The following is a 56,562-nucleotide window of genomic DNA, read 5'->3' on the forward strand; positions in this document are numbered from 1 at the left end:
CCGCGCAGACCCGCGGCCAACAGCACCGCGAACGTCAGATACGGGTTGCAGGCCGAGTCGGGGCTGCGCACCTCGATGCGGCGCGACGACGCCTTGCGCGGCGTGTACATCGGCACCCGCACCAGCGCCGACCGGTTGGCCGCACCCCAGGACGCGGCGGTCGGCGCCTCGCCACCGTGCACCAGCCGCTTGTACGAGTTCACCCACTGGTTGGTGACGGCGCTGATCTCGTTGGCGTGCTCGAGGATGCCGGCGATGAACGACTTCGCGACGTCGGAGAGCTGCAGCGGATCGTCCGGGCTGTGGAAGGCGTTGGTGTCGCCCTCGAACAGGCTCATGTGGGTGTGCATGGCCGAGCCGGGATGTTCGGCGAACGGCTTGGGCATGAACGACGCCCGCACCCCGTCGGCGAGCGCGACCTCCTTGACCACATAGCGGAAGGTCATGACGTTGTCGGCCATCGACAGCGCGTCGGCGTAGCGCAGGTCGATCTCCTGCTGGCCGGGTGCGCCCTCGTGGTGGCTGAACTCCACCGAGATGCCCATCTGTTCGAGGGCGTCGATGGCGTGGCGGCGGAAGTTGGGCGCCGAATCGTGCACGGCCTGGTCGAAGTAGCCGCCGTTGTCCGCGGGCACCGGCGGGGTGCCGTCATTGGCGGTCGGCTTGAGCAGGAAGAACTCGATCTCGGGGTGGACATAGCAGGAAAACCCCAGATCCGAGGCCCTGGCCAGCTGGCGACGCAGCACGTGCCGCGAGTCGGCCCAGGACGGCGAGCCGTCGGGCATGGTGATGTCGCAGAACATCCGGGCCGAATGGTGCTTCTTCGAGTCGTCGACCCAGGGCAGCACCTGGAAGGTCGACGGATCCGGCCGGGCGACCATGTCGGCTTCCGACACCCGGGCGAAGCCCTCGATCGCGGAGCCGTCGAAGCCGATGCCCTCCTCGAAGGCGCCCTCGAGCTCGGCGGGGGCGATGGCCACCGACTTGAGGTATCCGAGGACGTCCGTGAACCACAGCCGGACGAAGCGGATGTCGCGTTCTTCCAGCGTGCGCAGCACGAATTCCTTCTGGCGATCCATGACCGCGAGCGTAGGTTCCGGCTGTTAATTCTGTGTTACGGCGCTGCTAGGTCGACGATCAACTTCGGCATTCGAGACCGTTGGGCGGCACGACGCCGTTGACGAGGAAACGCACCACGGCGGTGTCGACGCAGGCGTCGCCGTTGAACACCACGGTGTGCTGCTTGCCCTCGAACGTGATCAGCGAGGCGCCCAGCTGCTTGGCCAGCGCCACCCCTGCCGCATACGGCGTCGCCGGATCCCCGGTGGTCGACACCACGACCACCTTGCCGGGGCCCGGGCTGGTGGCCGGAGCCGGAGTCGACGTCGCGGGCACCGGCCACAGCGCGCACACGTCGCGCGGGGCGAATCCGGTGAACTGGCCGTAGGAGAAGAACGGCGCGACCTCGCGCACACGCCGGTCCGCGGCGGCGTAGACGGCCGGGTCGGTGGGGAACGGCGTGTCGACGCAGCGGATCGCGGTGAAGGCGTCCTGGGCGTTGGAGTACCGCCCGTCGGTGGTGCGGCCCTGGTACTCGTCGGCCAGGGTCAGCAGGTCACCCGGGTCGGTGCCGCGTTGCAGGCCGAGCAGACCGCTGGTGAGGTACGGCCAATACCGGGCGCTGTACAGGGCATTGCCGGTACCGGTGATGGCGTCCTGGTACCCCAGACCGCGCGGATCGGACGTCGCCGCCGGGCGCGTGGCCAGCGGATCGACCAGCTGGTGGAAGCGGTTGTTGAACTGGGCGGGGTCGGTGCCCAACGGGCAGCCCGCGGATTCCGCGCAGTCGGCGGCATAGGCCTCGAACGCCTTCTGGAATCCGGCCTGCTGCGAGATGTTCTTCGCGATCGGGTCGGCGCTGGGGTCGACCGCGCCGTCGAGGACCATCGCCCGCACCCGCTCCGGGTACCGCCCGGCGTAGGCGGCACCGAGCTGGGTGCCGTAGGAGAAGCCGAGGTAGCTGATCTGGTTCTCCCCCAGTGCGCTCCGCACGACATCCATGTCCCGCGCCGCGGACGCGGTGCCGACGTTGGCCAGGAAGTCCAGCCCCATCCGGTCGGCGCACTGCTGGGCGAGTCTGCGGTAGATGCCCTCGATGTGGGCGACGCCGGCCGGGCTGTAGTCGGCGAGCGGTTCACGGCGGTAGGCGTCGAACTCGGCGTCGGTGCGGCAGCGCAGCTGCGGGGTGGAGTGCCCGACGCCCCGCGGGTCGAAGCCGACCAGATCGAAGCGGCGCCCGATCTCGGTGTCGGCCAGTGCGGCGCCCATACCGGCGACGGTGTCCACGGCCGAGGCGCCGGGACCGCCGGGGTTGACCATCAGCACGCCGATGCGGTCGCCGGAGGCGGGCACCCGGATGACGGCCAGTTGCGCCTGCGGACCGTCGGGCTGCGCGTAGTCCACCGGCACCGAGACCGTGCCGCACTGTGCGGTCGGGACCGCCGTGGGGCTGGTCTGTGCGCAGGATCCCCACACCGGGGGTTGGCCGTAGGACTGCACGGCCTCCCCTTCGGGGGACGCCGTCGCCGGCACGGCGGTCATGCCGGCGAGAAGGACCGACGCCAACGCAGCCGCCAGCGTCCGCCGGCCTCCCCACCACATGGCGATCATGGTCGCACGGTTGCCACGCCAGGGTGTGCCCACGACGGCAAACGGTGACCGGGCTGTGATCAGGGTTCCAGCTCGTAGCTGAGCCAGGTGGACTTCTCGGCGCCGAGGGTGTCGTAAAGCCGTTGTGCCGCTTGGTTGTCCGGCGCGGTCTCCCACGCCAGCCGCGCGACGCCACGCTCCCGGCACAGCTGCCGGCAGCGCTCGATGAGCGCGCGTCCGACGCCGCCGCCCCGGGTGCTGGGCGCGACGTAGAGGTCGTTGAGCACGCCCACCCGGGCGGCGTGCAGTGTCTGCCACGTCCAGTAGATCGTGGCGAACCCCACGGGTGTTTCCGTGTCGTCGCGCGCGATCAGCTGCACCCCCTCCTCGGGGTGTTCGAGCAGCGCGACCGAGAGCGCCCGCAACGCCTCGTCGGTCGGGTCGACGCGGTAGAAGTCGCAGTAGGCCCGCAGCAGAGGTGCCAGGTCGTCGAGGTCTGCTGCGGTGACCGCGGCGATCGTCAGTTGGTGCACCGGGTGTCCGGTGGCGGCACCGAGAGATCGATCAGGTATTTGGCGGCGATGTCGTCGACGCAACTGTTGCCCTGGAAGGCGACGGTGTGCTGGGTGCCCTCCATGGTCAGCAGTGTGCCGCCGAGCTGACGGGCCAGGTCGACGCCGGCCTGGTACGGCGTGGCCGGGTCGTTGGTCGTCGAGATCACCAACAGCGGCGGCAGACCCTGCACCGAGATCTCGTGCGGTTCGCTCGACGGCGGCAGCGGCCAGAAGGCACAGGTGCTCATCGGCGCGTTGCCGGTGAACTCGCCGTAGCTCATGAAAGGCGCCACCTCGCGCAGCTTGCGGTCCTGTTCGACGACCTGGGCCCGATCGGTGATCCGGGGCCGGTCCATGCAGTTGACGGCGACGCGTACGTCGGTCGAGTTGTTGTAGTGGCCCTGGGCGTCGCGGCGCATGTAGAGGTCGGCCAACGACAGCATGCCGTCGCCCCGGCCGGCCTGGAGCTGGGTCAGCCCCTGGGTGAGGTAGCGCCACAGGCTCGGCGAGTAGAGCGTCTGGATGGTGCCGACGATCGCGTCGCTGTAGCTCAGCCCGCGCGGATCGTTCGTGGCCGCGGGCTTCTGCACGAGCGGGTCGACGAGGCTCTTGTAGACCTCGACGGCCTTGGCCGGATCGGTGCCCAGCGGGCAGGACGGATCCTTGGCGCAGTCGACGGCATAGTCGTTGAAGGCGGTCTGGAACGCCGTGGCCTGCCGGATGTCGGCCTCCAGCGGATCGGCGTTCGGGTCGATCGCGCCGTCGAGGATCATCGCGCGGACCTTGTCCGGGAAGGTCTCGGCATAGGTGGCGCCGATGCGCGTGCCGTAGGAGTAACCGAGGTAGGTCAGCTTCTCGTCGCCGACCGCGGCGCGGATGGCGTCGAGATCTTTGGCGACGCTGACGGTGCCGACGTTGGCGAGGAATTCCTCACCCGATTTGTCGAAGCAGCGCTGCACGAAGGCCTTGAGCTCACCCTCGATGCGCTCGACCCCTTCGGGCGAGTAGTCGACCATCGGATCGGCGCGCTGCCGGTCGTTGTCGGCGTCGGAGTTGCACCACACGGCCGGACTCGACGAGGCGACGCCGCGGGGGTCGAAACCGACGAGGTCGAAACGCTCGCGGACGGAGCCCGGGATGCTCGGCAGCATCGAGACCGCCGACTGGACACCGGATTCGCCCGGCCCGCCGGGGTTGATGATGAGCGACCCGATCTTGTCGCCGGTGGCCTTGAAGCGGATCAACGCGAGCCGGGCCACCTCGCCGTCGGGGTTGTCGTAGTTGACCGGTACGGACAGCAGACCGCATTCCGCGTCGCCGGGGATGCGCACCGCGTCCGACGGTGCCGAGGCCTCGCACGGTCCCCAGGACACCGGGGTGCCGGGCCGGGGTACGCCGACGGTGGCCTCTCCGTCGGTGGACTTACTGCAGCCCGAAGCGAGCAGCAGCCCGATCGCGGCTGCCACAACGACCTTGCGACGGCCGTTGCGACTGCCGTTCCGAAGCTTCATGGCAACACATGCTGCCATGAACGGCGATCTTGGCCGGTGAGGGCGGCTGTCGGACCGCTAGTCGACGGCGGCGAGCAACTCGTCCAGCGCGGGACCGAAGTCGTCGGCGAGCCCCCAGAGGTCGGGCAGCAACTCCGGACACGACACGATGCCGACGTCGAGCTTGCCGTTGAGCGACATCACCGTGATGTTGAGCCCGGCTCCGTGGAACACCGGACCGATCGGGTACATCGCCTTGACCTCGCTGCCCATGTAATACAGCGGCATCTGCGGACCCGGCACGTTGGAGATCACCAGGTTGAGCACCGGCCGCGCGCCGGACAGCCGGCTCGCGGCGTAGACCCGCATCGCGGTGCCGAACACCGCGGGCGCGGCGAACTGCGTCCAGTCCTGCAGCAGGGTCGCGCCGATGGCCGAACTATGCTGTTTGGCAACCGAATTCGCCCCGGCGATGGCCTTGATGCGTTCCACCGGGTCGGCGATGTGGGTTTCGAGCCGGGAGAACATGCCCGACACCTGGTTGCGCCCGGGCCGGTCGGACTTGTCGTGCACCGACACCGGCACCATGCCGATCAGAGGGCTCTCGGGCAGTTCGCCGCGGTCGAGCAGGAACTTGCGCAGCACACCGGACACCAGCGCCATCACGACGTCGTTGACCTTCACGCCGAAGTGGTTCTTGACCGTCTTGATGTCCTCGAGGTCGAGCTGCGCCCAGGCGATGTTGCGGTGGCCGGTCACGTTGGCGTTCCACGCGGTCTTCGGCGCGGCGAACGGTGCGGCCATCGACGATCCCGCACGCACCCGCTTCACGGTGTCCACGACGGTGTTGAGGGTGCTTGGCACCGCGTTGACGAACTTCAGCGGCCGGGTGGCGTATTTGACCGCACCGCTCAGCGCGATCTCGACCTGGTTGCCGCCGCCGACACCCTCGACCGGTTCGGGTGCGGGCGAGTCGGGTTCGGTGCTGCACAGCTTCGACATCAGGCTCGCGCCGGTGACGCCGTCGACGGCCGCGTGGTGCACCTTGGTGAGCACGGCGACCCGGCCGCCCTCGCGGGGGTCGACGCCGTCGATGCCCTCGATGATCCACTTCTCCCACAGCGGCCGGCTGCGGTCGAGCGGTTGGGAGGCGATGTGGCCGTAGATCTCCGAGAGCTCCTCGCGGCCGCCCGGAACGGGGACAGCGATGCGGTGGACGTGGCGTTCGATGTCGAAGTCGTCATCGTCGACCCACACCGGATGGTCGGGGTTGAAGCGGGAGTCGGCGAGTTTCTCGCGGAATTCGGGCATCGCTGCGATGCGCTCGGCGAGCGCATCCCGCAGTTTGGCGAAGGTGTAACCGCCGGGCATGGTCGTGGTGTCGAGTTCGAGGATCGAGCAGACGTGCAGCAGCTGCTGGGGCGTTTCGAGGTACAGGAAGCTGGCGTCGAGGCCGCTGAGCCGTTGCATCTTTCCAGCGTAGGGGCGGATCGGCGCGGTGTGAGGAAATCCACTTAACACGACGTTCACCTGCCCGGACCGAAGTGGCAGACTGGGCCACGTCAGACGAACCCGGGGACCCGATTGTGGCCTCGAGGATCACCCGACCATCGCAAGGGACAACGATGTCTGAACAAGCCGTCTACGGCGCTGCGCAGGATTCGTCCACCGAAAAGCCCCGCATCAAGGTGCGCACCACCCACTTGCAGAAGTGGAAGGCCGAAGGCCACAAATGGGCGATGCTGACCGCCTACGACTTCTCCACCGCCCGCGTCTTCGACGACGCCGGCATCCCCGTCCTGCTGGTCGGCGATTCGGCGGCCAACGTCGTCTACGGCTACGACACGACGGTGCCGGTGACGATCGACGAGCTCATCCCGCTGGTCCGGGGGGTGGTGCGCGGAGCACCGCACGCCCTGGTGGTCGCCGACCTGCCGTTCGGCAGCTACGAGGAAGGTCCTCGGCTCGCCCTTTCAACGGCCACGCGGTTCCTCAAGGAGACCGGTGCGCACGCGGTGAAGCTCGAGGGCGGTGAGCGCGTCGCCGAGCAGATCGCGACGCTGAGCGCCGCGGGTATCCCGGTGATGGCCCACATCGGCTTCACCCCGCAGAGCGTCAACGGCCTGGGCGGGTTCAAGGTGCAGGGCCGCGGCGACGCGGCCGATCAGACCATCGCCGACGCCATCGCGGTCCAGGAGGCCGGCGCCTTCTCCGTGGTGATGGAGATGGTGCCCGCCGAACTGGCCACCCAGATCACCGGCAAGCTGACCATCCCCACCATCGGCATCGGCGCCGGCCCCAGCTGCGACGCCCAGGTGCTGGTGTGGCAGGACATGGCCGGTATGACCGCGGGCCGGACCGCCAGGTTCGTCAAGCGTTTCGGCGCCGTCGGCGACGAATTGCGCCGCGCGGCAACGCAATACGCCGACGAGGTGGCGGCCGGAGCGTTCCCGGCCGAGGAGCACTCCTTCTAGGAGTACTCGGCCCGGCGCTTGCCGAGGAACGCGTCGACACCCTCGTGGCCGTCGGCGGAATCGGCTTGACGGGCGATGGCACGACCCTCGAGTTCCATCTGTTCCTCGAGACTGTTCTTCAGCGACGCCAACAGCAGCGCCTTGACCGTGCCCTGGGAACCCCTTGAGCCGCCTGCCATCTGATCGGCGAGTTGCGTGGCCCGGTCGGCGAGTGCGTCGTCGGGGACCACCTCGGTGACCAGATTCCAGTCGTAGGCGTCGGCCGCCGACAGCGTGCGGTTGGTGAACATCAACTCCTGGGCACGGCGCATGCCGACCAGCCGCGGCAGGTGGTAGGAGGAGCTGCCGTCCGGGCTCAGCCCGACCCGGGTGTAGGCCATCGTGAACGAGGCGGATTCGGCGGCGAGCACCAGATCGCCCGCGATCGCCAGGCTGAAGCCGGCGCCGGCGGCGGCGCCGTTGACGGCGGTGACGAGGACGGCGTCCATGCGGGCGAAGGTCGAGATGGCGCGGTGCAGATCGTCGGCGACGCCCTTGATGAAGCGGCCCCGGCTGGGTGCGGTGGCGAAGGCCTTCAGATCGCCTCCCGCGCAGAAGAACCGACCGGACCCGGTGAGCACGACGGCCTTGGTCGCGGCGGTGTCGCAGCGGGCGGCGGCGTCGGCCAGTTCGGCGGTCATGGTGTCGTTCATGCCGTTGGCGGCGTCCGGGCGGTTGAGGGTGATCCGGGCGACGGATCCCGACTGATCGAACGCGATGGTTTGGTATTCGCTCACACCGGGACTGTAGCGATGCTCGTCGACCGTGGTCGTTCACCTTCGTGTGGCACGCTTGCCGCATGTCTGGCAAGAAGACGAAGCCCGCCCGTTACGCCGAGGTCGAGCGCAAATTCGAGGTGGTGGATGCGACCGTATCGCCGTCCTTCGAAGGGCTTTCGGCGGTGTCGTCGGTCGAGCGGCGGCCGGTCGAGCACCTCGACGCCGTCTACTACGACACACCGGGCCACGATCTGGCCGCCCACCGGATCACGCTGCGCCGGCGCACCGGCGGAACGGACGCGGGCTGGCACCTGAAGCTGCCGGCAGGTCCGGACGCGCGTACCGAGGTGCGGGCTCCGCTCGGTGACGGCGACACGGACGTGCCCGACGAACTCCGCGACATCGTGCTCGCGATCGTCCGGGACCGGCCGCTGGCACCAGTGGCGAGGATCAGCACCGAGCGCACGATCGACATGCTGCACGACGCGAACGGCGATCCCGTCGCCGAATTCTGCGATGACCGGGTGACGGCGTCGGCCGGTGACGACGGTCCCGAACAGCAGTGGCGCGAATGGGAGCTGGAGCTGACCGAGCACGCGCAGCACACGCCGGAATTGCTCGACCGGTTGGCCAACCGACTCCTGGATGCGGGTGCGGGTCCCGCCGGACACGGCTCGAAGCTGGCCCGGGTGCTCGACACCGGCAGCGGTGGTGACGAGGAGGTCTCCACCCGCAAGGACGATCCGGTGCACCGCGCGGTCGCCGAATTGGTCGACGATCTGGTGGCCTGGGACCGCGCGGTGCGTGACGACGTCGAGGACTCGGTGCATCAGATGCGGGTCACGACGCGCAAGATCCGCAGCCTGCTGCAGGCCTCGGAGTCCGCGTTCGGCATCTCCGACGACGCGTGGGTGCTCGACGAGTTGCGTCAGCTGGCGGGATTGCTCGGGGTGGCGCGCGACGCCGAAGTGCTCGCGGAGAAGTACGAGAAGGCGCTGGACTCCCTGCCGTCCGAATTGGTGCGGGGCCCGGTGCGGGAACGGCTGGTCGACGGCGCGCGGCGGCGCTATGAGGCGGGCCGGCGCCGGTCGCTGGTGGCGATGCGCTCGCAGCGGTACTTCCGGCTGCTCGACGCCCTCGACGGTCTGGTGAGTGCGAATCCGGCCGCTGCGACGGACGGCTCCGCAGCGGAGCCGGTCACGATCGACCGCTCGTACAAGCGCATCCGCAAGGCGGCCAAGAAGGCGGGGCAGGCGACGGGCCACGAGCGCGACGAGTCGCTGCACAAGATCCGCAAGCGCGCCAAACAGCTGCGCTACACCGCCGCGGCCACGGGTTCGGCCAAGGTGTCGGACAAGGCCAAGGCCGTCCAGTCGCTGCTCGGCGACCATCAGGACAGCGTGGTCAGCCGCACCCACCTCAGCGAGCAGGCCGCCGCGGCCCATACCGCCGGCGAGGACACCTTCACCTACGGGGTGCTGTACCGCCTCGAGGACGAGATCGCCCAGAGCGCCGAGGAAGAGCTCGACGACGTGATGAGCTCTCTCCACAAGGCGGTGCGCAAGGCCGGCAAGAAGGGGAAGTGACGGGCGGACGAGCTGGCCTGTAAGCCGGATTCTGTTCTGCGATTCCCCGTTGCCGGGGACCCACAGCGGCGACCATCCATCTGGACACACCGTTGCCGGGTGCCTCGAGCGGCCTACCCGCAGGCTCGGGCGAGCAGCCCTCGAGCGCCTGCGCGACCGCACTCGCGTGCGGCCTTCTTGGCCTTGCTTCGGGTGGGGTTTGCCTAGCCACTCCGGTCACCCGGAATGCTGGTGCGCTCTTACCGCACCGTTTCACCCTTACCGCCGGAGCCCGAAAGCTCAGCGGCGGCGGTCTGTTTTCTGTGGCACTTTCCCGCGAGTCACCTCGGATTGCCGTTAGCAATCACCCTGCTCTGCGAAGTCCGGACTTTCCTCGAACCGTCTCCGGTCCGCGGCCGCCCGGCCAACTCGTCCGCCCCATTACGGTAGCGGGCCGCCACCGTCGCCGCGAACAGCCGTACTCGTAGAGCGCCGCGGGTGGCGCCTGTCTGGATCTCAGGACGCGCGGAGCCCGCCGAGATGATTCCGAATCCGCGTCTCGATGCGGCTGACAGTGACGGGTGTGGCACCGGGCCCCGGCGGCGCTGTCGAGCGGTACCGGGTGCCCGTCGGGGTGGTGAATACCGCGGTGTGGCCGGCCTTTTCGTCGCTCGCGGTGATCACCTGCCACCCCCGCACCTCTTTGATGTAGTTGCAGCGCTCGCACAAGCCCAGTCCGTTGACCGCGTTGGTCGGCCCGCCGCGGCGGTACGGGTGGGCGTGATCGGTGTGGCGGATCGGCGCGTCGCAGTACGGCGTCCGACAGGTCTGATCCCGCGCGGCGATGAACGCCGCCAACGCTTTCGGGAAGCGCCGCGCCCGCGACTCCATCGCGACCAACGCACCGGTGACCGGCTTGGCGTAGAGGCGGCGCAGCGCGGCTTTCGAGCGCGCATCGCCGGCGGCCTCGATGACCAGTCGACGCCCGACCGCCGCGGGAACAGGTCCGTGGCCCTGCACGACCGCGGGCGTCTCGTCGTGACCGAGCAGCGCCCCAGCGGTCATCACCACGTTCACCTCGACGGGCACCGGCACGTCGGCCGGGCGGCCGGTCACCCGCTCGACCATGGTGTCGGCCATGATCTGGTTACCGGTCCGGTCGTCGAAGGTGGTGTCGGCCGAACGTTTGAGCGCCGCGTACACGCTCACGCCCTGCGCCACCGGCAGCAGCGCCGTCACGTACGTCATGGCATCGGGCGCTGGCCGGATGCTGACCCTCCGCTCGGCGGGAGCGCGCGCCGCGCGGTCGACGACCGCATGCGGGTCGAGCCGGTAGGCGATCTTCTTGGCTTCCGCCTCGATCCGCTTGTTGCCCCACCCCTGCAATCTGGTCGGGTCGGCGCACAGTTCGTTGTCGAGGCGGCGCCGGTCGTTGACGCTCAGGCAAGCCGACTCCCGAACGATCAGGGTGGCCCGCCATTCGGAGAGACCTCCGGACTGCAGTGCGGCCAGGGTGTGGGGCATCTCGTGGACCAGCGCTTTGGCGAACCCGAGATGCTGATTGCCGTGGAACGGCGAGTCGGACCGAGCCAGGGCCACCTCGCTGGCGAGGCCACGACCCCGTTTCGCGGCGGGCACGCCTTCGTCGTATTCGCGCGCCCGCCGCGCGGCGTCCAGCGCCGCCGTCACCCTCGCCTGACCGGCCGCGGCGGCGGATTTTATGCGCTCCAGCTCGGCGATCCGAGCGATCAAATCCGCCTCGTCTGCGAGCGGATTCACCGCCGCCAACTCCAGGACTTCGAACATACGTTCACCCTAGACCGGCCCTCCGACAAGTCGGGGCGACGTCGGGTTACCCGGCCCTGACGCCGCTCGACGCCGCCGAGCCCTCGCCCGACGCACCCTCGTCCGACGCGCCGCTGTCCTCCTTCGCCGGCTGATCACCCTTCGCCGCGCCGTGGCCGCGGGTGGGCGAGCTCGCCACACCGGATGCCGCCGGGGCGTCCGCGCTCTCGGACGAGGAATCCGCTCGGGTGTCGGCCTTCGCCTCACCCTTCGAGGGACGGACGGTCGGGGTCGACGCGGCCTCGGAGTCGGGCTTGTCCACTGGCTTCTCCACCGGCTTCTCCACCGGCTTCTCCACCGGCTCTGTCGACAGCGTCACGGTTGGGGCGTCCGCAGCCGGGATCGCCGTGGCCGCGGCGTGCTCGACCCGCGTGAACGCCGTCACGTCCGGCGGCCTGATGGCGGTGGTGACGGTCTTGACGATCTGCTGGACGGCGGCCAGCGGGCCGCCGGTGTTGACGAAGAAGTTGCCGTCCGCGTCCGTCAGCAGGCCGGCCGAGCTCAGCAGCCCGCCCGCCTTGACCGGGATCCCCCCGGCTCCAACGAGCGGACCGAGATCCGGGCCGTAGCCGCCGTTCAGCAGTCCGTCGGCAACCACACCGGGCGTGGCCAGCAGCGCCGAGACCACCTTGACCGGATCGCCGGCACCCGCGGCGTTGATGATGTTCTGCACCGCGACGCCGAACGCCGCGGGTGTGCTGATGAGAGGAGCCACCAGTCCGCCGATCAGCAGCTGGGTCTCCAGCGAGCTCGGGTCGAAGGCGTTGACGACGTTCACCAAGTTCGACAGCGGTTGAGTGACCAGCTGCTGCAACGCCGGGAGCAGCTCGGTCAGCGGGAGGCCGACCACCAGCGGGATCTGCACCAGCGCGTCGGTCGCGCCGGAGACGTTGCCCGCCGCGAGATCCTCTGCGGCCGTCGCCAACAGCTCCTGCGCAGCCGACAGCGCCTCACCGAGGCCCGTCGTCTCCACCGCGTCCGCCAGGGCACCGATGCCACCGATCTGGTTCAGCACCACCTGCTGCAGCAGCTCAAAGGGCCGGGCGTTGGCCACCAGCGTCCCGGTGTTGTCGATCGCGTCCGAGAACAGATGGCCGTAGACCGCGAGCGGATCGGACGCAGCCGTCAGAGCCACGTCGGCGAGTACCTCTGACCGAAGTTGGACGTCGGCGACGGGTGCGACCGCAGACGCGATGACGACCCCCGCTCCGACGATTGCGACGCCCGCCGTGAGACGTGGACGAACGGCTACCTGCATGTGAAACCCCTTGACTGTGTGACCGCACGAGCGGAACTTACTTGCGAGTAGGTTTCGCAAGCGCGACTGACTCAATCACCCCCGGCGGCCCCTTGCCATCGCACGAATTGATGAACTTTCTCGGGCTCGGCTGCCGCCGGGCGCCTCACCCGTTCATATGGCTCCGGGCGCGCTGCCAGGACTTTCACAGGTCGACAACGGAAAGAATTCTCGCGTTCGCGCGTTTTCCCAATGTCGGGACTTCGGATGAGATGAGCGGTTGGATGGCGCAACTGGCGCTGAAAGGGCGCAGTCAGGCGATGGCGCAGGCGCTCGACGCGTTACGCCGGGCCGAACGCACCGGCCAGGGCGCGCTCGTCGCCATCACCGGCGAAGCGGGCATCGGTAAGACGGCCGTGCTGCGTGCGCTGGTGGCCGAAGCCGCGCGCGCCGGTTTCCGCACCGGCAGCGGCAAGGCCGAGGAGGGCGACCAAATCGCCCCTGGTGCACCGCTTTTGGTTGCGTTGCGATCGGGTCCACAACCTCTGCTGCCCGGCGACGCCTTCGCCAGTCTCGCGCCGCTGTACGACCGTCCGCTGTGGCTGGTCGATCGGATCAGTTCGCTGCTGGAAGAGCTCGCCGTCCACGGCCCGGTGCTGATCGCCATCGACGACCTCCAGTGGGCGGACCGGATGACGAGGTTCGCCCTGCGGGTGCTGCCGGGTCGCCTGGCCGGATCGCCAGTCGTCTGGGCCGTCACCAGCCGCCGGCCCGCCGAGGCGCTGGAGGAGGCGATTGCCGGCAACGACGACGCCGCCACCCTCACCCGGATCCACCTCGGTCCGCTGTCGGTCGACGCGATCACCGACCTCGCCGCAGAGCGGTTGGGCACAGCGCTGTCGCCGCAGATCCGGCGTCTCCTCGACGGGGTCGGCGGCAACCCGTTCTGGGCGGTTCAGGTGGTGGACGGCCTGGCGGGCCGCCCGGACGCGGGTGCAGACCTCCCGGATTTGAATGCGCTGCTGTCCTCGGGCGTGCGCAGCCGGATGGCCGGGCTCTCGGAGTGCGCCGCGACGCTGGTGCGGCTGGCGGCGGTGTGGGGCCGGGGGCTGCCGATATCCGACGCGGCCCACCTGCTCGGGGACCTGTCGCACACCGAGGTCGAGCCGCTCGTCGCCGAGGGTGCGGCCCAAGGACTGCTCGACCATGCCGACGGCGAGGTGTACTTCCCCCACGACCTGGTCCGGGAAGCTCTCTACACCGCTATCGCGCCGCAAGATCGCCGTGCGATGCACCGGCGATGCGCGCGCTACCTCGTCGACGACGGCGGCCGGGCCCTGGCTGCCGCGGTGCACTTCCGCGCCAGCGCGACTCCGGACGACGACGAAGCCGTGCTCGCGTTGCTGCGCGCGGCTGACGAGTGTGCGGTGTCCATGCCCGAACAGGCCGCCGACCTGGCAAGAACCGCCTTCGGCCTGACCTCTGCGGCCTATCCGCTCTGGCACACCGCAGGTGAGCGGGCGATCCAGGCGTTGGTCGATGTCCGACGCGAGACCGAGGCGCTGGCGATCGCCGAGGACCTGCTGGCCGCGCCCGCGCCGCCCGAGACCGAAGCTCGCGTCGCGTTGCAGACCTGCCGTGCGCTCTGGTGGACGGGTGACTGCGTGGCGATGGAACGCCGCGCGCAGGCCGCCCTGATGCTCGACGGCATCTCCCCCGAGTCACGCGCCCGGCTGTGTGGGGCCGTCGCGCTGGCCGCCTCGAGGACCCGCCCTTCCCGCGCGGCCGCGATGGCCCGCGACGCGCTCTCCGAGGGCCGCCGGGTCGGTGACGGGTACGCACAGCGGTTGGCCGTGGTGGCCCAGATCGAAGTCGCCCGCAATGAGGGGCGTCACCAGCTGGCCCTGCACCGCTTCGCCGACCTGCGGAGGCTGTCCGACACCGCATATCAGGCCGAGGAGATCCGCACGCTGCAGCACCTCGACCGCTACGACGACGCCGAGGCGATGCTGGCCAAGATCCGCGAGGCGCACGAGGACGTGGACGCATTGCTTCCCTCGATGCTCTACGCGCAGATGTGGCAGGACCACAACCTGGCCCGGTTCGACGCTGCCGAAGCCGGCGCGCGAACTCTGCTGCGGCTGTCCGACGAGACCGGCAACCACTGCTTCCGCCTCAACGCCCGCATGGTGCTCGCCGCGGTCGCCACCTACCGGGGCGACCGGGCTGCCGTGACGACCTGGTTGACCGGACTCGAGGACGACGGCGCCAGCGACCGGCGAGGTACCCGGATACAACTCATGCAGGGGTGGTTGCGGGCCGGCACCGGTGATCTCGAGGCGGCGTTGGAGACCCTGGTGCCCCTGCTCGACAGCGCGGTCGAGTTCCGCGATCCGTGGCCGTGGTCACCGCCGTGGTTACGGATCATGGCGCGCATCGCGCTGGCGGCAGGCAGGCCCGACGTCGCCCGCACCGCGGCCGACATGGCCGACATCGCCGCCCACCGCAATCCGGGCGTGGCGACGCTGGAGGGCACCGCGCTCCATCTCCGCGCATCGCTCCGCGAGGACCCCGAGACGTTCGCGAGCGCCGTTGCCGTGCTGAGAAAATCGCCACGGCCGATGCTTGTGGCCGATGCGCTGACCGATCTGGGCGCGAGCCTGCTGGCGCACCACCGCACCGACGAGGGCGTCGCCGCGCTGAGCGAGGCGGCTCAGATCTACGGTCGCACCGGCGCCGTATCGGGCAGCCGGGCGGTGTCGGAGATCCTGCGCGCCAACGGCGTTCGCGACATCCGGGTCGGCACCCCCACGCGCAGGCCGCAGGCGGGTTGGGACGCTCTGACGCCGACGGAACTGAGGGTCGTCGAGCTGATCAGCTCGGGTCACACGAATCGGTCGGCGGCCGCCGAACTCAGCGTGTCCCCGAACACCGTCAACACCCACCTGCGGGCGGTCTTCCGCAAGCTCAGCGTCCGGTCGCGGGTGCAGCTGACGATTGCCTACCGCGACGCAGCACGATGACGTTGTCAGAGATCGTCGCCACCTGACCATCGGGTCCGGTCATCTCCCGTTCGACAGCCTCGACACGCAACCGCTCCCACCGCTCAGGGTCCAGAGCCAAACCCTCGAGCACCTCGTGCACCGACGGGAAGTGGTGATGATGGCCCTCGTGCATGCCGGACGGAGCAGAGCCGTGGTCGACGAGCACGAACAACCCGCCCGGCGCGACCCTCTCGGCCACGCGGCGCAGCACGGCGTCGCGGTCCCAGTCGTACGGACAGTGCAGGAACTGGACCGACCCCAGATCGAACTGTCCGTCGGGCAGGCTGACCGACAGGTCGTGACGTTCGAACGAAATGCGTTCGGCCACCCCGGCTCTGGCGGCATCCTCGGCCGCCCGGTTCAGCGCGGTCTCGGACACGTCGACCCCCACCACGCGCCAACCGTGTCGGGCCAGCCAGATCGCGTCCGCACCCTCACCGCATCCGACATCGAGCGCCGTTCCCGGCGAGAGGGTTTCGGCGATCTCGGCCAGCCGCGGGTTCACCCGGCCACTCCACACGCGGTGCTTCGCACCGTAGTGCTGCTCCCAGAACTCGACGCTCATGCCGGCACCGGCAATCCGTAATCGTCGGCGAGCAGGCTCTGCACCGTGGCCGCCGCCGCCTTCGCACCGGCCGCGATCGCCGCGGCGACCTGCGGCATCTGCACGGTGACGTCACCCGCCGCGAACACCCCCGCCACCGACGTGCGGCCGAACTCGTCGACCCACACCGCGTCTTCCGCCATCGGATTGCCTGAATTGAGGCGCACGCCGAGCCGCTCGGCCAACGCCGACCGCTGGCGCATGACAGGCGCGGCCATCAGGCCGCCGCGGGCCAGCACCGCGCCGTCGGAGAACACGATCTCGACGCCGTTCGGCACGCCGCGGACCTCCGCGACCGCCCTCGTGTCGACGGCGATCCCCGCCGCGCTCACCAGCGCGAACTCGTCCTCGGTCAACGAATCGGTGAGTAACACGATGTCATCGCTCCAGCCACGCAGCATCAGCGCCGCGTGCACCGCACGCCCGCCAGACGCCATCGCGGCCAGTGGCGCGTCCCGCATCTCCCAGCCGTGGCAGAACGGGCAGTGAAACACCGTGTCGCCCCAGAGATCCGCCAGGCCGGGCACATCCGGCAGGCGGTAGTCCATGCCCGTTGCGAGCAGCAGGCGGCGCGCGGTCGCCGCGCCTCCGTCAGCCAACCGGACCGTGAACAGCTCACCGCGTTCCGCGTCGACCACCTCCCCGGTGCGCACTTCGACGGTCGGATACCGCTCGAGTTCGCGGCGTCCGGTGGCGTAGAGCTCGGCGGGCGGCCGCCCGTCCTGGCCCAGCAGCCCTCCGATGCCGTGCGACACCGCATTACTCGGCGCTCCCGCATCCACCAGCAGTGTCCGTCGGCGGGCCCGTCCCAGAACCAGTGCGGCACTCAACCCCGCCGCGCCGCCGCCCGCGATCACGCAATCCCAGATGTCGTCCATGACTCGAGGTTGCCCCGCTCGGCATAAAAGTGCCAAGCTTGTTTGCCATGCAGGCAAACCAGGAAGACAGCGTCGATCAGCGTGTCCGCAGACGGCTGCGGGAGTTGCGGACCCAGCGCGGACTCACCCTCGAGGAGGTCGCGACCAAATCCGCGATCGACGTCTCCACGCTCAGTCGGCTGGAGTCCGGTAAGCGCAGGCTGGCGCTGGACCATCTGCCGCGGCTGGCCGCGGCCCTGTCGGTGACCACCGATGAACTCCTGCGCGCCCCCGAGGCCGAGGACCCGCGTGTCCGCGGCGAATCACACACCCGCGACGGGGTGACGTACTGGCCGCTCACCCGGCAGGGGCCCGCGAGCGGCTTGCACGCCTACAAGATCCGCGTCAGCGCCCGGCGCCGGAAGCCGCCCCCCGAGCTCCCCGTGCACGAGGGTCACGACTGGCTGTACGTGCTGTCCGGGCGGTTGCGGCTGCTCCTCGGGGAGCGTGACTTCATCGTCAAACCTGGTGAGGCCGTTGAGTTCTCGACGTGGACACCACACTGGTTCGGTATCGTCGACGGGCCCGTGGAGGCGCTGGCCATCTTCGGCCCGCACGGCGAGCGGCTACACCTGCGCGATTAGAGATACGCGGTCTGGTTCACCAGGCGGACCGACGAACCTCCGTCGGGATAGAACTCGGCGATGCTCAGCGACGCCAGATCCAGGTGCAGCCGGTAGAGGATCCCCGGTCCGGCATCCAGCGCCATGCGCAGCATCGTCTTGATGGGCGTGACGTGTGAGACCACCAGCACCGTCGACGCGCCGTATTCGGCGAGGATCCGGTTGCGCGCCCGGCGGACCCGATGGGCGACGGTGTCGAAGCTCTCCCCGCCGGGCGGGTCGACCGACGTATCGCGCAGCCACCTGCCGTGCAGGTCCGGATCGCGTTGACCGGCCTCACTGAACGTCATTCCCTCCCATGCGCCGAAGTCCGTCTCGATGAGGTCTTCGTCCACCGTGACGTCGAGGCCCAGCGCCTTGGCGGCCGCCGTGGCGGTGTCGTGGGCACGTTGCAGCGGTGAGCTGATGACGGCGTCGATGTCGCCGCGCGCCGCGAGGTGAGCCGCGGCAGCCTCGGCCTGTCTGCGTCCCAGTTCGGTGAGCGCCGGGTTCCCGCGACCCGAATACCGTCGCTCCACCGACAGTTCGGTCTGCCCGTGCCGCAGCAGCAGCAACCGGGTCGGCGCTCCGCGGGCTCCGGTCCAGCCCGCCGGTGAGATGCGCACCTCGGTCGACGCCTGCTGATCGGCGACCTCGGCGCCAGTCTGGATGCCCGCCGCGGCGTCCATGGCCTCGTTGGCCAACCGGTCGGCGTGGGAGTTGCGGGCCCGCGGGATCCACGCGTAAGTGACGTGGTCGAACTGCTGGGCCAGCCCGCGCGCTTCCTGGTGCAGCGCAATGAGATCCGGATGCTTGACCTTCCAGCGGCCCGACATCTGCTCGACCACCAGCTTCGAATCCATCGACACCGCGACGTCGGTCGCCCCGACTTTCGCCGCCTCGGCCAGACCGGCGATCAGACCCCGGTATTCGGCGACGTTGTTGGTCGCCACCCCGATCGCCTGCTTGGCCTCGGCGAGCACATCCCGTTCGGGCGAGAGCACCACCGCGCCGTAGCCGGCCGGTCCGGGGTTGCCCCGGGATCCGCCGTCGGCCTCGACGAGCACCTTCACTTGCCGAATCCCGACACCCGGATCAGGATGGCGCTGCATTCCGGGCAGCGCAGGACCTCGTCGTCGGGGGCGGCCGTGATCCGGGACATCTCCCCGCGGTCGATCTCGAGCCGGCAGGCGCCGCACCGGTGGCCCTGCAGCTGACCGGCCCCCGGCCCGCCGCGGGCGCGCTGCCGCTCATAGGCGTCGAACAGGTCCGCGGGCAACCCCGCGGCCAGCTCGGATCGTCGCGTCGAGCCCTCGTCGCGCGCCCGGTCGAGCTCGCCGACCGCATCGGCGAGCGCCTGCCGCGTCGCCGCGACGGACTCCTCCAGTTCGGCGACCCGTGCCTGCGCCTCGGCGCGTTGGCCGGCGAGTTCCTCGCGGCGCTCCATCACCTCGATCAACGAATCCTCCAGGCTGGCCTGGCGGCGCTGCAGCGTCTCGAGCTCGTGCTGCAGATCCCCGACCTGCTTGGCGTTGACGGTGCCGCCGCCGATCAATGCGCGGTCGCGGTCCTCGCGCTGGCGCACCGCGTCGATCTCAGACTCGAACTTCGCGACCTGCTCGTCGAGGTCCTCGATCGCCAAATTCAGCGCCGCGGCGCTGTCCTCGGCCGCCCGCTGCTCGGTGCGCACGGCGTCGAGCTGCTGCTGTTCGGGCAGGTTCTTCACTCGGTGGGCGATGCGGGCCAGCTCGGCATCCACCCCCGCCAGTTCGAGCAGCGAATGTTGCTGCCAGACATCAGCTTTCACTTGAACCCCCACAACTTCCCAGATTCCACGGATCAGTGCGGATGTCGCACACCTGCACGTCCAGCCGGTGGCCGAAATGGTCGCTCAGCACGCCCGCAGCCTGTGCGCACCACGGGAACTCGCTCGCCCAGTGCGCGACGTCCACCAGCGCGACCGGAGAGGTCCGCCGATGTTCGTCGGCCGGGTGATGGCGCAGATCCGCGGTGACATATACGTCGACGCCGGCGCGGGTGACGGCGCCGAGCAGCGAATCCCCCGCTCCCCCGCACACCGCCACTCGGCTGACCGTCAGATCCGGGTCGCCGGAGGCGCGCACACCCCACGTGGTGTCGGGTAGCCCCCGTTGCACACGCGCCACGAACGCCGACAACGGCTCTGGCTGCGGCAGGGTGCCGAGCCGGCCGAGACCGACGTCGCCGGGAATCGGGGCGATGCTGAAGATGTCGAATGCCGGCTCCTCGTACGGGTGCGCGGTCCGCACGGCCTGCAGGACGTCCCTGCGGAGGCGGGCCGGTGCGATCACCTCCACCCGATCCTCGGCGACGTGCTCCACCGACCCGACCCGGCCGATGGCCGGTTCGGCCCCGTCGTGGGGCAGGAACTGTCCGGTCCCGGCGACACTCCAGCTGCAGTGCGAATAGTCGCCGATCTGGCCGGCGCCCGCCGCGAAGACGGCATCGCGCAGCCGGTCGGCGTCCTCGGTGGGCACGTACACCACCCACTTGTCGAGGTCGTCGGACGACGGCACCGGTGAGAGCACCGCCTCGACCGTTAGGCCGAGCGCCGCGGCCAAGGCATCGGACACTCCGGGCGCCGCCGAATCGGCGTTGGTGTGGGCGGTGAACAGCGCGCGCCCGGTCCGGATCAGGGAATGCACGAGCGCGCCCTTGGCGGTGTGGGCGCCGACGGTGTCCACCCCGCGCAGCAGCAGCGGATGGTGGGCCAGCAGCAGGCCACCCGCCGGCACCCGGTCGACGACGGCGGCGGTGGCGTCCACCGCGATGGTCACCGAGTCGACGGGCTCGTCGGGGTCTCCGCAGACCAGGCCCACCGAGTCCCACGACTCGGCCAGCCGGGGCGGATACGCCGCGTCCAGCACCTCGATGACGTCGGCCAGCCGCACACTCACAGCACGACCCTAGTGCGCGCGACGGGAGGCCTGGCGGCACGACCCCGCACATCGGGGACAATGGTCTGCGTGACCGATACGCTCGACCGCTCGACCACGACCCGCCCGCAGCTGGTGCTGTTCGATCTCGACGGCACCCTGACCGATTCTGCGCAGGGCATCGTCGCGAGCTTCCGGCACGCACTCGGTGAGGTGGGCGCCCCGGTTCCCGAGGGTGACCTGGCCGCCCGGATCGTCGGCCCGCCCATGCACCACACGCTGTCCGGCCTGCTCGGCGACCGCGCCGACGCCGCGATCGCCGCATACCGCGCCGACTACACCTCCCGCGGCTGGTCGATGAACCGGACGTTCGACGGCATCCCGGCGCTGTTGGAGGATCTGCGTGCAGCCGGCGTGCGGCTCGCCGTGGCCACCTCGAAGGCCGAGCCGACGGCCCGCAGGATCCTGACCCACTTCGCTCTGGACGAATTCTTCGAGGTCATCGCCGGCGCCAGCCCCGACGGGACGCGCTCCCTCAAGGCCGACGTCGTCGCCCACGCATTGGCCCAACTCCAGCCGCTGCCCGACCGGGTGGTGATGGTCGGCGACCGGTGGCACGACGTCGAGGGCGCCGCGCGACACGGCATCGACACCGTGGTGGTCGGCTGGGGCTACGGCGCCGCCGACTTCGCGGAGCCCACGGACGTGGCTGCGCTCGCCCATGTGGACACGGTCGAGGATCTGCGCGAGGTGCTCGGTGTCTGATTCCTCGTATGCCCTGCACGTGACGTTCGTGTGCTCGGGCAACATCTGCCGTTCCCCGATGGCGGAGAAGATGTTCGGCCACCAGCTCGAAGAACGCGGGCTGGCCGGCGCGGTGCGGGTGTCCAGCGCGGGAACCGGCGGCTGGCATGCCGGTGATCCCGCCGACCGCAGGGCCGTGCACGTACTGCGGGAACACGGCTATCCCAGCGGCCACGAGGCGGCCCAACTCGACGACGATCACCTCTCCGCCGATCTGGTGGTGGCCCTGGGCCGCAACCACGTGCGCCTGCTCGTCGATCTCGGCGTACCGACCGACCGGGTCCGGATGCTGCGGTCCTTCGATCCGCGCTCGGGCGCGCATGCGCTGGACGTCGAGGACCCCTACTACGGCACGCAGGACGATTTCGAGGACGTGTTCGCGGTCATCGAACGGGCGCTGCCCGGGCTACACGACTGGGTCGACGAGCAACTGGCGCTGCGCGGGGTGCCCGGCTGATGCGGCGCTGGGCGTTCGTGTTCAAGCCGGTGTGGCTGGCGCTGTTCGTCGTGGTGCTCGGCTTCGCCTACCTGTGCTTCACCGTGCTCGCCCCCTGGCAGCTGGGCAAGAACACCACGACCGCCCGGGAGAACAGTCAGATCTCCCGCTCGCTGACCGCCGAACCGGTGCCGGTGACCACGGAGCTGCCGGAGCAGGATTCGTCCGCCCCCGACGAACAGTGGCAGCGGGTGACGGCGACCGGCCGCTATCTGCCCGACGCGCAGGTGCTGGCCCGGCTCCGGGTCATCGACGGCAACCCGGCGTTCGAGGTGCTGGTGCCGTTCGCCGTCGACGGCGGCCCCACCGTGCTGGTGAACCGTGGCTACGTCGAGCCGGTGAACGGTTCGCAGGTGCCACCCATCGATGCCGTCCCGACCGGGACGGTCACCATCACCGCCCGGCTGCGCGATCCGGAGCCCGTTCCGCCGGGTAAGGAACCCCTGCGGGACCAGGGAATCCAGGTCTACGCGATCAACCCGGGCCAGATCTCGGCGCTGACCGGGGTGCCGTTGACGGGCTCGTATCTGCAGCTGGTCGAAGATCAGCCGGGCGGGCTCAGCGTCATCCCGCTGCCGCACCTCGACGCCGGACCGTTCCTGTCCTACGGCATCCAGTGGATCGCGTTCGGGATCATCGCCCCGATCATGCTCGGCTACTTCATCTACGCCGAGATCCGCCAGCGCCGCCGCGACAAGGCCGCGGCCGCCGAAGCCGACAGCGCGCCGCAGACGGTCGAGGACCGGATCGCCGACCGGTACGGCCGGCGGCGCTGACGCCGACGACCGCGAGCACTCCCGCCGCGATCTGCACCGCCTGCGACAACCGCACCGCCCGCCGCAGATCGGCCACCCGCGGAGCCGGGCCGTCGCCCAGGGTCGGCCGGATCTCCAGCTGATGGGCGTACTGCGTCGGCCCACCGAGCCGCACGCCCAGCGCCCCGGCGAACGACGCCTCCGCGACGCCGGCGTTGGGGCTCGGATGGCGTCGTGCGTCCCGCCGCCACGCGGTCAGGGCGGCGCCCGATGACCCGCCGATGAGCGGTGCGCACCCGACTGTCACCAGACCTGTCACCCGCGCCGGCAGCAGGTTCAGCACGTCGTCGCATCGCGCGGCGGCCCAGCCGAACCGCGCATAGCGCGGGGAGCGGTTGCCGATCATGGCGTCGAGCGTGTTGGCGCCGCGGTACACCAGCACCCCGGGCACGCCGGCCAGCGCCGCCCACACCAGCGGCGCGACGTGTGCGTCGGAGGTGTTCTCGGCGATCGACTCGGCGGCCGCCCGAGCCAACCCCTCGGCGTCGAGCGCCGCGGGGTCGCGGCCGCACAGCGATGGCAGCAGACCGCGGGCGCCGTCGCTGTCACCGCCTTCGAGCAGGCCCGACATCTGCGAACCGACCGAGCTGAGCGACGTGCCGCCGAGCGCGACGTACGTCGCGACGGCCGTGACGGCGGCGGTGGACACCACCCCCCGGCGGGCCGCCCAGCGCTCGGCCGTGACGCCGGCGACCGCGAGCGCGGTCAGCAACGCCCCGGTGTGCAGCGCGCCGGCGGTCCGGGAGTCCGCGTAGGTGGTGCGCTCCAGAGCTGCTGCCGCAGAACCGAATCCGGCGACGGGGTGGCCGCGGCGCGGATCACCCAGGACGGCGTCGGCCACGAACCCGGCGGCGATACCCAGCGCCCGGCCTGCGTCGTGCTGTGAAGGCATCACGGCAGCGTCTCACAGTGTCGGGTCTCGTAACCCGTCGTGAGCCAGTAGACGGTTCGGTCCAGCGCCGGAACGATGTCGGTGACGGCGATCTCCCCGATTGCGAACCGGCCCAGCAGCCCGAAAACCACATTGGACAGCACCGTGTCGAGGTCACGAATGAACGCCTCGTCGACGTCACCGAGCACCGCCAGGCCCGTCGGCGCCACAATGTCCAGACCCCTGCGGAACAGCAGCTGCCCGTTCGGCGAGGACCGGGCACGGAAGAACGCGGTCAGCATCCCGGGATTGCGCTCCCACGGCTCGAAGAGCGCCCGGAGCATGCGCATCATCCCCGTGTACAAGGATTCACCGGCCACCGGTTCCGCCTCAGCCAGACCTGAGTAGCGGTTGTCGTCCATCCACTTCTGCAGCGCGGCCACGATGAGGTCGTCGCGGGTGGCGTGGCGCTTGTAGATCGTGGCCAGGGAGGTTCTCGCCCGGCGCGCGACCTCGCGCAATTGGACGGCGTCGTAGCCGTCGGTTTCGAGGATCTCGACGACCACAGCCAGGATCGGGTCGTGACCGTCGGTCATTGCGCCCCCTTGCCGCTTCCGAGTAACCCGGTTACTGTACCGGCAGTAACCGGGTTACTCAGTATCGGCACGGTCGGCACAACGAAGCGAGGGCCAGTGGGATCTCTTGACGGAAAAGTCGCGTTCATCACCGGCGTGGCTCGCGGCCAGGGGCGCAGCCACGCCGTGCGGCTGGCCGCCGACGGCGCGGCCATCATCGGTGTGGACATCTGCGCCGACATCGCATCCAACGGTTATCCGATGGCGAGCCGCGACGAACTCGACGAGACCGTCGACCTGGTGAAGGCGCAGGGTGGCAAGATTCTCGGCTCGGTGGCCGACGTCCGCGATTTCCACGCCGTGAAGGCCGCGTTGGACGCGGGAGTCGAGCACTTCGGTCGGTTGGACGCTGTACTCGCCAACGCCGGAATCGCGTCGATGGCGTTCCGGGAGTTGACGATCGACGAAGAGCTCGGGATGTGGTCCGACGTGGTGGACGTGAACCTGAACGGCGCCTTCCACACCGCCAAGGCGGCGATCCCGCACCTGATCGCCGGAGATCGCGGCGGGTCGATCGTGTTCACCAGTTCGACCGCCGGCCTGCGCGGCTTCGGCGGCCTCCAGGGTGGCGGACTCGGTTACGCCGCGTCCAAGCACGGCATCGTGGGCTTGATGCGCACACTGTCGAACGCCCTTGCGCCGCACAGTATCCGCGTCAACACGATTCATCCGACGGCGGTGAACACCATGATGGCGACGAATCCTGCCATGACTGCGTTCCTGGAGCACTATCCCGGCGGCGGGCCGCACCTGCAGAACCCGATGCCGGTTGGGCTGCTCGAACCCGAAGACATCAGCGCCGCCGTCGCGTATCTGGTCTCCGACGCCGCCCAGTACGTCACCGGGGTCACCTTCCCCGTCGACGCCGGCTTCTGCAACAAACTATGAGCGGGCGCGTCGCGGGCAAACGGGTCCTGGTCACCGGCGCCGCCAGGGGGATGGGCCGCAGTCACGCCGTGCGGCTGGCCGAGGAGGGCGCCGATCTGATCTTGGTGGACATCTGCGAGTCTCTGCCTGAGATCGAGTACCCGCTGTCGTCGCACGACGATCTCGACGAGACCCTTCGGCTCATCGAGGCCATCGGCCAAAGGGCGGTGAGCTACATCGTGGACGTGCGCGATGCGGAGGCACTGTCGGCGGCCGTCGTCGACGGGGTGTCGGTTCTCGGTGGGCTCGAGGCGGCCGTCGCCAATGCCGGGGTGCTGACGGCGGGTACGTGGGACACCACCACCACTCAGCAGTGGCGGACAGTGCTGGACGTCAACCTCATCGGCACGTGGAACACGTGCGCCGCCGCGCTGCCCCACCTGGTGGAGCGCGGCGGCAGCTTGATCAACATCAGCTCTGCCGCGGGGATCAAGGGCAGTCCCCTGCACACCCCGTACACGGCATCGAAACACGGGGTCGTCGGCATGAGCAAGGCATTGGCCAACGAGGTTGCCGCGCTGGGGGTTCGAGTCAACACCGTGCACCCCACCGGGGTGGAGACGGGCATGCAACCCGCTTCGCTGCATGAGCTGTTGGTCGACAAGCGCCCGGATCTGGCGCCCATCTTCCAGAACGCACTCCCGATCATCATGGCCGAGGCCGTCGACATCAGCAACGCCGTGCTGTTCCTGGTCTCCGACGAATCCCGGTTCGTCACCGGCCTGGAGTTCAAGGTGGATGCAGGAGTGACGATCCGATGACCACGCCCGACGCCAGACTCGTACGTGGCCGACGCGCCTTCGCCGAGGTGATGACCTTCGACCCGCCCAGCGACTCCACCCCGGCGACGATCACGATGCTCGACTTCGTCTTCGCCGAGGTGTGGCAGCGACCCGCGTTGACACGTCGAGACCGCCGCTTCATCACCCTGCCGTGCGTCGCTGCCGCCGACGCTGAGGAGCCGCTCCGCGATCACGTGTACGCCGCATTGAACAGCGGGGATCTGACCATCGTGGAGATGCAGGAGACCGTGCTGCATTTCGCCGTGTACGCGGGGTGGCCGAAGGCATCTCGGTTCAACATGGTCGTCGACGAGGTGTGGGAGCGCATTCATCGCGAGCGGGGACGGCAAGCGCCGCCACCACCCCCGTTGCTCCCGCTCACCACGCCGAGCGATCCCGAGGCGCGCCTTGCGATCGGCGAGCAGTCGTTCAAGGACATCAACTGTCTGCCCTACGCGCCGTTGCGCGACAACCCTTTTCAGGGCGCCGGCATCTTGAACTTCGTGTTCGGCGAGATGTGGTTGCGGCCGGGACTGGGCATGAAGGAACGTCGACTCGTGACCGTCGCCTGCGTGGCGTTCCAGGACGCGCCGTACCCCATCGTGAGTCACGTCTACGCCGCGCTCAAGAGCCGCGACCTCTCCTTCGACGAAATCGACGAATTGGCATTGCATTTCGCCGCGTACTACGGGTGGCCGAAAGCCTCCCATCTGAATCAGGTCATCGCCGAGCAGAAGCTGCGCGTCACCGAGGAATGGTCGAGTGAAGATGGCGCGCAGTGCGACGACTGAGGTTGCCGGGCGGATCGCCGGCGTGACCTGCTGATCGACCTGGCTTTGGCAGGACTGATCGTCGGCGTCATCGAACACGCCGCCCAGCGCGGCTGGGGCACAGTGCTCACCGGTGGCCCCCGATTCGGTGGGCCCTCAGCTGTCGAACTCGATGCGCAGCTCGGTCAGCCCACGGAGCAGGAAGGTGGGCTCGTAGGCGTAATGGCGAGCTCCCGCGGGACCGTGGAACGCCTCGTCGATCCTGATCTCCCGCATGCGGTCGAGCAGGCGGCGCACCGTGATCTGACCCTCCACCCGCGCGAGCGGCGCCCCGGCACAGGTGTGGATGCCGCGCCCGAAGGCGATGTGCTCGCGAACGTTCTTGCGGTCCGGCCGAAACTCGTGCGGATCCTCGAACTTGTCCGGGTCGCGGTTGGCGGCGCCCAGACAGAGCATGACGACCGTGCCGGCGGGAAGATGGACGTCGCCCAGCGTGGTGGTCCTGCGCACCAGCCGGAAATCCACCTTCGTCGGGGAGTGCATCCGCAGCGACTCCTCGATGAAACTCGGGATGCGGTTGGGACTTTCGCGCAGCATCTGCTGGTATTCGGGGCGATCGCCGAGCGTCTGCACCGCGGCGCTGAGCAGTTTGGTGACGGTCTCCTGCCCGGCGGCGAACAGGAAGGTCGCCGGCTTGGCCACCTCGATCAGTTCGGGTGTGCTGCCGTCGGGATAGACCGCGGTCGCCATACCGGAGAGGACGTCGTCCTTGGGGTTGCGGCGGCGCTCTCCGAGATAGCCGACGAACCGGTCGTCGAGGTATTTGAGCGGATCGAGGCCGACCGGCTGCCCGTCCAGCGCGCCCACCCGTGTGCCGTCGCCGGGGTTCTCGGCGCCCAGCGCGGCCAGGAATTCCGGGCGGTCCTCCTCAGGCACGCCCAGCAGGTCGATGATCGCCGAGGTGGCGAAAGGTTTGGCGTACTCGGAGAGGAATTCGCAGCGTCCGTTGTCGATGAACTCGTCGATCTGACGATCCACGAGCTGCCACATGAAGTCCTCGTTCTCCTTGAGCCGCCGCGGCGTCAGCAGTTTGCTCAGCAGCGATCGCGCCTTCTCGTGCGCCGGCGGATCCATGACCACCATGTGCTCGTAGATCGGGAAGAGGTGCCGGTGCGCCTCGATCTGGGCCGAGATGTCGTCCCCCTCGGGGACGAAGGGCAGCGGTGGGAACGGTCCCCCGATCGCGTTGACCGCGGAGAACGACTCGTGGTCCTTGAACGCCGCCATGACCTCCTGATAGCCGGTCACCACGACCACGTCGTGATGCGGCTCCCTGACGACGGGCCCCTGCGCGCGCACGGCATCCCAGTAGTCGTACGGGCTCTGGCTCACATCGGGATCGGAGAAGAAGTCCACCGTCGCGAGATCGGGCACGGGCTGTCCTTTCGGTCAGAAGCTGATCGATCGACCAAGCCTCCCACTCGCATGCCTATCAAAATCGGATTGTCCGCGTCAATAGAGACCGTTGACAGGCGCGCTCACCGCCTCCATGCTTACTGATCGATCGATCAAACGAAAGAGGTGGATTCCATGGGTGGAAGGGTCGAGGGCAAGGTGGCTTTCATTACCGGCGCCGCACGGGGACAGGGGCGCAGCCACGCGGTGCGCCTGGCCGAGGAGGGCGCCGACATCATCGCCGTCGACGTCTGCGGGCCGATCAGCTCGCATACCGAGATCCCCGCGGCCACCCCGGACGAGCTGGCCGAAACCGCCGATCTGGTCAAGGGACTCAATCGCCGCATCGTGACCGCGGAGGTCGACGTGCGGGACTTCGATGCGCTCAAGACCGCGGTGGACGGCGGCGTGGAACAGCTCGGACGGCTGGACATCGTGGTCGCCAACGCCGGCATCGGCAACGGTGGCCAGACCCTTGACAAGACCAGCGAGGCCGACTGGACCGACATGATCGACGTCAACCTGTCGGGCGTCTGGAAGTCGGTCAAAGCGGCTGTGCCGCACCTGATCTCGGGCGGCAATGGCGGATCGATCATTCTCACCAGCTCAGTGGGCGGGCTGAAGCCCTACCCCCACACCGGCCATTACATCGCCGCCAAGCACGGCGTCATCGGATTGATGCGCACCTTCGCCGTCGAACTCGGCGCGCACTTCATCCGCGTCAACGCGGTATGCCCTACCAACGTCAACACTCCCCTGTTCATGAACGAGGGCACGATGAAACTGTTCCGGCCGGATCTGGAGAACCCGGGCCCGGACGATCTCGCCGTCGCGGCACAGTTCATGCACGTGCTGCCCGTCGGCTGGGTCGAACCGGTCGACGTCAGCAACGCCGTGCTGTTCTTGGCCTCGGATGAGTCGCGCTACGTCACCGGGCTACCGGTGACCGTCGACGCCGGCAGCATGTTGAAGTGATCGCCGAGCTATGAGCCCGACGCGAGGAAGGCGTCCGAATCGCCTTCCTCGCGTTCGAGCGCCGCGCGGTCGAACTTCCACATGTAGATGAAATACGCCGCACCGGCACCGATCAGGCCCAGGATGATGGCCATGGACGCCACCGTCGTATTCGAGACCAGCACCACGACCAGCGCCCCGACCACCCACACCAGCGCCGCGATCGCGATCGGCCTGTCGAAGCGCCCGAGATCGAATCCGCCGTTCCCGCGGACCAGCTTCCGCCGCGTCACCAGGTACAGCACCACCGTCATGGTGTAGAGCCCGATACCGATGACGGTGGCCGTCGCGATCAACTGGAACAACGCATCCCCCGGCAGCGCGGCCATCAGGATCACCCCGATGGCCAGCACGAGCAGCGTCGCCGGAATCGGGGTGTGGGTCTTCGGATTCACGCGCTGCATGACCCGGTGCGCGGGGAAGCGACCATCGCGGGCCATCGCGAAGATGTAGCGCGACGTCGAGGCGATGGCCACCAGGGCAGCGCCGTAGAAGGCCACTGCGATGACCGCGAGGAACGGCCGTTCCCAGGTGGGACCGAACTGTTGACGCATGATCTCGGCGACGGGTGATTCGCTTGCGGAGGCAGCGGGCAGGTCCTTGACGGCGATCGTCAGGATGATGAGGAAGACGAAGCCCAGTCCGGCGGAGGCCAGGACGGATCCGATGATGGCGCGGGGCACCGTGCGGGTGGCATCCTCGGCCTCTTCCGACATGTTCGCCGCGGTCTCGAAGCCGACCAGCGTGTTGAAGCCCATCAAGGTGGCGGCCATCAGGCCGCCGCCGATGGCGAAGTAGTGGGCGTTGCCCTCGGCCATGCCTCGGGAGAACAGGTTCTCGGTCTGTCCGTCGCCTGTCAGCACCACCACCAACGCGAACGCGCCGCCCAACACGAAGAGGATCACGATCTCCACCGCGACCGACAGCGAGTTGACCCAGCCGACGATCCGCGTGGCGGCGATGGCCAGCGCGGCTTGACTCACCAGAAGCGCCACGGTGATCAGCCGCCCGGTCGTCTCGTCGGGCGCCATACCGAACAGCGGCATCAGGCACTGCGTCGCCAGGGCATTGTCGATCGCGACGGGCGCGGTTACCGCGCCCAGGAACGCCATCCATCCGAAGGCCCACCCGACGCGCGGGTTCGCCAGGCGCGACGCCCACGAATAGCTGCCACCGCTCAGCGGTATGCGTGCGGCGAATTGCGCGTAGACCAGCGCCACCAGAAGCTGGCCCACCCCGATGAGGGGGAACAGCCAAATACCCACCGGCCCTGAACTTCTCAGCACATCGTCGTAGGTTGCGAAGATGCCCATCACGACGGACATCGACGCGAACGCGACGGCGAAGACCTGGAACCCGTTGAGCGACCGCTTCAGTTCGGGCTCGTAGCCGCAGTCGCGGCAGATCTCGTCAGCGACCTCGTCCCCGGCGGTGGTTTGCGTCATCGGTGCTCCTGGCCCTTCTGCTGCGGGTCTGCCGTCAGCCCCTGTTCGAAGTCGAAGATCCCGCACGGGTCGTAGTCGGCCTTGATTGCCTGCAGGCGGCCGACGTTGGCGCCCCAGTACGCCGTCTCCCAGTCGGTGACGCCGGCGTTCGGAACGTTGACGTAAGCGCCGTTCCCGTAGGGCGCCAACGCCGCCGAGACGTCGGCCACCCAGTCCAGACACGCTGCGGTCAGACGGTCGTCAGCCGGGGGGCCACCTCGGACACCCCAGCCCGCCCCAGGCTCCGCGTAGAACAACGCGTCGCGGTGGGCGAAGGCCGATCCCCCGGCCGGGGCGCTGGAGCGGACGGCACCGCCGAACGCGTTGGTGAAGTAGTTGCATTCCGCCGGCGCCGACGCCAACTTCGCCGCGAGCAGGTCGATCGCCTCGGCCGGGAAGGGGACAGAGACGAACTGCGAGGTGAATTTCCAGTTCGCGGGCTCGTCGTCGACTGGGATCTGGAACGCCGCGTAGGTGTCGGCCCACGGGGCGTCGGTGGCGACCACGGCGGGGCGGCCGATCGACAGGAGCGGCTTGAGCAGTTCGCGCGCCTCGGCTTCGGATCCGTCGGTGAGCACCGCGATCAGGACGACTGCCTCGCGCGTGGCCTCGAGCTGGCTGGTGAGGCGGTCGTCGGTGAACGGGGCGGTCCGCTGCCAGGTGTCGAATACGGTGCCGAAGTCGTCCAGGCCGGCCCAGGTCGCCACGACGTAGATCGCCTGCGCCAGAGGCTGAATCCGGTAGGTCAGCGACGTGACGATCCCGAAGTTCCCGTTGCCCGCGCCGCGTAGCGCCCAGAGCAGATCGGCGTGGTGCTGCTCGTCGACGACGAGCGGCGCGGCTCCGCCGTCGGCCGGTGCGGTCACGATCTCGGCGGCGAGGAGGTTGTCCGATGCCATGCCGTACGTGCGCGTGAGCAGGCCGAAACCCCCGCCCAGGGTCGCGCCGACGAGTCCGACGGACCCCTCCGTGCCGGTGGGCGCCGCGAAACCCTCGGCGCCGAGGGCGGTTACGGCCTCGAGCTGATTCAGTCCGGCGCCGACGGTGGCGGTGCGCGTTTCCCGGTCGATGGCAACGGACTTCATCTCGCTCACGTCGATGACGAGTCCGTCGTCGACGGCACTCCAGCCCTCGAGCGCGTGTCGTCCACTGCGAGCGCGGACCGGCATGCCCTGCCGCCGCGCCCACGCCAGCGCGTTGACGACATCGGCGGTCTCGCGCGCGAACACCACCGCGGCAGGACGGTGGGAGTGCAGCCGGTTCCAGCCCGCGCTGGCCTCGGCGTAGTCGTCATCGCCCGGACGGACCACCCGCCCGGTGAGCGTCGCCGTGGCGGCCTTGGTCATGCGGACTCTCCGGACGCAGAGGTTGGCTGCGACGGGTCTTTCCGCCACTCGCCAGCGAATTGTGAACCTGCGGGAGCGACTTCGGATCCGGAGTCGGCTACTTAATTTTCGGAGCCGTCGACGGCACGACTACTGCAAGTGGGCGCGGAGGGTTTCGAACCCCCGACCGCTGGTGTGTAAAACCAGAGCTCTACCACTGAGCTACACGCCCCGCGCAGGGCAGGCTACACGGCCGCGAGCAGCGACCGGAAATCCGTCAGCCGGCGCGGAGCGCGGTGAGCGCGTCGGTCCAGACGGCTTGGTCGCGCGCCTCCCCGGGGCCCTTCATCTCCGCGAACCGGATCACCCCGGAGCGGTCGATGACGAAGGTGCCGCGGTTGGAGATGCCGGCGTCTTCGAAGAACACCCCGTAGGCCTGCGCGACGGCGCCGTGCGGCCAGAAGTCCGACAGGATCGGGAACGTGAACCCACTCTGCGTCGCCCACACCTTGTGCGTGGGCGGCGGGCCGACCGACACGGCGAGCGTCACCACGTCGTCGTTCTCGTACTCGGGCAGGCGATCCCGGATCTCGTCGAGCTCGCCCTGACAGATCCCGGTGAAAGCAAGGGGAAAGAACACCAGCAGCACGGTCTTCTGACCGCGGAAGTCACTGAGCGTGACGGGCTGACCGTTCTGGTCCTTGAGCGTGAAATCCGGCGCCTCGGTGCCGACCTCCAACAACTTAGTGCCTCCCCGCGGCCTTCGACTTCGGCTGCACCAGCCGGCTGGCGATCCAGCCGCCGAGGTTGGCCGAGGACGTCTGCATCAACCCTGCGGTGGGCGCCGATTCGGCGATGTCCGCGGGTTGCACGTGTCCCGGTTTTCCGGTCTTGGGGGTCACCACCCAGATGACACCGTCGTCGGCGAGCGGCGTGATGGCGTCCATCAACCGATCGACGAGGTCACCGTCGTCGTCGCGCCACCACAGCAGCACCACATCGACCACCTCGTCGGAATCCTCGTCGAGGAGCTCACCGCCGCATGCGTCCTCGATGTCGGCCCGGATGTCGTCATCGACGTCTGAGTCCCAGCCCAGCTCCTGCACGACCTGATCTTTTTCGATGCCCAGTCGCTGGGCGTAGTTCGGGGCGTCCGCCGCCGCCACCACCGTGGTCCCCCTTCTTCCCTGTGAAAATGAAGTCCTATCGTCGCACGCATCACGGGGATACGGGCGACGGCTACCCCAGATCGATCAATATGACGCGTCGCACAGCTCCAAGGCCACCTCTTTGGAGTCGTTGAGCCGGTTGACCGCGGTGTTGAACTCCTCGGGACCGGCGTCGCGTTCGATCGTCCCGGCGAGGTCGCGCGCTGCGCCCACCCAGGCGTCCAACGCGGAGCGCAACTCCGGGGACAGCACATCGGTGGTGCCGCTGCTGACCAGGTCTGCACTGATGTTGAGGGCGTCGATCGCAGGCCGGGCCCGGACGTTGACATCGGCGGCGTTGTCGTTGAACGCATCGACATAGGCGTTGACGGCGTTGATCGCGTCGACACTCGAACTGCTCAGGTCCTCACACGAGGTGTGGATGGCCGCCGTCGTCAGCGACGCCTGCCGTTCCGATTCGCGTGCACTCGACTGCGCGATCGACTCCTCGATCGAGGCCGACACCGAGGCCCGGTACTGCGGTACGGCGGCGCCGTCCGCCTCGGCGGATCCGCGGGTGACCGAGGTGCAGCCGACGATGACCATGGCGCAGGCGGCGATACAGCCGAGTACCGCCGCGACGAGCCGCAGCCGCCCCCACCGACCCTTCAGCACGGCTGCAGACGTTACCGGTTCGAGGCCCCGATCGCGGGTTCATTCCCCCGCCGGTGCATGTGCGGTACGAAGGGGGAAGGATGGAAGTTGCATCACGGTGCCCTGCCGATCGTGGGGCCCGCAACCGCCTGATAAGGAGCGGAAGTTGACTACCGAGTTCGTACGCCAGGATCTGGCGAAAAACTCCTCCACGGCATCCGAACACGACCGTGTCCGGGTGATTCGCGAGGGCGTCGCATCGTATCTGCCCGACATCGATCCCGAAGAGACCTCTGAGTGGCTGGAGTCCTTCGACGCGCTGCTGGACCAAGCCGGTCCGGCCCGCGCCCGGTACCTGCTGCTGCGCCTGCTGGAGCGGTCCGGTGAGCAGCGCGTCGCCATCCCGGCGCTCACCTCGACCGACTACGTGAACACCATCCCGACCGAGCTGGAGCCCTGGTTCCCCGGCGACGAGGACGTCGAGCGCCGCTACCGCGCCTGGATCCGGTGGAACGCCGCGATCATGGTGCACCGCGCGCAGCGGCCCGGGGTCGGCGTCGGCGGGCACATCTCCACGTACGCGTCGTCCGCGGCGCTCTACGAGGTCGGGTTCAACCACTTCTTCCGTGGCAAGTCCCACTCCGGCGGTGGCGATCAGGTCTTCATCCAGGGTCACGCGTCGCCGGGCATCTACGCCCGCGCCTACCTGGAGGGCCGGCTGACCGCCGATCAGCTCGACGGATTCCGGCAGGAGCACAGCCACCCGGGCGGCGGACTGCCGTCGTATCCGCATCCCCGGTTGATGCCGGACTTCTGGGAGTTCCCGACGGTGTCGATGGGCCTGGGCCCGATGAACGCCATCTATCAGGCGCGCTTCAACCGCTATCTGCATGACCGGGGCATCAAGGACACCGCCGACCAGCATGTGTGGGCGTTCCTCGGCGACGGCGAGATGGACGAACCGGAGAGCCGCGGTCTCATCCACGTGGCCGCCCTCGAGGCGCTCGACAACCTGACGTTCGTCATCAACTGCAACCTGCAGCGCCTTGACGGCCCGGTGCGCGGCAACGGCAAGATCATCCAGGAGCTGGAGTCGTTCTTCCGCGGCGCCGGCTGGAACGTCATCAAGGTGGTGTGGGGCCGCGAGTGGGATGCGCTGCTGCACGCCGACCGCGACGGCGCCCTGGTCAATCTGATGAATACCACGCCCGATGGTGACTACCAGACCTACAAGGCCAACGACGGCGGCTACGTACGCGACCACTTCTTCGGTCGCGATCCGCGCACCAAGGCGCTGGTGGAGCCGATGACCGACGCCGAGATCTGGAACCTCAAGCGCGGCGGCCACGACTACCGCAAGGTGTACGCCGCCTACCGCGCCGCGATGGAACACAAGGGCCAGCCGACGGTCATCCTCGCCAAGACCATCAAGGGCTACACCCTCGGCAAGCACTTCGAGGGTCGCAACGCCACCCACCAGATGAAGAAGCTTGCGCTCCAGGACCTCAAGGAGTTCCGCGACGTCCAGCGCATCCCGATCAGCGACTCCCAGCTCGAGGAAAATCCCTACCTGCCGCCGTACTACCACCCCGGTCCGGAGGCCCCGGAGATCCGCTACCTGCTCGATCGCCGGCGCGCACTGGGCGGTTTCGTGCCCGAACGCCGCACCAAGAGCAAGCCGCTGCCCCTGCCTGGCAGCGACACCTACAAGTCGCTGAAGAAGGGTTCGGGCAAGCAGGAGGTCGCCACCACGATGGCGACGGTCCGCACCTTCAAGGAACTGTTGCGCGACAAGGGGATCAAGGACCGGTTCGTGCCGATCATCCCCGACGAGGCCCGCACGTTCGGAATGGACTCGTGGTTCCCGAGCCTCAAGATCTACAACCGCAACGGGCAGCTCTACACCTCCGTCGATGCCGAGCTGATGCTGGCGTACAAGGAGAGCGAGACCGGCCAGATCCTGCACGAGGGCATCAACGAAGCCGGCTCGGTCGGCACGTTCATCGCCGCGGGCACGTCGTATGCCACGCACAACGAGCCGATGATCCCGATCTACATCTTCTATTCGATGTTCGGGTTCCAGCGCACCGGCGACAGCTTCTGGGCGGCCTCCGACCAGATGGCCCGCGGATTCGTGCTCGGCGCGACCGCCGGGCGCACCACGTTGGTGGGCGAGGGGCTGCAGCACGCCGACGGGCATTCACACCTGCTCGCCTCGACCAACCCGGCCGTGGTCGCCTACGACCCGGCGTTCGCCTACGAGATCGCCCACATCATCGAGAGCGGTCTGAAGCGGATGTACGGGGAGAACCCGGAGAACGTCTACTTCTACATCACCATCTACAACGAGCCCTACGTACAGCCGGCCGAGCCGGAGAATCTGAACGTCGACGGTCTGCTGCGCGGCATCTACCTCTATCAGCCCGCGCCGGAGAAGAAATCGCATCGCGCCCAGATCCTGGTCTCGGGGGTGGCGATGCCGTCGGCGCTCAAGGCGGCCGAACTGCTGGCCGAGGAGTGGGACGTCGCGGCCGACGTCTGGTCGGTGACGAGTTGGAACGAGCTCAACCGCGACGGCGTGGAGATCGAGAAGCAGATGCTGCGCCACCCCGACCAGGAGGCGGCCACGCCGTATGTGACCCAGGCGCTGGTCGACGCGGAGGGTCCGGTGGTGGCGGTGTCGGACTGGATGCGCGCGGTGCCCGAGCAGATCCGTCCGTGGGTGCCCGGCACCTACATCACGCTGGGCACCGACGGCTTCGGGTTCTCCGACACCCGTCCGGCGGCGCGCCGGTACTACAACACCGACGGCGAGTCCATCGCGGTGGCGGTGCTGGAGGGGTTGGCCCGCGACGGAAACATCGACAAGTCCGTGGCGGTCGAGGCGGCCAAGCGCTACGAGATCGACGACGTGCTGGCGGCGCCGGAGCAGACGTCGGATCCGGGCGTGGCATAGGCGCCGGGGCAGGTTTGGAGGTTCCCACCAGAAAGTCGGCGTAAGTTTTAGGGATGGCCGACAACCTGACCGGCGATGCGGTGGATCCGCCGTCGCTGGAACTGCTCGACTCGGTGCCGGAGTCGCTGCTGCGCCGGGTCAAGCAGTACTCCGGCCGGCTGGCGACCGAGGCCGTCCACGTGATGGGCGACCGGCTGCCGTTCTTCGCCGAACTCGAGGCGTCCCAGCGGGCCAGCGTCCAGCTCGTGGTGCAGACCGCCCTGGTCAACTTCGCCGAGTGGATGCGCGATCCGCGCGGCGACGTCGGCTACACCGCGGAGGCGTTCGCCCTGGTTCCGCAGGAGTTGACCAAGCGCATCGCGCTGCGGCAGACCGTCGACATGGTGCGGGTGACCATGGAGCACTTCGAGGACGTGGTGCCGCTGCTCGCCCGCAACCCGGCGCAGCGCACGGCGCTGACGGTCGGAATCCTGCGGTACAGCCGCAACCTCGCGTTCGCGGCGGCGTCGGGATACGCCGACGCGGCCGAGGCGCGCGGCGCCTGGGATACCCGGATGGAGGCCAACGTCGTCGACGCCGTGGTGCGCGGGGACATCGGCCCCGAACTGCAGTCGCAGGCCGCGACGCTGAACTGGGACGCCACCGCCCCGGCGACGGTGATCGTGGGATTGCCGCATCCCGAACGCAAAGATCTGGCCAGCGACGACGTCCGCGAGGTGGTCAGCCGTCACGACCGGGCCGTGCTCTCCGACGTGCACGGGACCTGGCTGGTCGTCATCGTGTCCGGTCCGCTCTCCCCCACCGAGCGTTTCCTGCGGGACCTGACCCGGGTGTTCGCCGACGGCCCGGTCGTCGTCGGCCCCACCGCGCCGACCCTGTCGGCGGCGCACCGCAGCGCCACCGAGGCCATCTCCGGGATGAACGCGGTCGCCGGCTGGAGCGGTGCGCCGCGCCCGGTGGCGGCCCGGGAACTACTACCCGAACGCGCGCTGCTGGGCGACGCCACGGCCATCGCCGCACTGGAGACCGAGGTGATGCGCCCGCTGGGCGACGCCGGACCCGCGCTCACCGAAACCCTGGACGCGTACCTGGATTCGGGCGGCGCGATCGAGGCCTGCGCACGTCAATTGTTCGTTCATCCAAACACCGTCCGCTACCGCCTCAAACGCATCGCCGACTTCACCGGGCGTGATCCGATGCTGCCGCGCGACGCCTACGTGCTGCGGGTCGCCGCGACCGTGGGACGGCTGAGCCGGCAGGCCTACCTGCCGAGCACGTCAAATAGGACTTCGGCGCAGGTCCCGGCGGTGCGACCGGCCAGCCCGACCCTGACCCGGCCAGGCTGACAGATCGCGGGCCGGTCTCGATGGAGTCGCATCACATGCCGTTTTGTGGAGACTCCACAAAATCCTAAGACGAGGTTCATAATCTCTTACACGGCGCGAAACCGTCTTCACAGTGTTCTCTTAAAGACGTGCCAAACGGACCTATCGTGCTGCTTGCGCCCGGACAGGGTTCGCAGACCCCCGGAATGCTCCAGCCGTGGCTGGATCTCCCGGCTGCCGGCGAGCGTCTCGCCACCTGGTCTCAGATCAGTGGCCTCGATCTCGCCCGCCTCGGCACCACCGCGACCGCGGAGGAGATCACCGACACCGCTGTGACCCAGCCCCTCGTGGTGGCCGCGACGCTGCTGGCCCATGAGGAAGCGGTCCGGCGTCTGGGCGAGCGAAGCGACGGGGGAACCACCGGGTCGTTCGCCCCGGACACCGAGACGATCGTGGCCGGCCACTCGGTCGGAGAGATCGCCGCCTACGCCATCGCCGGCATCATCTCCGCCGACGACGCCGTCAAGCTCGCCGCCACCCGCGGCGCCGAGATGGCCAAGGCCTGCGCACTCGAGCCCACCGGAATGGCTGCCGTGCTCGGTGGCGACGAGGCCTCCGTACTTGAAGCGCTGGACCGTTTCGATCTCATTCCCGCCAACCGCAACGCCGCGGGCCAGATCGTGGCCGCCGGCGCGGTGGCCGCGCTGGAGAAGCTGGCCGAGGATCCGCCGGCGAAGGCGCGGGTGCGCGTGCTCGCCACCGCGGGCGCGTTCCACACCCACTACATGGCCTCGGCGCTGGACGGATACGCCGCCGCCGCCGAGAGCGTCGTCACAGCCGACGCGCTCGAGCCGAACATCACACTTTTGTCGAACTCCGACGGGCAGCCGGTAACGTCGCCCGGTGACGCGATCGAGAAGCTGGTCGCCCAACTGACCCGGCCGGTGCGCTGGGATCTGTGCACCGCAACGATGCGGGAGCGCGAACCCGCCGGGATCGTCGAATTCCCACCCGCCGGCACCCTCGTCGGCATCGCCAAGCGTGAACTCAAGGGGGTTCCGACGCGCGCCGTCAAGACCCCCGCGGACCTGGACGGGCTCGCCGAGCTCTGACCACCATGTCCCGGGCATCCCGTCCGGGGCGGACTACCGAACGTCCATCAAGTATCAACACCGAGATAGAAGGAGCCCCTGTGGCCGCCACTCAGGAAGAAATCATCGCCGGTCTCGCCGAGATCATCGAAGAAGTCACCGGTATCGAGCCCTCGGAGGTCACCCCCGAGAAGTCGTTCGTCGACGATCTGGACATCGACTCGCTGTCCATGGTGGAGATCGCCGTGCAGACCGAGGACAAGTACGGCGTGAAGATCCCGGACGAGGACCTCGCGGGCCTGCGCACCGTCGGTGACGTCGTCGCCTACATCCAGAAGCTCGAGGAAGAGAACCCCGAGGCTGCCGCCGCGCTGCGCGATAAGTTCTCGCAGTGACCAGGCCTTCCACGGCTAACGGAGCCTTCCCCAGCGTTGTCGTGACTGCCGTCGAGGCCACCACGTCGCTCGCGGCGGACATCGAGAGCACGTGGAAGGGCCTGCTGGCTGGCGAAAGCGGTATCCGCGTTCTCGAGGACGAGTTCGTCACCAAGTGGGACCTGCCCGTGCGCATCGGTGGTCACCTGGTGGACAACATCGACTCGTACATGACCCGCATCGACATGCGACGCATGTCGTACGTGCAGCGCATGTCGAAGCTGTTGTCCGGTCGCCTCTGGGAGACCGCGGGTAAGCCCGAGGTCGATCCGGATCGGTTCGCCGTCATCATCGGCACCGGTCTGGGCGGCGGCGAGAAGATCGTCGAGACCTACGACGCGATGAACGAGGGCGGGCCCCGCAAGGTGTCCCCGCTCGCCGTTCAGATGATCATGCCCAACGGTGCGGCGGCGGTCGCCGGTCTCGAACTGGGTGCGCGCGCCGGGGTCATCACCCCGGTGTCGGCGTGCTCGTCGGGGTCGGAGGCCATCGCCCACGGTTGGCGCCAGATCGTCATGGGTGACGCCGACTTCGCGGTCGTCGGTGGCGTCGAGGGCGGCATCGAAGCGCTGCCCATCGCAGCGTTCTCGATGATGCGCGCGATGTCGACCCGCAACGAGGACCCCGAGGGTGCCTCGCGGCCGTTCGACAAGAACCGGGACGGCTTCGTCTTCGGCGAGGCGGGCGCGATGATGATCATCGAGACCGAGGAGCACGCCAAAGCCCGCGGTGCGACGCCGATCGCCCGGTTGATGGGGGCGGGTATCACCTCCGATGCCTTCCACATGGTGGCTCCGGCAGCGGACGGCCTCCGGGCCGGCGCAGCGATGAAGCGGGCGATGGAGACGGCGGGTCTGTCCGCCAAGGACATCAACCACGTCAACGCGCACGCCACCGCCACCCCAATCGGTGACACCGCCGAGGCCAACGCGCTTCGGGTCGCCGGTGTGGAGCACGCCGCGGTGTACGCACCGAAGTCGGCGCTCGGCCACTCGATCGGTGCGGTCGGTGCGCTGGAGTCGATCCTCACGGTGCTGGCGCTGCGGGACGGCGTCATTCCGCCCACACTGAACTATGAGACCCCGGATCCCGAGATCGATCTCGATGTCGTTGCGGGCGAGCCACGGTACGGCGACTACCAGTACGCCATCAACAACTCGTTCGGATTCGGTGGCCACAATGTGGCGCTGGCGTTCGGTCGCTACTGATCGCGACCTGACGTAGGACATCTCGTTTGGAGTAAGTAGTCATGGCACGGACAACGGGCAATCGGCTGTCGACGGGGAACGGTTTCCCCAACGTCGTCGTCACCGGCATCGCGATGACGACTGCGCTGGCGACCGATGCGGAGACCACCTGGCAGCGTCTGCTCGACGGCCACAGTGGTATCCGCAAGCTCGAGGATCCGTTCGTCGAGGAGTACGACCTGCCGGTGCGCATCGGCGGCCATCTCCTGGAGGATTTCGACAGCGAACTGGACCGGGTCGAACTCCGCCGGTTGTCGTACCTGCAGAAGATGTCGACGGTGCTCAGCCGCCGGGTGTGGGAGCAGGCCGGTTCGCCGGACGTCGATCCCCGCCGGCTGATGGTGTCCATCGGCACCGGGATGGGTTCCACCGAGGAACTGCTGTACGCCTACGACGGTATGCGGGCCAAGGGCCTCAAGGCCGTGTCTCCGCTGGCCGTGCAGATGTACATGCCGAACGCCGCTGCGGCGGCGGTCGGACTGGAGCGCAAGGCCCGCGCCGGGGTGGTCACCCCGGTGTCGGCCTGCGCCTCCGGGTCGGAGGGCATCGCCCAGGCCTGGCGCAACATCGTCCTGGGCGAAGCGGACGTCGCGATCTGCGGCGGCGTGGAGACGAGGATCGAGGCGGTGCCGATCGCCGGCTTCGCACAGATGCGCATCGTGCTCTCCACCACCAATGACGATCCCGCGGGCGCCTGCCGGCCGTTCGACCGGGATCGCAACGGCTTCGTGTTCGGCGAGGCCGGCGCGCTCATGGTCATCGAGACCGAAGAGCACGCCAAGGCCCGCGGCGCAAAGATCCTCGCCCGCATCATGGGCGCGAGCATCACCTCCGACGGCTACCACATCGTGGCGCCGGATCCCAATGGCGAGCAGGCGGGCTGGGCGATGACCCGGGCCATCCAGCTCGCGGGTCTGCAGCCGTCGGACATCGACCACGTCAACGCGCACGCGACCGGCACCAGCGTCGGCGACGTGGCCGAGAGCAAGGCCATCAACAACGCGATGGGCGGGCACCAGCCCGCCGTGTACGCGCCCAAGGGTGCCCTCGGGCACTCGGTCGGCGCGGTCGGCGCGGTCGAGTCGATCCTGACCGTGCTGGCGTTGAAGAACGGGGTGATCCCCCCGACGCTCAACTTGAAGAACCTCGACCCGGAGATCGATCTGGACGTCGTCGCAGGTTCACCGCGTCCTGGCAACTACCAGTACGCCATCAACAACTCTTTCGGATTCGGCGGGCACAACGTAGCGGTCGCGTTCGGGAAGTACTAGGAGGAACCACATGACGACGATGCAGAGCCGACCGGCCCCCGGCGCCGACGGTGAGTCGGTCGACCCGCGCGATCCGCTGCTCCGTCTGTGCACGTTCTTCGACGACGACAGCGTGGAACTGCTGCACGAGCGGGACCGCTCGGGTGTGCTGGCCGCCGCGGGCACCGTCAACGGCGTGCGCACCATCGCGTTCTGCACCGACGGCACCGTCATGGGTGGCGCGATGGGCGTCGACGGTTGCCGCCACATCGTCGATGCCTACGACACCGCCATCGAGGAACAGAGCCCGATCGTGGGGATCTGGCACTCGGGTGGCGCCCGGCTCGCCGAGGGCGTCAAGGCCCTGCACGCGGTGGGTCTGGTGTTCGAGGCGATGATCCGCGCCTCGGGGTACATCCCGCAGATCTCTGTGGTCGTCGGTTTCGCCGCGGGCGGCGCCGCCTACGGTCCGGCGCTCACCGACGTCGTCATCATGGCGCCCGAGGGGCGCGTGTTCGTCACCGGACCCGACGTCGTGCGCAGCGTGACCGGCGAGGACGTCGACATGGCCTCGCTCGGCGGCCCGGACACCCACCACAAGAAGTCCGGCGTGTGCCACATCGTCGCCGACGATGCCGACGACGCCTACGAGCGTGGCCGCCGGCTGGTCGGATTGTTCTGCCAGCAGGGTCATTTCGACCGCACCAAGGCCGAGGCCGGCGACACCGACCTCACCGCGCTGCTGCCCGAGTCGGCCCGCCGCGCCTACGACGTGCACCCGCTGGTCAACGCGCTGCTCGACGAGGGTGCGCCCTTCGAGGAGTTTCAGGCCAAGTGGGCGCCCTCGATGGTCGTCGGCCTGGGCCGGCTGGCCGGTCGCAGCGTCGGCGTGCTCGCCAACAACCCGTTGCGCCTCGGCGGCTGCCTGAACTCCGAGTCCGCCGAGAAGGCGGCCCGCTTCGTGCGGCTGTGCGACGCGTTCGGCATCCCGATCGTCGTCATCGTCGACGTGCCCGGCTACCTGCCCGGCGTGGACCAGGAGTGGGGCGGTGTGGTTCGCCGCGGCGCCAAGCTGCTGCACGCGTTCGGTGAGGCCACCGTTCCGCGCGTCACGCTGGTCACCCGCAAGATCTACGGCGGCGCCTACATCGCGATGAACTCCCGGTCGCTGGGTGCGACCAAGGTGTTCGCGTGGCCGGACGCCGAGGTCGCCGTGATGGGCGCCAAGGCCGCCGTCGGCATCCTGCACAAGAAGAAGCTGGCCGCGGCCGCACCCGAGGAGCGCGACGCGCTGCACGAGCAGCTCGCCGTCGAGCACGAGCGGATCGCGGGCGGCGTGGACAGCGCCATCGAGATCGGCGTGGTGGACGAGAAGATCGATCCCTCCCACACCCGCAGCAAGCTGACCCAGGCCCTGGCCGAGGCGCCCGCCCGCCGCGGCCGCCACAAGAACATCCCGCTGTAGATCGTCTGCCGGTGCGCTCAGCGCTTCGGGACGATCATCACGGGAACGGGGCTGTGCCGCAGGATCTTTGCCGCGGCCGACCCGAGGAACACCTGCGCGGCCGGTCCCGCCGCGCCGGAGCCGAGCAGCAGCAGGTCCCCCGGTTCCCATGCGACGTCCTCGACCGCCTCGCGCCAGTCGTGTGACACCCCGACGACGAACTCGACGTCCGGGACGCCGACGCGGGCACGAACGTCGTTGAGCTGTCTGGTGATCTCGTCGATGGTGCGCCGCGACCACTGCTCGACGACGAGACCTTCCGCGGACGGTTCGATCGACCCGCTGAACACCGTCACCGGCCGGACCGAGAACGAGGCGATGCGCAGCCCTACCGACCACCGGGTGGCGAGTTCGACGGCGGTCTCGATCAGCCGGACGGCGTCGGCGTGTCCGCCGTAGGCGACCGTCAGGCGGCGGATCGGTCCCTCGCGGGCGGGATAGCTGCGCGGGGCGATCGCCACCGGTACCGCGGCGGTGTGGACCAGGCGATCGGTGACGCTTCCGAGCGCCACGCGGCCGAGCAGACCCGACGACGAGGACCCGACGACCACCACTTCCGCGCTGTGATGTGTCGCCAGTTCGGTCAGCCCTTCGGGAATTGACGTCGCCTCGTGCACGACGACGGAAATCTCGACGCCACCGGACATCTCGGCGACCACCCGCTCCAGCGACACCCGTGCCTGAGCCGTGAGGTAGCTCAGGTACTCCCTCTGGATCGGATCGTCGCGTGGAGGCCACGGCCGCTCCACTATCGCGGCGGCGATGATGCGATCGAACGTGCACCGGGCGAGTTCTGCGGCGAGGTGCAGCGGTGCGCTGCCGTGCCCGCTGGCGCTGAACCCGGCGACGATCGTCATTGCGCGGCCGTGATCTCGGTGTATGCGGCGACCACGTGGGTTACCGGCACCTTGTGCTGCGCGCGAGCGCGGTCGACGACGTCGAAACGCTGCCACACCGACTGTTCGGGTGGCAGGGTCGAGATGACGATCTGGTCGGGTTCGAACTCGTCGACGGCATCTGACAGCGCCCGCAGCGGTCGCTGGTCGCCGAGCTTTCCCTCCGCACTGAACTCGTGCCCACGCAGCGTCTTCAGCGTGTGCTGCAGGCGTTCGGTCGCGGCTTTCTGGGTTGCTTCATGGACGTCGAGTGGGCCGTGGGTGGCCGCGGCGCCGGTCTCGATCGGGCTTACCGGCACCACCACGAAGTACCGGGTCTCCTGGTCGGCGCCGATCCGGTGCAACTCTTCGAGCAGTTCGGTGGAGTCCACGGTCTGATTGGCCAGGACCAGCACCCGGTGCGGGGCTCCGGTACCTGGGACCCCCTCGGGTGCAGGCCGCCGCTTGAGGAACCGCTTGTTGAAGAAGTACAGCGCCAAGACCACCGCCCACGACAGCAGACTCAGCACCAGTTGGGATCGAAGCTTGTCGTCGATGAACATCTGCACCAGGATCGCGACGATGCCCACCGCGGTGAGCACCGACAGGACCGGGAACAGCCACATCTTCACGCGCAGTTCGGAGTCCGGTGCGCGCCGGCGCAGGATGATCTGCGACACCGCGATGAGCAGGTAGACGAACAGGATGATGGCGCCACTGGAGTTGAGCAGGAACGCGAAGATGGTGTCCGGCGACACCGCGGCTGCGATCACGCACAGGAAGCCGACCACTGACGATGCCAGGATCGCCTGGGCAGGCACTCCCCTGCGGGTCACCCGGACCAGCGACGGCGGCGCCTCCCGCCGGGCGGCGAGGACGAAGAGCATCCGCGACGCCGTGTACATCCCGGAGTTCAGACAGCTCAGCACCGCCGTCAGCACCACGGCGTTCATGACGTGGTCGGCATAGGGGATGCCCATCTCGGTGAACGCCGCGACGAACGGGGACGCGGCGATGCCCTCGTCGTTCCACGGCAGGATCGTCACCAGTAGCAGCGCCGAGCCCACGTAGAACAACAGGATGCGCACGATCACCGAGTTGGCTGCCTTGGCCACCGCCCGCTCCGGATCCGACGACTCGGCCGCCGCGATCGTCGCGATCTCGGCGCCCACCATCGAGAAGATCACCGTGACGATCCCGACGGTGATCACCCCGAATCCCATCGGCATGAAGCCGCCGTGCGCGGTGAGGTTCGAGAAGTCGGCGTCCTTCCCCGGCCACAGTCCCAGCACGAACAGCGCGCCGAGCGCGATGAACGCAAGGATCGCGGCGACCTTGATGCCGGCGAACCAGAACTCGAACTCGCCGTAAGACTTCACCGAGAACAGATTCGTGGCGGTCATCAGCACCATGAACACCAGCGATGACGCCCACAGCGGGACATCGATCCAGTACTGGATGATCTTGGCGCCGGCGATCGCCTCGAAGCCGACGACGATGACCCAGAAGTACCAGTACAGCCAGCCGACGGAGAAGCCCGCCCAGTTGCCAAGGGCGTTGCGCGAGTAGTCGGCGAACGAACCCGTCGACGGGTTGGCGACCGCCATCTCGGCGAGCATCCGCATCACCATGATGATGAGCACGCCGCTCATTGCATAGGTGAGGAAGGAGCCGGGACCCGTGTCGGCGATCACCACACCGGACCCGACGAACAAGCCGGCGCCGATCACGCCGCCGATGGCAATCATCCGCAGTTGGCGCTGGTTGAGCGCCTTTTTGAGGGTAGGAGTCGTACTCATCGCATCGGACTACCCGATTGTGGCCTACGTCACTCCACGAACTCTGCCGCCGTCTTGAGGGCCCGTGAGCGATCGTCGGCGACGAGCCCTATCCGGGTCCGGCGGTCGACGATGTCATCGGCGGTCAGCGCGCCCTCGTGGGCGACCGCGTACTCGAATTCGGCGCGGATGACGTCGATACCGTCGGCGACGGGATCGCCGGGCCGGTCGCAGCGGGCACCGGCGAGGACGTCGGGCGCCTCGGCGCCGTACCGGGCCACCAGCGACGGCGGCAACCCGGCCTGCCGCTGGGTGGTCGCGCCGGGCGCGCCGACCAGCGGCAGGTCGCGTGTGCGGCACGGGCCTGCGGTCAACCCGCGCAGGGCCACCGCCCGGTCCAGCACATCCTCGGCCATATAGCGATACTCGGTCAGCTTCCCGCCGATCACGCTGATCACCCCGGCCGGTGATTCCGTGACCGCGTGCTCGCGGGAGATGTCGGCCGTCCGGCCGTGGCCGGTGTCGATGAGCGGCCGCAGCCCGGCGTAGGAACCACGGACGTCGTCGGGGGTGAGTGCGGTGGCCAGCGCGGTGTTGACGGTGTCGAGCAGGAACGCGATCTCGGCCGGGGTCGGCTCGGGAACGTCGGGTACCGGTCCCGGCGCATCCTCGTCGGTGAGCCCCAGATACACGCGGCCCAGCTGCTCGGGCATTGCGAAGACGAAGCGGTTGAGCTCGCCGGGGATCGGAATGGTCAGTGCCGCCGTCGGATTGCCGAACGCCTCGGCGTCGAAAACCAGGTGGGTGCCGCGCGACGGCCGCAGCTTCAGCGCGGTGTCGACCTCCCCGGCCCACACGCCTGCGGCGTTGATCACCGCACGCGCCGACACCTCGAACGATTCGCCGGTGCATTGATCGGTCAGCCGCACCGAGGTCGCGGTGGCCTCGGAGGCCGCGACGCGGGTCAGGATGCGGGCGCCGTGCCGAGCGGCGGTCCGGGCGACGGCGGTGACCAGCCGGGCGTCGTCGATCAGCTGTCCGTCGTAGGCCAGCAGCCCGCCGGCGAGGCCGTCGCGACGCACCGCGGGCACCAGCTGCGCCGCCCGCGCCGCGTCGACCCGCCGGGACCGCGGCAGCACCGAGGGCGCCGTACCGGCCAGCCGGCGCAGCGCGTCGCCGGCGAGGAAACCGCCCCGCACCAAAGCCCGTGCCGGCCGGGCCATTTCGGGTAGCAGGGGAACGAGTTGCGGCATCGCGCTGACCAGGTGCGGTGCGGTGCGCGTCATCAGGATGCCGCGTTCGACTGCGCTGCGGCGCGCGATGCCGACGTTGCCGGTGGCCAGATAGCGCAGACCGCCGTGTACGAGCTTCGAACTCCACCTGCTGGTGCCGAAGGCCAGGTCGTGCTTTTCGACCAGTGCGACGGACAGTCCGCGTGCGGCGGCGTCGAGGGCGATGCCCGTACCGGTGATCCCCCCGCCGACGACGAGGACGTCGATGCGCTCACCCTCGGCGAGCGCGGCCAGTTCCGCGGTGCGTCGCGCGGCGTTCAGGGAGGCGCTCACGGCTTGAGGTATCCGTTGAGCGCGTACGCCAGCTCCTCCGACAGGGCGGGGGCGTCGATCAGCGGGGCCACCATCTGCGCGGACTGGATCGTCGACTGCGTGATCAGCAGGCACATCGCCGCAAGTTGCCGGGGTTCGCCGGCGCGGACACTGCCGTGGTCCTGACCGAGTTTGATCTCACCGGCCAGCGCGTCGATCAGGATCTGCTGACTGGTGCCGAGCCGTTCGGTGATGTAGACCATCGCGAAGTCCGGGGTGCTGTGGAAGACCGACATCACGACCTCGTCGCTGCGGAGCTGGTCGCCGACGCGCACGATGCGCTCGACGAGGTGTTCACGCCCGACGCCGCCGCTGGGCACGGAGTCCAGGACGCCGGCGATGCGCATACTCAGCAGCGCCCCCAGCACCGCGTCGGTATCCGGCCAGCGCCGGTAGATCGTGGGGCGGCTGACCCGAGCCCGCCGCGCGATTTCGGTCAGCGTCACCCGGTGCACCCCATAGGTTCGGACGCAGTACGCGGCGGCCTCGAGGACGCGTTCCTCCACCGTTCGCGGACCGACATTACGGATTGACGACATGTGTAATACTGTAACGCATGCTGCCTCCGATGAAGTGGGATGCCTGGGGTGACCCGGCCGCCGCGAAGGATCTCTCCGAGGGCATCCGGTCCCTGCTCGATCAGGCGCTGGGTGTCCGGGCCGGCTCGACACCGCCCCTCACGCTCGAGGACGTCACCGTCCGGCCGTCGGCGCTGCCCGACGAGGATCACCGGGCGCTGGCCGCGATCGTCGGCGACGAGTTCTGCCGCACCGACGACCTCGGCAGGCTCCTGCACGCCGGCGGGAAATCCACCCTCGACCTGCTGCGCCGCCGTGATCCCGGCGTGCAGGACGCCCCCGATGCGGTGCTGATCCCCGCCGACGAGGACCAGATCGCCGCCGTACTGGCGTACTGCAGCGCGCACCAGGTCGCGGTCGTGCCGTTCGGGGGCGGGACGAGCGTTGTGGGCGGCGTCGACCCGATCCGCGACGGGATGACCGCCGCGGTGTCGCTGGACCTGCGGCGCCTCGACGCGTTGCACTGGCTCGACGAGGTCTCCGGTGAGGCCGAGCTCGGCGCGGGCGTCACCGGCCCGGACGCCGAACGGCTGCTCGGCGAGAAGGGCTTCTCGCTCGGGCATTACCCGCAGAGCTTCTGCTTCGCCACCCTCGGCGGGTTCGCCGCGACCAGGTCCTCGGGCCAGGACTCCGCCGGTTACGGCCGCTTCGACGACATGGTGCGCGGACTGCGCGCGGTCACCCCGGCCGGCGTGCTGGACGTGGGGCGCGCCCCGGCGTCGGCGGCCGGCCCGGATCTGCGTCAGCTGCTCGTCGGCTCCGAAGGCGTGTTCGGGGTGATCACCCGCGTGCGGGTGCGGGTGCATCCGGTTCCGGAGACCACCCGCTACGAGGCCTGGTCCTTCCCGGACTTCGCGACGGGCGCGGCCGCACTGCGCGCGGTCACCCAGACCGCGACCGGACCGACCGTGATCCGGCTGTCCGACGAGGCCGAGACCGGCGTCAACCTGGCGACCACCGAGAACATCGGTGAACAGCAGATCACCGGCGGCTGCCTGGCCGTCACGACCTTCGAGGGCAGCGCCACGCACACCGAGAGCCGCCATGCCGAAACCCGCGCACTGCTCGAAAGGCACGGCGGCACGTCGCTGGGTCCGGAGCCCGCGAAAGCCTGGGAGCACGGCCGGTTCAACGCGCCGTATCTACGCGACGCGCTGCTCTCGGCGGGCGCGCTGTGCGAGACGCTCGAGACGGCAACGACATGGTCGAATCTGCAGGCGCTCAAGGCCGCGGTGACCGAGGCGCTGACGACGACTCTCGAGCCAGCGCTGGTGATGTGCCACATCTCGCACATCTATCCGACCGGGGCGTCGCTGTACTTCACCGTCGTCGCGGGACAGCGCGGCAACCCGATCGAGCAGTGGCAGGCCGCCAAAACCGCGGCGTCCGAGGCGATCATGCGGACCGGCGGCACCATCACCCACCACCATGCGGTCGGCGCCGACCACCGCCCGTGGATGCAGGCGGAGGTCGGCGAACTCGGCGTGGAAATCCTGCGCGCGGTCAAAGCGACGCTCGACCCCGCCGGAATTCTCAACCCGGGCAAGCTGATTCCGTGATCGAGAAGGTCGTCCAGAAAGTAACGGTGCTGACCAATCCGCTGTCGGGGCACGGCAACGCGCCGCACGCCGCCGAGCGCGCGATCGTCCGCTTCCAGCAGCGGGGCGTGAACGTGACCGCGATCGTGGGCACCGACGCCGACCACGCCCGGCGCCTGGTCGAGGAGTCGCTGGCCGCCGGCACCGACGCATTGGTGGTGGTCGGTGGCGACGGGGTGATTTCGCTTGCGCTGCAGTCGCTGGCGCAGGGCGAGGTGCCGCTGGGCATCGTCGCGGCCGGCACCGGCAACGACCACGCGCGCGAATTCGCGCTCCCGACCGGCGATCCGGAGGCCGCGGCCGACGTGATCGCCGACGGGCACACCGAGGCCATCGATCTGGGCCGCATCGACGACACGTCCGGCCGGAGCCGATGGTTCGGCACGGTGATGGCGACCGGTTTCGACTCGCTGGTCAGCGACCGAACCAACCGCATGCGCTGGCCGCACGGGCGGATGCGCTACAACGTCGCGATGCTGGCGGAGCTGTCGAAGCTGCGGCTGCTGCCGTTCCGGCTGCGATTCGACGACGGCGAGGAGCAGCTGATCGATCTCACGCTGGCCGCGTTCGGCAACACCCGCAGCTACGGCGGCGGAATGCGGATCTGCCCGAACGCCGACCACAGCGACGGACTGCTCGACGTCACGATGGTGCACTCGGCGTCGCGCAGCCGGCTGATCCGGTTGTTCCCGACGGTGTTCAAGGGCACCCACGTCGACCTCGACGACGTGACCACCGCGCGGGCGCAGTCGATCGAGGTGGACTGCCCGGGCATCAACGCCTACGCCGACGGCGACTACGCCTGCCCGCTGCCGGTCACCGTGTCGGCGGTGCCGCGTGCGCTGCAGATCCTGGTGCCGCGGCCCTAGGGGTGACTACCCGACTCCCCGGCTCAGCCAGCTGACCTCGGCCCCTGCCCCACCATCGCGGTAGGGCTCGAGCGCCTCGTCCCAGGCGGTGCCCAGCACGGTGTCGAGTTCCGCGGCGAGCACGTCGGCGCCCGCGTTCATCAAGGTGCGCAGTCGCATCTCGCCGACCATGGTGTCGCCATTGGCACTCATCGCACCGCTCCACATGCCGAGCTGTGGGGTGTGGCACCAGCGGTGACCGTCGACGCCTGCACTCGGATCCTCGGTGACCTCGAAACGCAGCACCGACCACGACCGCAGCGCGTTCGCGAGTTGCGCCCCGGTACCCACCGGGCCCACCCAGTTGGTGACGGCACGCAACTGCCCCGGCATGGCCGGTTGCGGGGTCCACTTCAGGTTGGCGCGCGCCGACAGGGTCGACGACAACGCCCACTCGACATGTGGGCACACCGCCGCGGGTGAGGCGTGCACATACACCACGCCTGTCGCCGAATCGGCGAACTGGTTCGACGCACGCATAGCTGGCTCCTTCGGCTCCACGAGGGACGTCTTCCCCAAGCGGCCTCGTCGATACCGAATTACAGCTGTGTCGTGCGTGTCTATTGTGCCTCGTGAGGCGTGTGTTGCGCTAGTGTGCTCCGAATTCTCTCAGAACTCCATCAGAGAATTCGGGCCACGCCTGATACGCCCACTTGCCGAAGTCGCGATCGGTGAGCGTGACGAGGGCGAGTTCGGACTGCGGATCGACCCACAGGAACGTGCCGGACTGGCCGAAATGCCCGAACGTGGCCGCGGAGTTCTGCTCCCCGGTCCAGTGCGGTGACTTGCCGTCGCGGATCTCGAAACCCAGCCCCCAGTCGTTCGGCCGCTGCACCCCGAACCCGGGCAGCACGCCGTCGACACCCGGGAATTGCACCTCGATCGCCGCGTCGTGCATCTGCTGGGAGACCAGCCGAGGCCGCAGCAGGTCGGCGGCGAACGCCGTCAGGTCGGCAACGGTGGAGAAGACGCCGTAACCGGCCGCGTCGGCGCCACCGTCGAGCCGGGAGTCGGACATGCCGAGCGGTTCGAACACCGCTTCGGACAGATAGCGGCCGAATTCGATGCCCGCCTCCCGCTCGATCGTCTGCGCGAGCACCGCGAACCCGTAGTTGGAGTAGACCCGCCGCTCCCCGGGTTCGGACATGGTCTCGTCGGAGTGCATGGACAGCCCGGACGTGTGCGCCAACAGGTGTCGGATCGTCGACCCGGGCGGACCCGCCTCGGTGTCGAGGTCGACGACGCCCTCCTCGACAGCGATCTGCGCGGCGCGGGCCACCAGCGGTTTGGTGACCGACGCCAACCGGAACTCATGCGTCGGGTCGCCTGTCGAGGCCAGTTCTCCGTCCGGTCCGATCACGGCCGCGGCGGCGGTGTCGACCGGCCAGTCCGCGATTGCATCCAGCGCCCCCATCGGGCCGATGTTACGTGCGGCAGATGTAGTAGTAGTTCAACGGATCGGAGTCGATCTCACGCACGTCGACGTCGGTGAAGCCGGCGTCGGCCAGCATCGTGGTGGCGAGCTGACGGCCCCAGCAGGTGCCCAGGCCCGCCCCGTCGAGGCCGAGTGACACAGACATACAGTGCATCGTCGACACGGTGTAGAGGTACGGCGCCATCGGTGCACCGATGTTGTCCTCCAGATGGCTCGACGCCTTGATGTCGACCATCAGCAGGACGCCGCCCGGGCGCAGTGCGCGGCGGATGTTGGCCAGCACCCGCGCGGGCTGGGCCTGGTCGTGGATCGCGTCAAATGCGGTGACGACGTCGTAGGTGTCGGTCATGTCGAGGTTGCCGACGTCCGCCGCGAGGAACTGCGCGTTGGTCAGCCCGCGGCGCGACGCCTCGTCGCGGGCGGCGGACAGGCCCTCGTCGGAGAAGTCGATTCCGGTGAAGCGGCTGGCCGGAAAGGCCTGTGCCATCACGTTGATCGCATGTCCACTCCCGCAGCCGATGTCGGCGACGTCGGCGCCGGCCGCCAACCGCTCGGGCAGCCCCTCGGCCAGCGGCAGCACCACGTCGACCAGCGCGGCGTCGAAGACCTCACCGCTCTGCTCGGCCATGATCGCGTGGAACCTCGGATAGGCGCTGTAGGACAGTCCCCCGCCGGTCCGGAAGCAGTCCAGGATCTGCTGTTCGACCTCGCCGAGCAGCGGGATGAACTGCGCCACGCGGGCCAGGTTGTCAGGTCCGGCGGCGCGGGTGAGAACCGCTGCGCGTTCGGGCGGCAGGACGTAGGTCGCCGCGCCGGGTTCGTAGTCGACGATGCGAGCGGCGGTGGCACCGCCCAGCCATTCGCGCACATAGCGTTCGTCGAGGCCGGCCGCGTCGGCGATCTGCGCGCTCGACGACGGTGGCAGCCCGGCCATCGCATCGAGCAGGCCCGTCTGGTGACCGATCGACAGCAGCAGGGCGACGCTGGCACTGTCGATCGCACCGACGACGCGTTCGGCGAACTCCTCGGTGGTCTCGCTGGCAGTGATCATGCCGCGAATGTACGGCTGCGCCGAGACCCTCACGCAGGATCGGACGCATTAGGTTGTAGGCATGAGTCAGACAGTGCGCGGGGTGATCTCCCGGTCGAAGAAGCAGCCGGTCGAGTTGGTTGACATCGTGATTCCCGATCCGGGTCCGGGTGAGGTCGTCGTCGACATCATCGCCTGCGGGGTGTGCCACACCGATCTGACCTACCGTGAGGGCGGCATCAACGACGAGTATCCGTTCCTGCTGGGTCACGAGGCCGCCGGCACCGTCGAATCCGTCGGCGAGGGCGTGACCAACGTCGAGCCCGGCGATTTCGTGATCCTGAACTGGCGCGCGGTGTGCGGACAGTGCCGCGCCTGCAAGCGCGGCCGCCCGCATCTGTGTTTCGACACCCACAACGCCGCGCAGAAGATGACCCTGACCGACGGCACCGAGCTGACCCCCGCGCTGGGGATCGGGGCGTTCGCCGACAAGACCCTCGTCCACGAAGGCCAGTGCACCAAGGTCGACTCGACCGCCGACCCGGCCGTCGCCGGGCTGCTCGGGTGCGGGGTGATGGCCGGCATCGGGGCAGCGATCAACACCGGCGCGGTGAACCGGGATGACACGGTCGCGGTGATCGGATGCGGCGGCGTCGGGGACGCCGCGATCGCCGGCGCCGCCCTGGTGGGGGCGAAGAAGATCATCGCCGTCGACACCGACGACACGAAACTGTCCTGGGCGCGCGAGTTCGGTGCCACCGACACCATCAACGCCCGCAGCGTCGACGATGTCGTCACCGCCATCCAGGACCTGACCGACGGGTTCGGCACCGACGTGGTCATCGATGCCGTCGGCCGCCCGGAAACCTGGAAACAGGCCTTCTACGCCCGCGACCTGGCCGGCACCGTCGTGCTCGTCGGGGTGCCCACCCCGGACATGACGCTGGAGATGCCGCTGGTGGACTTCTTCTCCCGCGGCGGATCCTTGAAATCCAGTTGGTATGGCGACTGCCTACCCGAACGCGATTTCCCGACGCTGATCTCGCTGTATCTGCAGGGCCGGCTCCCGTTGGACAAGTTCGTCTCCGAACGGATCGGTCTGGACGCCATCGAGGACGCGTTCCACAAGATGCACGCCGGTGAGGTGCTGCGCTCGGTGGTGATCCTGTGATGAGCGCTTGCGCGAAGAACGGAGAACTCTGATGGCCGCGACCAACATCGAACGCCTCGTCACCTCGGGCGTCTTCGAACTCGACGGCGGGTCCTGGCACGTCGACAACAACATCTGGATCGTCGGCGACGACACCGAGGTCATCGTGTTCGACGCCGCGCACGACGCCGCCCCCATCGTCGATGCGGTCAACGGCCGGCACGTCGTGGCGGTGATCTGCACCCACGGTCACAACGACCACATCACCGTTGCGCCGCAACTCGGGCAGACCCTGGATGCGCCGGTGCTGCTGCACCCGGCCGACGAGATGCTCTGGCGTATGACCCACCCCGAGCAGACCTTCCGCTCGGTCGAACACGGCGCCACCCTGCGCGCCGGCGGCATCGAGATCCGGGCCCTGCACACCCCGGGCCACTCTCCCGGCTCGGTGTGCTGGTACGCCCCCGAACTCGGGGCGGTGTTCTCCGGAGACACCCTGTTCCAGGGCGGACCCGGCGCCACCGGACGGTCGTTCTCCGACTTCCCCACCATCCTGGAATCCATCTCCGGCAAACTCGGCACCCTGCCCGGCGACACCGTCGTCTACACCGGCCACGGCGACACCACCACGATCGGCGATGAAATCGTCAATTACGACGACTGGGTCGCCCGCGGCCACTGATCCTGTCGTCCTCCGGAGGGAGAGCCGGTGGTCAACCGCACCAACACCCGGCAGCGTTGGCTCGACGCGGGCCTGACCGCGTTGGAGGAGAAAGGCGCCGCCGGGGTGCGCATCGACCGGATCGCCGCCCGGCTGGGGCTTTCGAAGGGCTCGTTCCACCATCATTTCGACGGCGCCGACGGCTACAAGCGTGAACTGCTGCGCCACTTCGAGGCGCTGTCGACCGGTGCGCTCGAACAGGCCATCGACGGGGTCGGCCCGCCCGGTGACGCCCGGGCCGTGCTGTCCGCGCTCACCGCTGCGATCGGCGCGGGTCGGCCGGATTTGTACCGGCCGAAGCTGGAGGTCGCCGTACGTGCCTGGGCGACGTCGGATCCGGAGGTGCAGGCCGTGCAGTCCCGTATCGACGCGGCGCGGCTGGCCGCACTGCACCGGGTGTGGCGCCCGCACACCGACGACGACGCCCAGGCCCGGACCGCTGCGCTGCTGCCGTACCTCGTCGCGCTGGGCGCCTCGGTGCTCGAACCGCCGGTGAGCGCCGAGGAACTGAACCGGGTGTACGAACTGCTGCTACCGCTGGTGCCGAACTCCTGAGGCGTGCACCGAACCAAACCATACGGTATCGTATGTTTTGAATCGGTGCGTCGAAGGGGACGAGATGCCTGCACTTCCCGATCCGGCATGGCCGATCGTCGCGCTCGCGGTCGTCCAGATCGTCGACGCCCTGCTGTGCCTCAAACCGGCCGCGTTCATCGCCGACTGTTTCACCGCCGTGCACTGGCCACGCCGACTGTGGTGGCTGATGCCGCCGATCAAGTTCGCCGCGGCCGCCGGCCTGATCCTGGGGCTGTGGGTGCCCTATCTGGCGGCGCTGACCTGTGCGGCGCTGGTGGTCTACTTCCTCTGCGCGGTCGCCGCGCACGTGCGAGCCCGCGACTTCGGCCGCAACCTGTTCCTCAACGCCACGGGGATGCTCCTGCTGTGCGTGGCCACCGGTGTGTACTGCTTCCTGTGAGTACTCCTGACGCGCACACCATCTTCCGCCGCTGGATCGGCGAGGTCTGGGCACAGGCGCACATCCCCCACGATCTGGTGGCCGAGGACTTCGTCGGGCACTGGCCCGACCTCGACGTGCACGGACGCGACGGACTGGCCGCGGTCGTCGCACAGACCCGAGACATGTTCGACGCGTTGGAGTTCGAGATCGTTCTCGGACCGCTGACCGACGGTGAGCTGCTCGCCGGCCGGTGGATCGGTGTGGGTCGTCACACCGGCGGAGAGGT

Annotated in this window: 53 protein-coding genes, 1 tRNA gene and 1 other RNA gene (2 of these 55 cut by a window edge); 25 read left to right on the plus strand and 30 right to left on the minus strand. The window is 69.0% G+C overall.

Translation table 11 applies throughout. The features are described 5' to 3' along the window. The 5 genes in view from glnA to A5757_RS10150 are tightly spaced (at most 59 nt apart) and all read right to left on the minus strand, a layout consistent with a single transcriptional unit that may run on beyond the window. Nucleotides 1-1,079: the 5' portion of a type I glutamate--ammonia ligase gene (glnA, locus tag A5757_RS10130; protein WP_066832734.1), read on the minus strand. The gene continues 262 nt to the left of window position 1, outside the view; the window shows 1,079 of its 1,341 coding nt (coding positions 1-1,079); its start codon is at nt 1,077-1,079; its stop codon lies beyond the left edge, outside the window. Between the two features lie 58 nt (nt 1,080-1,137). Continuing rightward, complete coding sequence (locus tag A5757_RS10135; RefSeq protein WP_066832738.1) at nt 1,138-2,670, minus strand: alpha/beta hydrolase; 1,533 nt, start codon at nt 2,668-2,670, stop codon at nt 1,138-1,140. Nucleotides 2,671-2,729: 59 nt separating this feature from the next. Then, nucleotides 2,730-3,182, minus strand: a complete 453-nt coding sequence (locus tag A5757_RS10140) for a GNAT family N-acetyltransferase (RefSeq protein WP_066832741.1) — start codon at nt 3,180-3,182, stop codon at nt 2,730-2,732. Next, the gene (locus tag A5757_RS10145) at nt 3,170-4,714 is read right to left on the minus strand and encodes an alpha/beta hydrolase (RefSeq protein ID WP_197497308.1); all 1,545 of its coding nucleotides are present in this window, start codon (nt 4,712-4,714) and stop codon (nt 3,170-3,172) included. The genes A5757_RS10140 and A5757_RS10145 overlap by 13 nt, the downstream gene beginning before the upstream one ends. A gap of 57 nt (nt 4,715-4,771) precedes the next feature. Further along, on the minus strand, nt 4,772-6,163 hold the full coding sequence (locus A5757_RS10150) for a wax ester/triacylglycerol synthase family O-acyltransferase (RefSeq protein ID WP_066832747.1): 1,392 nt from the start codon (nt 6,161-6,163) through the stop codon (nt 4,772-4,774). A gap of 155 nt (nt 6,164-6,318) precedes the next feature. On the opposite strand from A5757_RS10150, the gene panB reads away from it, so the two are divergent. Then, nucleotides 6,319-7,167, plus strand: a complete 849-nt coding sequence (gene panB / locus A5757_RS10155; RefSeq protein ID WP_066832749.1) for a 3-methyl-2-oxobutanoate hydroxymethyltransferase — start codon at nt 6,319-6,321, stop codon at nt 7,165-7,167. On the opposite strand, the gene A5757_RS10160 is transcribed toward panB, so the two are convergent. Then, nucleotides 7,164-7,943, minus strand: coding sequence for an enoyl-CoA hydratase/isomerase family protein (locus A5757_RS10160; RefSeq protein ID WP_066832751.1), 780 nt, complete (start codon nt 7,941-7,943; stop codon nt 7,164-7,166). The genes panB and A5757_RS10160 overlap by 4 nt on opposite strands. A 62-nt stretch (nt 7,944-8,005) precedes the next feature. Here A5757_RS10160 and A5757_RS10165 point away from each other — a divergent pair, with 62 nt between their 5' ends. Further along, nucleotides 8,006-9,511 carry a CYTH and CHAD domain-containing protein gene (locus A5757_RS10165; protein WP_066832754.1) on the plus strand — a complete coding sequence of 502 codons (1,506 nt, stop codon included), beginning with the start codon at nt 8,006-8,008 and terminating at the stop codon, nt 9,509-9,511. 4 nt (nt 9,512-9,515) lie between these two features. Here the strand turns inward: A5757_RS10165 and rnpB are convergent. The 3 genes from rnpB to A5757_RS10180 form a co-directional block, all read right to left on the minus strand. Continuing rightward, nucleotides 9,516-9,922, minus strand: an RNA gene (rnpB, locus tag A5757_RS10170) — RNase P RNA component class A. 84 nt (nt 9,923-10,006) lie between these two features. Continuing rightward, nucleotides 10,007-11,296, minus strand: coding sequence for an HNH endonuclease (locus A5757_RS10175; protein WP_066832757.1), 1,290 nt, complete (start codon nt 11,294-11,296; stop codon nt 10,007-10,009). Nucleotides 11,297-11,342: 46 nt separating this feature from the next. Beyond that, nucleotides 11,343-12,593: a hypothetical protein gene (locus tag A5757_RS10180; RefSeq protein WP_066832760.1), complete on the minus strand. Its 1,251-nt coding sequence runs from the start codon at nt 12,591-12,593 to the stop codon at nt 11,343-11,345. A gap of 263 nt (nt 12,594-12,856) precedes the next feature. Between A5757_RS10180 and A5757_RS10185 the strand changes: the two genes are divergently transcribed. After that, nucleotides 12,857-15,595, plus strand: a complete 2,739-nt coding sequence (locus A5757_RS10185) for a LuxR family transcriptional regulator (protein WP_197497309.1) — start codon at nt 12,857-12,859, stop codon at nt 15,593-15,595. Here the strand turns inward: A5757_RS10185 and A5757_RS10190 are convergent. After that, nucleotides 15,540-16,181 carry a bifunctional 2-polyprenyl-6-hydroxyphenol methylase/3-demethylubiquinol 3-O-methyltransferase UbiG gene (locus tag A5757_RS10190; protein ID WP_066832766.1) on the minus strand — a complete coding sequence of 214 codons (642 nt, stop codon included), beginning with the start codon at nt 16,179-16,181 and terminating at the stop codon, nt 15,540-15,542. The two genes, A5757_RS10185 and A5757_RS10190, sit on opposite strands and share 56 nt — an antisense overlap. Continuing rightward, entirely contained in the window at nt 16,178-17,098 is a 921-nt protein-coding gene (locus tag A5757_RS10195; RefSeq protein ID WP_066832769.1) for an NAD(P)/FAD-dependent oxidoreductase, read from the minus strand. The genes A5757_RS10190 and A5757_RS10195 overlap by 4 nt, the downstream gene beginning before the upstream one ends. 47 nt (nt 17,099-17,145) lie before the next feature. Here A5757_RS10195 and A5757_RS10200 point away from each other — a divergent pair, with 47 nt between their 5' ends. Further along, the gene (locus A5757_RS10200) at nt 17,146-17,721 is read left to right on the plus strand and encodes a helix-turn-helix domain-containing protein (protein ID WP_066832771.1); all 576 of its coding nucleotides are present in this window, start codon (nt 17,146-17,148) and stop codon (nt 17,719-17,721) included. Here the strand turns inward: A5757_RS10200 and A5757_RS10205 are convergent. Genes A5757_RS10205 through A5757_RS10215 form a run of 3 tightly spaced genes read right to left on the minus strand, consistent with a single transcriptional unit; the run spans nt 17,718 to nt 20,675 of the window. Continuing rightward, nucleotides 17,718-18,812, minus strand: coding sequence for a bifunctional RNase H/acid phosphatase (locus A5757_RS10205; protein WP_066832774.1), 1,095 nt, complete (start codon nt 18,810-18,812; stop codon nt 17,718-17,720). The genes A5757_RS10200 and A5757_RS10205 overlap by 4 nt on opposite strands. After that, complete coding sequence (locus tag A5757_RS10210) at nt 18,809-19,546, minus strand: zinc ribbon domain-containing protein (protein ID WP_066832777.1); 738 nt, start codon at nt 19,544-19,546, stop codon at nt 18,809-18,811. Before A5757_RS10210 ends, A5757_RS10205 begins: the two co-directional genes overlap by 4 nt. Further along, nucleotides 19,536-20,675, minus strand: coding sequence for a Nif3-like dinuclear metal center hexameric protein (locus A5757_RS10215; protein WP_066832780.1), 1,140 nt, complete (start codon nt 20,673-20,675; stop codon nt 19,536-19,538). Before A5757_RS10215 ends, A5757_RS10210 begins: the two co-directional genes overlap by 11 nt. Nucleotides 20,676-20,735: 60 nt before the next feature. On the opposite strand from A5757_RS10215, the gene A5757_RS10220 reads away from it, so the two are divergent. From A5757_RS10220 to A5757_RS22720, 3 genes are read left to right on the plus strand one after another with little or no spacing between them, the layout of a single operon-like run. Then, nucleotides 20,736-21,419: an HAD-IA family hydrolase gene (locus tag A5757_RS10220; RefSeq protein WP_066832784.1), complete on the plus strand. Its 684-nt coding sequence runs from the start codon at nt 20,736-20,738 to the stop codon at nt 21,417-21,419. Continuing rightward, nucleotides 21,412-21,915: a low molecular weight protein-tyrosine-phosphatase gene (locus tag A5757_RS10225; protein ID WP_369815931.1), complete on the plus strand. Its 504-nt coding sequence runs from the start codon at nt 21,412-21,414 to the stop codon at nt 21,913-21,915. The genes A5757_RS10220 and A5757_RS10225 overlap by 8 nt, the downstream gene beginning before the upstream one ends. Next, nucleotides 21,915-22,730 carry an SURF1 family protein gene (locus A5757_RS22720; RefSeq protein WP_156618285.1) on the plus strand — a complete coding sequence of 272 codons (816 nt, stop codon included), beginning with the start codon at nt 21,915-21,917 and terminating at the stop codon, nt 22,728-22,730. The genes A5757_RS10225 and A5757_RS22720 overlap by 1 nt, the downstream gene beginning before the upstream one ends. Here A5757_RS22720 and A5757_RS10230 read toward each other — a convergent pair. Then, the gene (locus A5757_RS10230; RefSeq protein WP_066832790.1) at nt 22,615-23,661 is read right to left on the minus strand and encodes a cobalamin biosynthesis protein; all 1,047 of its coding nucleotides are present in this window, start codon (nt 23,659-23,661) and stop codon (nt 22,615-22,617) included. The genes A5757_RS22720 and A5757_RS10230 overlap by 116 nt on opposite strands. Beyond that, a complete protein-coding gene (locus A5757_RS10235; RefSeq protein ID WP_066832793.1) occupies nt 23,661-24,236 on the minus strand; it encodes a TetR family transcriptional regulator in 576 nt (191 codons plus the stop codon). The genes A5757_RS10230 and A5757_RS10235 overlap by 1 nt, the downstream gene beginning before the upstream one ends. A gap of 96 nt (nt 24,237-24,332) precedes the next feature. Here A5757_RS10235 and A5757_RS10240 point away from each other — a divergent pair, with 96 nt between their 5' ends. From A5757_RS10240 to A5757_RS10250, 3 genes are read left to right on the plus strand one after another with little or no spacing between them, the layout of a single operon-like run. Beyond that, the gene (locus A5757_RS10240) at nt 24,333-25,163 is read left to right on the plus strand and encodes a mycofactocin-coupled SDR family oxidoreductase (protein WP_066832796.1); all 831 of its coding nucleotides are present in this window, start codon (nt 24,333-24,335) and stop codon (nt 25,161-25,163) included. Next, nucleotides 25,160-25,963: a mycofactocin-coupled SDR family oxidoreductase gene (locus A5757_RS10245; protein ID WP_066832799.1), complete on the plus strand. Its 804-nt coding sequence runs from the start codon at nt 25,160-25,162 to the stop codon at nt 25,961-25,963. Before A5757_RS10240 ends, A5757_RS10245 begins: the two co-directional genes overlap by 4 nt. After that, nucleotides 25,960-26,775 carry a carboxymuconolactone decarboxylase family protein gene (locus tag A5757_RS10250; RefSeq protein WP_066832805.1) on the plus strand — a complete coding sequence of 272 codons (816 nt, stop codon included), beginning with the start codon at nt 25,960-25,962 and terminating at the stop codon, nt 26,773-26,775. The genes A5757_RS10245 and A5757_RS10250 overlap by 4 nt, the downstream gene beginning before the upstream one ends. Nucleotides 26,776-26,910: 135 nt before the next feature. On the opposite strand, the gene A5757_RS10255 is transcribed toward A5757_RS10250, so the two are convergent. Beyond that, entirely contained in the window at nt 26,911-28,188 is a 1,278-nt protein-coding gene (locus A5757_RS10255; RefSeq protein WP_066832808.1) for a cytochrome P450, read from the minus strand. A gap of 156 nt (nt 28,189-28,344) precedes the next feature. On the opposite strand from A5757_RS10255, the gene A5757_RS10260 reads away from it, so the two are divergent. Continuing rightward, entirely contained in the window at nt 28,345-29,184 is an 840-nt protein-coding gene (locus A5757_RS10260) for a mycofactocin-coupled SDR family oxidoreductase (RefSeq protein ID WP_066832811.1), read from the plus strand. 8 nt (nt 29,185-29,192) lie between these two features. Here A5757_RS10260 and A5757_RS10265 read toward each other — a convergent pair whose 3' ends face one another. From A5757_RS10265 to A5757_RS10290, 6 genes are all read right to left on the minus strand, one after another. Then, on the minus strand, nt 29,193-30,668 hold the full coding sequence (locus tag A5757_RS10265) for an APC family permease (RefSeq protein WP_066832814.1): 1,476 nt from the start codon (nt 30,666-30,668) through the stop codon (nt 29,193-29,195). After that, the gene (locus A5757_RS10270; RefSeq protein ID WP_066832817.1) at nt 30,665-32,053 is read right to left on the minus strand and encodes an FAD-binding oxidoreductase; all 1,389 of its coding nucleotides are present in this window, start codon (nt 32,051-32,053) and stop codon (nt 30,665-30,667) included. The genes A5757_RS10265 and A5757_RS10270 overlap by 4 nt, the downstream gene beginning before the upstream one ends. A 139-nt stretch (nt 32,054-32,192) precedes the next feature. Beyond that, nucleotides 32,193-32,264, minus strand: a tRNA-Val gene (locus A5757_RS10275). 45 nt (nt 32,265-32,309) lie between these two features. After that, complete coding sequence (locus A5757_RS10280; RefSeq protein ID WP_066832820.1) at nt 32,310-32,774, minus strand: peroxiredoxin; 465 nt, start codon at nt 32,772-32,774, stop codon at nt 32,310-32,312. Between the two features lies 1 nt (nt 32,775). Then, nucleotides 32,776-33,201 carry a DUF3052 domain-containing protein gene (locus tag A5757_RS10285; protein ID WP_066832823.1) on the minus strand — a complete coding sequence of 142 codons (426 nt, stop codon included), beginning with the start codon at nt 33,199-33,201 and terminating at the stop codon, nt 32,776-32,778. A gap of 84 nt (nt 33,202-33,285) precedes the next feature. Then, nucleotides 33,286-33,786: a hypothetical protein gene (locus A5757_RS10290; protein ID WP_066832955.1), complete on the minus strand. Its 501-nt coding sequence runs from the start codon at nt 33,784-33,786 to the stop codon at nt 33,286-33,288. A gap of 214 nt (nt 33,787-34,000) precedes the next feature. Between A5757_RS10290 and aceE the strand changes: the two genes are divergently transcribed. The 7 genes from aceE to A5757_RS10325 all read left to right on the plus strand — a co-directional run bounded on the left by aceE (nt 34,001) and on the right by A5757_RS10325 (nt 43,602). Continuing rightward, nucleotides 34,001-36,790, plus strand: coding sequence for a pyruvate dehydrogenase (acetyl-transferring), homodimeric type (aceE, locus tag A5757_RS10295; protein ID WP_066832826.1), 2,790 nt, complete (start codon nt 34,001-34,003; stop codon nt 36,788-36,790). A 53-nt stretch (nt 36,791-36,843) separates the two neighbouring features. Beyond that, nucleotides 36,844-38,136 (plus strand): CdaR family transcriptional regulator, encoded by a 1,293-nt coding sequence (locus A5757_RS10300; protein WP_066832829.1) that lies wholly within the window; start codon nt 36,844-36,846, stop codon nt 38,134-38,136. A 143-nt stretch (nt 38,137-38,279) separates the two neighbouring features. Further along, nucleotides 38,280-39,227, plus strand: a complete 948-nt coding sequence (locus A5757_RS10305; protein ID WP_255360356.1) for an ACP S-malonyltransferase — start codon at nt 38,280-38,282, stop codon at nt 39,225-39,227. An 80-nt stretch (nt 39,228-39,307) separates the two neighbouring features. Then, on the plus strand, nt 39,308-39,601 hold the full coding sequence (gene acpM, locus A5757_RS10310; RefSeq protein ID WP_066832835.1) for a meromycolate extension acyl carrier protein AcpM: 294 nt from the start codon (nt 39,308-39,310) through the stop codon (nt 39,599-39,601). Continuing rightward, the gene (gene kasA / locus A5757_RS10315) at nt 39,598-40,848 is read left to right on the plus strand and encodes a 3-oxoacyl-ACP synthase KasA (protein ID WP_066832838.1); all 1,251 of its coding nucleotides are present in this window, start codon (nt 39,598-39,600) and stop codon (nt 40,846-40,848) included. The genes acpM and kasA overlap by 4 nt, the downstream gene beginning before the upstream one ends. Nucleotides 40,849-40,889: 41 nt before the next feature. Next, the gene (gene kasB / locus A5757_RS10320; RefSeq protein WP_066832841.1) at nt 40,890-42,158 is read left to right on the plus strand and encodes a 3-oxoacyl-ACP synthase KasB; all 1,269 of its coding nucleotides are present in this window, start codon (nt 40,890-40,892) and stop codon (nt 42,156-42,158) included. Nucleotides 42,159-42,177: 19 nt separating this feature from the next. Then, the gene (locus A5757_RS10325) at nt 42,178-43,602 is read left to right on the plus strand and encodes an acyl-CoA carboxylase subunit beta (protein ID WP_369815933.1); all 1,425 of its coding nucleotides are present in this window, start codon (nt 42,178-42,180) and stop codon (nt 43,600-43,602) included. A 17-nt stretch (nt 43,603-43,619) separates the two neighbouring features. Here the strand turns inward: A5757_RS10325 and A5757_RS10330 are convergent, their stop codons facing one another. Genes A5757_RS10330 through A5757_RS10345 form a run of 4 tightly spaced genes read right to left on the minus strand, consistent with a single transcriptional unit; the run spans nt 43,620 to nt 48,437 of the window. After that, the gene (locus A5757_RS10330) at nt 43,620-44,498 is read right to left on the minus strand and encodes a universal stress protein (RefSeq protein WP_066832848.1); all 879 of its coding nucleotides are present in this window, start codon (nt 44,496-44,498) and stop codon (nt 43,620-43,622) included. Further along, the gene (locus A5757_RS10335; RefSeq protein ID WP_066832851.1) at nt 44,495-46,315 is read right to left on the minus strand and encodes an amino acid permease; all 1,821 of its coding nucleotides are present in this window, start codon (nt 46,313-46,315) and stop codon (nt 44,495-44,497) included. Before A5757_RS10335 ends, A5757_RS10330 begins: the two co-directional genes overlap by 4 nt. 29 nt (nt 46,316-46,344) lie before the next feature. After that, entirely contained in the window at nt 46,345-47,859 is a 1,515-nt protein-coding gene (locus A5757_RS10340; protein ID WP_247053755.1) for a glycerol-3-phosphate dehydrogenase/oxidase, read from the minus strand. Then, the gene (locus tag A5757_RS10345) at nt 47,856-48,437 is read right to left on the minus strand and encodes a TetR/AcrR family transcriptional regulator (RefSeq protein ID WP_066832855.1); all 582 of its coding nucleotides are present in this window, start codon (nt 48,435-48,437) and stop codon (nt 47,856-47,858) included. Before A5757_RS10345 ends, A5757_RS10340 begins: the two co-directional genes overlap by 4 nt. 29 nt (nt 48,438-48,466) lie before the next feature. Between A5757_RS10345 and A5757_RS10350 the strand changes: the two genes are divergently transcribed. Beyond that, the gene (locus A5757_RS10350; RefSeq protein WP_066832958.1) at nt 48,467-50,035 is read left to right on the plus strand and encodes an FAD-binding oxidoreductase; all 1,569 of its coding nucleotides are present in this window, start codon (nt 48,467-48,469) and stop codon (nt 50,033-50,035) included. Beyond that, a complete protein-coding gene (locus A5757_RS10355; protein WP_066832960.1) occupies nt 50,035-50,943 on the plus strand; it encodes a diacylglycerol kinase in 909 nt (302 codons plus the stop codon). The genes A5757_RS10350 and A5757_RS10355 overlap by 1 nt, the downstream gene beginning before the upstream one ends. 6 nt (nt 50,944-50,949) lie before the next feature. Here the strand turns inward: A5757_RS10355 and A5757_RS10360 are convergent, their stop codons facing one another. The 3 genes from A5757_RS10360 to A5757_RS10370 all read right to left on the minus strand — a co-directional run bounded on the left by A5757_RS10360 (nt 50,950) and on the right by A5757_RS10370 (nt 53,468). Beyond that, a complete protein-coding gene (locus A5757_RS10360; protein WP_066832858.1) occupies nt 50,950-51,462 on the minus strand; it encodes a DUF3145 domain-containing protein in 513 nt (170 codons plus the stop codon). 109 nt (nt 51,463-51,571) lie between these two features. Then, on the minus strand, nt 51,572-52,396 hold the full coding sequence (locus tag A5757_RS10365; RefSeq protein WP_066832861.1) for a serine hydrolase: 825 nt from the start codon (nt 52,394-52,396) through the stop codon (nt 51,572-51,574). Nucleotides 52,397-52,406: 10 nt separating this feature from the next. Then, nucleotides 52,407-53,468 carry a class I SAM-dependent methyltransferase gene (locus A5757_RS10370; protein WP_066832865.1) on the minus strand — a complete coding sequence of 354 codons (1,062 nt, stop codon included), beginning with the start codon at nt 53,466-53,468 and terminating at the stop codon, nt 52,407-52,409. 61 nt (nt 53,469-53,529) lie between these two features. On the opposite strand from A5757_RS10370, the gene A5757_RS10375 reads away from it, so the two are divergent. The 5 genes from A5757_RS10375 to A5757_RS10395 form a co-directional block, all read left to right on the plus strand. Next, a complete protein-coding gene (locus A5757_RS10375) occupies nt 53,530-54,618 on the plus strand; it encodes an S-(hydroxymethyl)mycothiol dehydrogenase (protein WP_066832868.1) in 1,089 nt (362 codons plus the stop codon). Between the two features lie 31 nt (nt 54,619-54,649). After that, a complete protein-coding gene (locus A5757_RS10380) occupies nt 54,650-55,279 on the plus strand; it encodes an MBL fold metallo-hydrolase (protein ID WP_066832870.1) in 630 nt (209 codons plus the stop codon). Nucleotides 55,280-55,306: 27 nt separating this feature from the next. After that, nucleotides 55,307-55,873 (plus strand): TetR/AcrR family transcriptional regulator, encoded by a 567-nt coding sequence (locus A5757_RS10385; RefSeq protein WP_066832872.1) that lies wholly within the window; start codon nt 55,307-55,309, stop codon nt 55,871-55,873. 64 nt (nt 55,874-55,937) lie between these two features. Further along, on the plus strand, nt 55,938-56,294 hold the full coding sequence (locus tag A5757_RS10390; protein WP_066832874.1) for a DoxX family protein: 357 nt from the start codon (nt 55,938-55,940) through the stop codon (nt 56,292-56,294). Continuing rightward, on the plus strand, nt 56,291-56,562 hold the 5' portion of the coding sequence (locus A5757_RS10395) for an ester cyclase (RefSeq protein WP_066832876.1). Its footprint extends 79 nt past the window's final position; 272 of the gene's 351 nt are visible here — the first part of the coding sequence; it begins with the start codon at nt 56,291-56,293; its stop codon lies beyond the right edge, outside the window. Before A5757_RS10390 ends, A5757_RS10395 begins: the two co-directional genes overlap by 4 nt.

This window comes from Mycobacterium sp. 852013-51886_SCH5428379 (assembly GCF_001665575.1).
In the GTDB taxonomy this organism is placed as follows: Bacteria; Actinomycetota; Actinomycetes; order Mycobacteriales; family Mycobacteriaceae; genus Mycobacterium.

What these genes read in the sequence shown, in the direction of transcription:
- A5757_RS10290 (WP_066832955.1), bottom strand. Translation starts at nt 33,786, where the DNA reads ATGGTCATCGTCGGCTGCACCTCGGTCACCCGCGGATCCGCCGAGGCG.
- A5757_RS10200 (WP_066832771.1), top strand. Translation starts at nt 17,146, where the DNA reads ATGCAGGCAAACCAGGAAGACAGCGTCGATCAGCGTGTCCGCAGACGG.
- A5757_RS10375 (WP_066832868.1), top strand. Translation starts at nt 53,530, where the DNA reads ATGAGTCAGACAGTGCGCGGGGTGATCTCCCGGTCGAAGAAGCAGCCG.
- A5757_RS10350 (WP_066832958.1), top strand. Translation starts at nt 48,467, where the DNA reads ATGAAGTGGGATGCCTGGGGTGACCCGGCCGCCGCGAAGGATCTCTCC.
- A5757_RS10380 (WP_066832870.1), top strand. Translation starts at nt 54,650, where the DNA reads ATGGCCGCGACCAACATCGAACGCCTCGTCACCTCGGGCGTCTTCGAA.
- A5757_RS10265 (WP_066832814.1), bottom strand. Translation starts at nt 30,668, where the DNA reads ATGACGCAAACCACCGCCGGGGACGAGGTCGCTGACGAGATCTGCCGC.
- A5757_RS10245 (WP_066832799.1), top strand. Translation starts at nt 25,160, where the DNA reads ATGAGCGGGCGCGTCGCGGGCAAACGGGTCCTGGTCACCGGCGCCGCC.
- A5757_RS10345 (WP_066832855.1), bottom strand. Translation starts at nt 48,437, where the DNA reads ATGTCGTCAATCCGTAATGTCGGTCCGCGAACGGTGGAGGAACGCGTC.
- A5757_RS10250 (WP_066832805.1), top strand. Translation starts at nt 25,960, where the DNA reads ATGACCACGCCCGACGCCAGACTCGTACGTGGCCGACGCGCCTTCGCC.
- A5757_RS10365 (WP_066832861.1), bottom strand. Translation starts at nt 52,396, where the DNA reads ATGGGGGCGCTGGATGCAATCGCGGACTGGCCGGTCGACACCGCCGCC.
- A5757_RS10220 (WP_066832784.1), top strand. Translation starts at nt 20,736, where the DNA reads ATGGTCTGCGTGACCGATACGCTCGACCGCTCGACCACGACCCGCCCG.
- A5757_RS10135 (WP_066832738.1), bottom strand. Translation starts at nt 2,670, where the DNA reads ATGATCGCCATGTGGTGGGGAGGCCGGCGGACGCTGGCGGCTGCGTTG.
- A5757_RS10180 (WP_066832760.1), bottom strand. Translation starts at nt 12,593, where the DNA reads ATGCAGGTAGCCGTTCGTCCACGTCTCACGGCGGGCGTCGCAATCGTC.
- A5757_RS10230 (WP_066832790.1), bottom strand. Translation starts at nt 23,661, where the DNA reads ATGCCTTCACAGCACGACGCAGGCCGGGCGCTGGGTATCGCCGCCGGG.
- A5757_RS10370 (WP_066832865.1), bottom strand. Translation starts at nt 53,468, where the DNA reads ATGATCACTGCCAGCGAGACCACCGAGGAGTTCGCCGAACGCGTCGTC.
- A5757_RS10150 (WP_066832747.1), bottom strand. Translation starts at nt 6,163, where the DNA reads ATGCAACGGCTCAGCGGCCTCGACGCCAGCTTCCTGTACCTCGAAACG.
- A5757_RS10300 (WP_066832829.1), top strand. Translation starts at nt 36,844, where the DNA reads ATGGCCGACAACCTGACCGGCGATGCGGTGGATCCGCCGTCGCTGGAA.
- A5757_RS10175 (WP_066832757.1), bottom strand. Translation starts at nt 11,296, where the DNA reads ATGTTCGAAGTCCTGGAGTTGGCGGCGGTGAATCCGCTCGCAGACGAG.
- kasB (WP_066832841.1), top strand. Translation starts at nt 40,890, where the DNA reads ATGGCACGGACAACGGGCAATCGGCTGTCGACGGGGAACGGTTTCCCC.
- A5757_RS10390 (WP_066832874.1), top strand. Translation starts at nt 55,938, where the DNA reads ATGCCTGCACTTCCCGATCCGGCATGGCCGATCGTCGCGCTCGCGGTC.
- A5757_RS22720 (WP_156618285.1), top strand. Translation starts at nt 21,915, where the DNA reads ATGCGGCGCTGGGCGTTCGTGTTCAAGCCGGTGTGGCTGGCGCTGTTC.
- A5757_RS10270 (WP_066832817.1), bottom strand. Translation starts at nt 32,053, where the DNA reads ATGACCAAGGCCGCCACGGCGACGCTCACCGGGCGGGTGGTCCGTCCG.
- A5757_RS10195 (WP_066832769.1), bottom strand. Translation starts at nt 17,098, where the DNA reads ATGGACGACATCTGGGATTGCGTGATCGCGGGCGGCGGCGCGGCGGGG.
- A5757_RS10235 (WP_066832793.1), bottom strand. Translation starts at nt 24,236, where the DNA reads ATGACCGACGGTCACGACCCGATCCTGGCTGTGGTCGTCGAGATCCTC.
- A5757_RS10190 (WP_066832766.1), bottom strand. Translation starts at nt 16,181, where the DNA reads ATGAGCGTCGAGTTCTGGGAGCAGCACTACGGTGCGAAGCACCGCGTG.
- A5757_RS10330 (WP_066832848.1), bottom strand. Translation starts at nt 44,498, where the DNA reads ATGACGATCGTCGCCGGGTTCAGCGCCAGCGGGCACGGCAGCGCACCG.
- A5757_RS10360 (WP_066832858.1), bottom strand. Translation starts at nt 51,462, where the DNA reads ATGCGTGCGTCGAACCAGTTCGCCGATTCGGCGACAGGCGTGGTGTAT.
- A5757_RS10325 (WP_369815933.1), top strand. Translation starts at nt 42,178, where the DNA reads ATGCAGAGCCGACCGGCCCCCGGCGCCGACGGTGAGTCGGTCGACCCG.
- A5757_RS10335 (WP_066832851.1), bottom strand. Translation starts at nt 46,315, where the DNA reads ATGAGTACGACTCCTACCCTCAAAAAGGCGCTCAACCAGCGCCAACTG.
- A5757_RS10185 (WP_197497309.1), top strand. Translation starts at nt 12,857, where the DNA reads ATGGCGCAACTGGCGCTGAAAGGGCGCAGTCAGGCGATGGCGCAGGCG.
- A5757_RS10165 (WP_066832754.1), top strand. Translation starts at nt 8,006, where the DNA reads ATGTCTGGCAAGAAGACGAAGCCCGCCCGTTACGCCGAGGTCGAGCGC.
- panB (WP_066832749.1), top strand. Translation starts at nt 6,319, where the DNA reads ATGTCTGAACAAGCCGTCTACGGCGCTGCGCAGGATTCGTCCACCGAA.
- A5757_RS10145 (WP_197497308.1), bottom strand. Translation starts at nt 4,714, where the DNA reads ATGAAGCTTCGGAACGGCAGTCGCAACGGCCGTCGCAAGGTCGTTGTG.
- A5757_RS10260 (WP_066832811.1), top strand. Translation starts at nt 28,345, where the DNA reads ATGGGTGGAAGGGTCGAGGGCAAGGTGGCTTTCATTACCGGCGCCGCA.